Annotated in this window: 55 protein-coding genes and 7 pseudogenes (2 of these 62 cut by a window edge); 35 read left to right on the top strand and 27 right to left on the bottom strand. The window is 52.8% G+C overall.

The annotated features are described in order from the left end of the window. The 6 genes and pseudogenes from DXB00_RS18055 to DXB00_RS01170 form a co-directional block, all read right to left on the bottom strand. Positions 1–761 (bottom strand): annotated as a pseudogene (locus DXB00_RS18055) (RelA/SpoT family protein); it reaches 1,425 nt to the left of the window's first position. A 20-nt stretch (positions 762–781) separates the two neighbouring features. Further along, the gene (recJ, locus tag DXB00_RS01190) at positions 782–2,857 is read right to left on the bottom strand and encodes a single-stranded-DNA-specific exonuclease RecJ (protein WP_118728890.1); all 2,076 of its coding nucleotides are present in this window, start codon (positions 2,855–2,857) and stop codon (positions 782–784) included. A 180-nt stretch (positions 2,858–3,037) separates the two neighbouring features. Continuing rightward, positions 3,038–5,884, bottom strand: a complete 2,847-nt coding sequence (uvrA, locus tag DXB00_RS01185) for an excinuclease ABC subunit UvrA (RefSeq protein ID WP_118728889.1) — start codon at positions 5,882–5,884, stop codon at positions 3,038–3,040. 111 nt (positions 5,885–5,995) lie between these two features. After that, positions 5,996–7,947, bottom strand: a pseudogene (uvrB, locus tag DXB00_RS01180) (excinuclease ABC subunit UvrB). Positions 7,948–7,971: 24 nt separating this feature from the next. Further along, positions 7,972–8,676, bottom strand: a complete 705-nt coding sequence (locus DXB00_RS01175) for a JAB domain-containing protein (protein WP_158578257.1) — start codon at positions 8,674–8,676, stop codon at positions 7,972–7,974. 135 nt (positions 8,677–8,811) lie between these two features. Continuing rightward, the gene (locus DXB00_RS01170; protein ID WP_117751379.1) at positions 8,812–9,411 is read right to left on the bottom strand and encodes a GNAT family N-acetyltransferase; all 600 of its coding nucleotides are present in this window, start codon (positions 9,409–9,411) and stop codon (positions 8,812–8,814) included. A 260-nt stretch (positions 9,412–9,671) separates the two neighbouring features. Between DXB00_RS01170 and DXB00_RS01165 the strand changes: the two genes are divergently transcribed. From DXB00_RS01165 to DXB00_RS16890, 6 genes are all read left to right on the top strand, one after another. Continuing rightward, the gene (locus DXB00_RS01165; protein ID WP_158578256.1) at positions 9,672–10,226 is read left to right on the top strand and encodes a DUF4364 family protein; all 555 of its coding nucleotides are present in this window, start codon (positions 9,672–9,674) and stop codon (positions 10,224–10,226) included. Between the two features lie 5 nt (positions 10,227–10,231). Further along, positions 10,232–10,600 carry a CidA/LrgA family protein gene (locus DXB00_RS01160; RefSeq protein ID WP_147357269.1) on the top strand — a complete coding sequence of 123 codons (369 nt, stop codon included), beginning with the start codon at positions 10,232–10,234 and terminating at the stop codon, positions 10,598–10,600. Continuing rightward, positions 10,593–11,285, top strand: coding sequence for an LrgB family protein (locus tag DXB00_RS01155; RefSeq protein WP_110435260.1), 693 nt, complete (start codon positions 10,593–10,595; stop codon positions 11,283–11,285). Before DXB00_RS01160 ends, DXB00_RS01155 begins: the two co-directional genes overlap by 8 nt. Before the next feature lie 109 nt (positions 11,286–11,394). Then, entirely contained in the window at positions 11,395–12,672 is a 1,278-nt protein-coding gene (locus DXB00_RS01150; RefSeq protein ID WP_119214412.1) for a glycosyl hydrolase family 18 protein, read from the top strand. A gap of 152 nt (positions 12,673–12,824) precedes the next feature. Next, on the top strand, positions 12,825–13,031 hold the full coding sequence (locus DXB00_RS16895) for a hypothetical protein (RefSeq protein WP_243107124.1): 207 nt from the start codon (positions 12,825–12,827) through the stop codon (positions 13,029–13,031). Further along, complete coding sequence (locus DXB00_RS16890; protein ID WP_442861354.1) at positions 13,016–13,369, top strand: CAP domain-containing protein; 354 nt, start codon at positions 13,016–13,018, stop codon at positions 13,367–13,369. The genes DXB00_RS16895 and DXB00_RS16890 overlap by 16 nt, the downstream gene beginning before the upstream one ends. Before the next feature lie 50 nt (positions 13,370–13,419). Here the strand turns inward: DXB00_RS16890 and DXB00_RS01140 are convergent, their stop codons facing one another. Both DXB00_RS01140 and DXB00_RS01135 read right to left on the bottom strand, forming a co-directional pair. Beyond that, positions 13,420–14,439, bottom strand: coding sequence for a DUF4179 domain-containing protein (locus DXB00_RS01140; protein ID WP_118728883.1), 1,020 nt, complete (start codon positions 14,437–14,439; stop codon positions 13,420–13,422). Continuing rightward, positions 14,436–14,918, bottom strand: a complete 483-nt coding sequence (locus tag DXB00_RS01135) for an RNA polymerase sigma factor (protein WP_243107123.1) — start codon at positions 14,916–14,918, stop codon at positions 14,436–14,438. The genes DXB00_RS01140 and DXB00_RS01135 overlap by 4 nt, the downstream gene beginning before the upstream one ends. A gap of 472 nt (positions 14,919–15,390) precedes the next feature. Between DXB00_RS01135 and DXB00_RS01130 the strand changes: the two genes are divergently transcribed. Further along, a complete protein-coding gene (locus DXB00_RS01130; protein WP_242988204.1) occupies positions 15,391–15,768 on the top strand; it encodes an RrF2 family transcriptional regulator in 378 nt (125 codons plus the stop codon). A 62-nt stretch (positions 15,769–15,830) separates the two neighbouring features. Continuing rightward, positions 15,831–16,376, top strand: coding sequence for an NADH peroxidase (locus DXB00_RS01125; RefSeq protein WP_110435265.1), 546 nt, complete (start codon positions 15,831–15,833; stop codon positions 16,374–16,376). 98 nt (positions 16,377–16,474) lie between these two features. Here DXB00_RS01125 and DXB00_RS01120 read toward each other — a convergent pair whose 3' ends face one another. The 5 genes and pseudogenes from DXB00_RS01120 to DXB00_RS16885 form a co-directional block, all read right to left on the bottom strand. Further along, on the bottom strand, positions 16,475–16,618 hold the full coding sequence (locus DXB00_RS01120) for a FeoB-associated Cys-rich membrane protein (protein WP_117751385.1): 144 nt from the start codon (positions 16,616–16,618) through the stop codon (positions 16,475–16,477). 13 nt (positions 16,619–16,631) lie between these two features. Next, on the bottom strand, positions 16,632–19,016 hold the full coding sequence (gene feoB / locus DXB00_RS01115) for a ferrous iron transport protein B (RefSeq protein WP_119214410.1): 2,385 nt from the start codon (positions 19,014–19,016) through the stop codon (positions 16,632–16,634). A gap of 248 nt (positions 19,017–19,264) precedes the next feature. Continuing rightward, positions 19,265–19,399 (bottom strand): annotated as a pseudogene (locus DXB00_RS01110) (IS256 family transposase); the annotation flags it as partial. Then, positions 19,360–19,749 (bottom strand): replication initiator protein A, encoded by a 390-nt coding sequence (locus tag DXB00_RS01105; RefSeq protein ID WP_147358064.1) that lies wholly within the window; start codon positions 19,747–19,749, stop codon positions 19,360–19,362. The pseudogene DXB00_RS01110 and the gene DXB00_RS01105, both read right to left, overlap by 40 nt. A 38-nt stretch (positions 19,750–19,787) precedes the next feature. Next, positions 19,788–20,153 carry a plasmid mobilization relaxosome protein MobC gene (locus tag DXB00_RS16885; protein ID WP_243107122.1) on the bottom strand — a complete coding sequence of 122 codons (366 nt, stop codon included), beginning with the start codon at positions 20,151–20,153 and terminating at the stop codon, positions 19,788–19,790. A gap of 369 nt (positions 20,154–20,522) precedes the next feature. On the opposite strand from DXB00_RS16885, the gene DXB00_RS01095 reads away from it, so the two are divergent. From DXB00_RS01095 to DXB00_RS01065, 7 genes and pseudogenes are all read left to right on the top strand, one after another. Beyond that, complete coding sequence (locus DXB00_RS01095; RefSeq protein WP_118722653.1) at positions 20,523–20,726, top strand: DNA-binding protein; 204 nt, start codon at positions 20,523–20,525, stop codon at positions 20,724–20,726. Positions 20,727–21,299: 573 nt separating this feature from the next. After that, positions 21,300–21,988, top strand: a pseudogene (locus DXB00_RS01085) (response regulator transcription factor). Beyond that, a complete protein-coding gene (locus DXB00_RS16880; protein WP_243107121.1) occupies positions 21,985–22,755 on the top strand; it encodes a histidine kinase dimerization/phospho-acceptor domain-containing protein in 771 nt (256 codons plus the stop codon). The pseudogene DXB00_RS01085 and the gene DXB00_RS16880 overlap by 4 nt, the downstream one beginning before the upstream one ends. After that, positions 22,742–23,233: a sensor histidine kinase gene (locus tag DXB00_RS16875; RefSeq protein WP_243107120.1), complete on the top strand. Its 492-nt coding sequence runs from the start codon at positions 22,742–22,744 to the stop codon at positions 23,231–23,233. The genes DXB00_RS16880 and DXB00_RS16875 overlap by 14 nt, the downstream gene beginning before the upstream one ends. Before the next feature lie 112 nt (positions 23,234–23,345). Next, a complete protein-coding gene (locus DXB00_RS01075) occupies positions 23,346–24,020 on the top strand; it encodes an ABC transporter ATP-binding protein (RefSeq protein ID WP_117489470.1) in 675 nt (224 codons plus the stop codon). Next, complete coding sequence (locus DXB00_RS01070; RefSeq protein WP_118728877.1) at positions 24,017–26,446, top strand: ABC transporter permease; 2,430 nt, start codon at positions 24,017–24,019, stop codon at positions 26,444–26,446. The genes DXB00_RS01075 and DXB00_RS01070 overlap by 4 nt, the downstream gene beginning before the upstream one ends. A gap of 456 nt (positions 26,447–26,902) precedes the next feature. Beyond that, positions 26,903–27,172, top strand: a complete 270-nt coding sequence (locus tag DXB00_RS01065; RefSeq protein WP_243022604.1) for a helix-turn-helix domain-containing protein — start codon at positions 26,903–26,905, stop codon at positions 27,170–27,172. Between the two features lie 201 nt (positions 27,173–27,373). Here the strand turns inward: DXB00_RS01065 and DXB00_RS01060 are convergent, their stop codons facing one another. Next, positions 27,374–27,595, bottom strand: coding sequence for a hypothetical protein (locus DXB00_RS01060; protein ID WP_118728876.1), 222 nt, complete (start codon positions 27,593–27,595; stop codon positions 27,374–27,376). Beyond that, positions 27,592–28,029: pseudogene (locus tag DXB00_RS01055) on the bottom strand (DUF4316 domain-containing protein); the annotation flags it as partial. The pseudogene DXB00_RS01055 and the gene DXB00_RS01060, both read right to left, overlap by 4 nt. On the opposite strand from DXB00_RS01055, the gene DXB00_RS01050 reads away from it, so the two are divergent. After that, positions 27,916–28,524 (top strand): recombinase family protein, encoded by a 609-nt coding sequence (locus DXB00_RS01050; protein WP_279220764.1) that lies wholly within the window; start codon positions 27,916–27,918, stop codon positions 28,522–28,524. The pseudogene DXB00_RS01055 and the gene DXB00_RS01050 overlap by 114 nt on opposite strands. Positions 28,525–28,537: 13 nt before the next feature. Next, complete coding sequence (locus DXB00_RS01045; RefSeq protein WP_118478214.1) at positions 28,538–28,969, top strand: hypothetical protein; 432 nt, start codon at positions 28,538–28,540, stop codon at positions 28,967–28,969. A 374-nt stretch (positions 28,970–29,343) separates the two neighbouring features. Here DXB00_RS01045 and DXB00_RS01040 read toward each other — a convergent pair whose 3' ends face one another. From DXB00_RS01040 to DXB00_RS18050, 7 genes and pseudogenes are all read right to left on the bottom strand, one after another. Continuing rightward, complete coding sequence (locus tag DXB00_RS01040; protein WP_118728875.1) at positions 29,344–29,592, bottom strand: hypothetical protein; 249 nt, start codon at positions 29,590–29,592, stop codon at positions 29,344–29,346. 14 nt (positions 29,593–29,606) lie between these two features. Continuing rightward, positions 29,607–31,304, bottom strand: coding sequence for a recombinase family protein (locus DXB00_RS01035; protein ID WP_118728874.1), 1,698 nt, complete (start codon positions 31,302–31,304; stop codon positions 29,607–29,609). After that, complete coding sequence (locus DXB00_RS01030; protein ID WP_015540908.1) at positions 31,267–31,497, bottom strand: helix-turn-helix domain-containing protein; 231 nt, start codon at positions 31,495–31,497, stop codon at positions 31,267–31,269. Before DXB00_RS01030 ends, DXB00_RS01035 begins: the two co-directional genes overlap by 38 nt. Positions 31,498–31,587: 90 nt before the next feature. Continuing rightward, positions 31,588–31,773 carry a hypothetical protein gene (locus DXB00_RS01025; RefSeq protein WP_118145877.1) on the bottom strand — a complete coding sequence of 62 codons (186 nt, stop codon included), beginning with the start codon at positions 31,771–31,773 and terminating at the stop codon, positions 31,588–31,590. A gap of 15 nt (positions 31,774–31,788) precedes the next feature. After that, positions 31,789–33,078 carry a plasmid recombination protein gene (locus tag DXB00_RS01020; protein ID WP_118145875.1) on the bottom strand — a complete coding sequence of 430 codons (1,290 nt, stop codon included), beginning with the start codon at positions 33,076–33,078 and terminating at the stop codon, positions 31,789–31,791. Between the two features lie 372 nt (positions 33,079–33,450). After that, the gene (locus DXB00_RS01015) at positions 33,451–34,815 is read right to left on the bottom strand and encodes a DNA primase family protein (RefSeq protein ID WP_199697235.1); all 1,365 of its coding nucleotides are present in this window, start codon (positions 34,813–34,815) and stop codon (positions 33,451–33,453) included. Between the two features lie 423 nt (positions 34,816–35,238). Then, positions 35,239–35,436, bottom strand: a pseudogene (locus DXB00_RS18050) (CHC2 zinc finger domain-containing protein); the annotation flags it as partial. Between the two features lie 222 nt (positions 35,437–35,658). Between DXB00_RS18050 and DXB00_RS16865 the strand changes: the two are divergent. From DXB00_RS16865 to DXB00_RS00975, 7 genes are all read left to right on the top strand, one after another. Beyond that, positions 35,659–36,771 (top strand): DUF6076 domain-containing protein, encoded by a 1,113-nt coding sequence (locus DXB00_RS16865; RefSeq protein ID WP_243001756.1) that lies wholly within the window; start codon positions 35,659–35,661, stop codon positions 36,769–36,771. Further along, entirely contained in the window at positions 36,764–37,678 is a 915-nt protein-coding gene (locus DXB00_RS01000; protein ID WP_118728873.1) for a hypothetical protein, read from the top strand. The genes DXB00_RS16865 and DXB00_RS01000 overlap by 8 nt, the downstream gene beginning before the upstream one ends. 35 nt (positions 37,679–37,713) lie before the next feature. Continuing rightward, positions 37,714–38,886, top strand: coding sequence for a hypothetical protein (locus tag DXB00_RS00995; protein ID WP_118728872.1), 1,173 nt, complete (start codon positions 37,714–37,716; stop codon positions 38,884–38,886). Positions 38,887–38,902: 16 nt separating this feature from the next. Continuing rightward, positions 38,903–39,580 carry a response regulator transcription factor gene (locus DXB00_RS00990; RefSeq protein WP_117554470.1) on the top strand — a complete coding sequence of 226 codons (678 nt, stop codon included), beginning with the start codon at positions 38,903–38,905 and terminating at the stop codon, positions 39,578–39,580. Beyond that, positions 39,573–40,472, top strand: coding sequence for a sensor histidine kinase (locus tag DXB00_RS00985; protein ID WP_118169680.1), 900 nt, complete (start codon positions 39,573–39,575; stop codon positions 40,470–40,472). Before DXB00_RS00990 ends, DXB00_RS00985 begins: the two co-directional genes overlap by 8 nt. Before the next feature lie 135 nt (positions 40,473–40,607). Then, positions 40,608–41,279: an ABC transporter ATP-binding protein gene (locus DXB00_RS00980; protein WP_006858253.1), complete on the top strand. Its 672-nt coding sequence runs from the start codon at positions 40,608–40,610 to the stop codon at positions 41,277–41,279. 15 nt (positions 41,280–41,294) lie between these two features. Beyond that, the gene (locus DXB00_RS00975; protein ID WP_118615336.1) at positions 41,295–43,940 is read left to right on the top strand and encodes an ABC transporter permease; all 2,646 of its coding nucleotides are present in this window, start codon (positions 41,295–41,297) and stop codon (positions 43,938–43,940) included. A 51-nt stretch (positions 43,941–43,991) separates the two neighbouring features. Here DXB00_RS00975 and DXB00_RS00970 read toward each other — a convergent pair whose 3' ends face one another. Continuing rightward, the gene (locus DXB00_RS00970) at positions 43,992–44,237 is read right to left on the bottom strand and encodes a DUF6061 family protein (RefSeq protein ID WP_021683568.1); all 246 of its coding nucleotides are present in this window, start codon (positions 44,235–44,237) and stop codon (positions 43,992–43,994) included. A gap of 24 nt (positions 44,238–44,261) precedes the next feature. After that, entirely contained in the window at positions 44,262–45,896 is a 1,635-nt protein-coding gene (gene rlmD / locus DXB00_RS00965; RefSeq protein ID WP_119214407.1) for a 23S rRNA (uracil(1939)-C(5))-methyltransferase RlmD, read from the bottom strand. Between the two features lie 144 nt (positions 45,897–46,040). On the opposite strand from rlmD, the gene DXB00_RS00960 reads away from it, so the two are divergent. The 3 genes from DXB00_RS00960 to DXB00_RS00950 all read left to right on the top strand — a co-directional run bounded on the left by DXB00_RS00960 (position 46,041) and on the right by DXB00_RS00950 (position 48,256). After that, positions 46,041–46,265 carry a hypothetical protein gene (locus tag DXB00_RS00960; RefSeq protein WP_118728868.1) on the top strand — a complete coding sequence of 75 codons (225 nt, stop codon included), beginning with the start codon at positions 46,041–46,043 and terminating at the stop codon, positions 46,263–46,265. A 186-nt stretch (positions 46,266–46,451) separates the two neighbouring features. Then, positions 46,452–47,318: a class I SAM-dependent methyltransferase gene (locus DXB00_RS00955; RefSeq protein ID WP_118728867.1), complete on the top strand. Its 867-nt coding sequence runs from the start codon at positions 46,452–46,454 to the stop codon at positions 47,316–47,318. Positions 47,319–47,404: 86 nt separating this feature from the next. After that, the gene (locus tag DXB00_RS00950; protein ID WP_118728866.1) at positions 47,405–48,256 is read left to right on the top strand and encodes an energy-coupling factor transporter ATPase; all 852 of its coding nucleotides are present in this window, start codon (positions 47,405–47,407) and stop codon (positions 48,254–48,256) included. A gap of 22 nt (positions 48,257–48,278) precedes the next feature. Here the strand turns inward: DXB00_RS00950 and DXB00_RS16860 are convergent, their stop codons facing one another. Continuing rightward, positions 48,279–48,437 carry a hypothetical protein gene (locus DXB00_RS16860; protein ID WP_243107130.1) on the bottom strand — a complete coding sequence of 53 codons (159 nt, stop codon included), beginning with the start codon at positions 48,435–48,437 and terminating at the stop codon, positions 48,279–48,281. Here DXB00_RS16860 and DXB00_RS16855 point away from each other — a divergent pair. From DXB00_RS16855 to DXB00_RS00915, 8 genes and pseudogenes are all read left to right on the top strand, one after another. Beyond that, positions 48,393–48,739, top strand: a pseudogene (locus tag DXB00_RS16855) (ATP-binding cassette domain-containing protein); the annotation flags it as partial. The gene DXB00_RS16860 and the pseudogene DXB00_RS16855 sit on opposite strands and share 45 nt — an antisense overlap. Continuing rightward, positions 48,713–49,150, top strand: a complete 438-nt coding sequence (locus DXB00_RS16850; protein ID WP_330427907.1) for an ATP-binding cassette domain-containing protein — start codon at positions 48,713–48,715, stop codon at positions 49,148–49,150. The pseudogene DXB00_RS16855 and the gene DXB00_RS16850, both read left to right, overlap by 27 nt. Beyond that, complete coding sequence (locus DXB00_RS00940) at positions 49,113–49,946, top strand: energy-coupling factor transporter transmembrane component T family protein (RefSeq protein ID WP_243107119.1); 834 nt, start codon at positions 49,113–49,115, stop codon at positions 49,944–49,946. The genes DXB00_RS16850 and DXB00_RS00940 overlap by 38 nt, the downstream gene beginning before the upstream one ends. A gap of 137 nt (positions 49,947–50,083) precedes the next feature. Continuing rightward, positions 50,084–50,860: a tRNA pseudouridine(38-40) synthase TruA gene (gene truA, locus DXB00_RS00935; protein WP_243022601.1), complete on the top strand. Its 777-nt coding sequence runs from the start codon at positions 50,084–50,086 to the stop codon at positions 50,858–50,860. A gap of 64 nt (positions 50,861–50,924) precedes the next feature. Continuing rightward, positions 50,925–52,178: a DUF5711 family protein gene (locus DXB00_RS00930; RefSeq protein WP_118728863.1), complete on the top strand. Its 1,254-nt coding sequence runs from the start codon at positions 50,925–50,927 to the stop codon at positions 52,176–52,178. After that, positions 52,165–52,791 carry a CvpA family protein gene (locus DXB00_RS00925; RefSeq protein ID WP_158578254.1) on the top strand — a complete coding sequence of 209 codons (627 nt, stop codon included), beginning with the start codon at positions 52,165–52,167 and terminating at the stop codon, positions 52,789–52,791. Before DXB00_RS00930 ends, DXB00_RS00925 begins: the two co-directional genes overlap by 14 nt. 64 nt (positions 52,792–52,855) lie before the next feature. Further along, entirely contained in the window at positions 52,856–55,138 is a 2,283-nt protein-coding gene (locus tag DXB00_RS00920) for an ATP-dependent Clp protease ATP-binding subunit (protein WP_118728861.1), read from the top strand. A gap of 99 nt (positions 55,139–55,237) precedes the next feature. Beyond that, positions 55,238–55,492, top strand: a complete 255-nt coding sequence (locus DXB00_RS00915; RefSeq protein ID WP_181967608.1) for a DUF4177 domain-containing protein — start codon at positions 55,238–55,240, stop codon at positions 55,490–55,492. 113 nt (positions 55,493–55,605) lie between these two features. Here DXB00_RS00915 and DXB00_RS00910 read toward each other — a convergent pair whose 3' ends face one another. Further along, positions 55,606–57,432: a sensor histidine kinase gene (locus tag DXB00_RS00910; protein WP_119214405.1), complete on the bottom strand. Its 1,827-nt coding sequence runs from the start codon at positions 57,430–57,432 to the stop codon at positions 55,606–55,608. After that, positions 57,416–57,671 carry the end of a response regulator transcription factor gene (locus tag DXB00_RS00905; RefSeq protein ID WP_118728859.1) on the bottom strand. The gene runs 443 nt beyond the window's last position, so 256 of the gene's 699 nt are visible here — the last part of the coding sequence; its start codon lies off the right edge, out of view; its stop codon occupies positions 57,416–57,418. Before DXB00_RS00905 ends, DXB00_RS00910 begins: the two co-directional genes overlap by 17 nt.

Raw genomic sequence — 57,671 nt, 5'->3', positions numbered from 1 at the left:
GATGGTCTTGTGCTGGGCATACATTTTGCGTAGATGGAGTAAATATGCTTGACGCGGGCCGAAATCGCGTTGTGGATGTTCGCTTCCTTCAGCTTGGTGCTGATGCGGTCCTGAATGCCCTGCAGGAATTCCTCGTGCTGCTCACTCTGGGCCTTTAAGCCTTCCACAATCTCGTTGTAGCCGATCGGGTCGAGAACCTTCAGCGACAGATCCTCAAGCTCCCACTTGATGCGGCTCATGCCGAGACGGTGCGCGATCGGCGCGTAAATCTCCATGGTTTCCAGTGCCTTGTCGCGCTGCTTGCGCTCAGGCAGGAACTGGAAGGTACGGGCATTGTGCAGTCGGTCGGCCAGCTTGATCAGGATAACGCGGATATCCTTCGCCATGGCGAGGAACATCTTGCGCAGGTCCTCGAACTGCTCCTGCTCCTTGGAGTAGCGCAGCATGCCCAGTCGGGTTACGCCGTCCACCAGCTCCGCGACCGGCGTGCCGAATTTGTTTTCGATCTCCTTGTAGCCGAACTCGGTGTCCTCAATGCAGTCATGCAGCAGCGCTGCACAGATGGAATCCGTATCCAGACCCATCTCCACAACGATCTCAGCGACAGCGACCGGATGAATGATATACGGCTCACCGTTGCGGCGCTTCTGTCCCTCATGTGCCTTGGCCGCACATTCGTATGCCGCGCGAATCTTCTTGATATTCGCCTGCGGGTTTTGTTTTTGTACGCGTTCGATCAAAAAATCCAGTTTCGTTTGCATAGATCCTTCCCCCATTCGTGTCACCCCGCCATGCTTTGCAATGTGGCAAGGACAACCGATCCGGAAATATCGGCCTTGCCCTCGTAGGGTTTGAGCAAAATGTTGAGCATACCTTCCTTGAAATGATAGCTAATGAGTCCGGACTCCTGAAAAACGTCCAGACAGACAAACAGCTTGCCGATGTTAATGTCGCGTCGGCTTTCCCACGCAACCCGGCGGGAAAGCGCCCCGTCCGGTACGGAAAGCCGTCCGTCCTCCGCGCGGCAGGTCACATGCCGCCAGACAGCGACCAGATCCTTGCGGTCGGGCAGGAGCAGACGCGCTTCCCTTGCGGTGAGCGGGCCGTCCTGCATGAGTGTATTATACAGATTGAGAATCTTCTGATCCGCCAGATGCTCACAGTCACTCAGCTGCACATCGCAGATGGTCAGCTGCACCGAGCGGCGGCCTCGAAATTCGTTGATTTCCAGATGAAAGGCGGCATCCACGGTGTTGCCCTCGACAAAGCCGAGACCGCCCGCACCGATGCCGAACCAGATCGCGGAAAACCGCTTGCCGTCCTTGATGAGCGACAGACGAACATGCCGGTCGCTGGACAGCGGTGTAATCTCCTCAACGGTCATGTTCTTCATGCAGAACACAGGCTCCGCATTTTTCATGCCGTACGGCTCGAGTACGCTCAGGGATTCGATGTTCTCCTGCGTCAGCCACTCCGGCTGCACCATGCAGTCGATGTGCAGCTGCGGAACGAGCTCCGCCATGGTGACATGCGTTTCCGCGTACTTGCGCAGGCGCGTGCGGAGTTCTTCGATCCTGTCCGCCTGCACGGTCAGTCCTGCGGCAAGCGCATGACCGCCGTAGCGCTCGAACAGGTCCTCACACGAGGTGAGCGCCTCAAACAGATTGAAGCTGCCGATCGAGCGGCCGGAGCCCTTGCCTACGCCGTCCTCGTCCACCGAGATGAGCACGACCGGACAGCCGTAGCGGTCGCACAGGCGCGAGCACACAATGCCGATAACGCCCTGATGCCAGCCCTCTCCGGCCAGCACGATAATTTTATCCTCAAGCGGGTTGTATTCGCGGCGCAGGCGTGTGAGCGTCTGCTCGAGTATCTTGTTCTCCTCGCTCTGGCGCAGCTTGTTCTGCTCGCAAAGCTCGGCGGCAAGCGCCTGTGCGCGTATCGGATCTTTCGTCAGGAACAGCTCTGCTGCCAGTTCGGCCTTGCCCATGCGGCCCGCCGCGTTGATGCGCGGCGCAAGCACATAGCTGATGGTCGAGGAGGTCAGCCGCCTGTTCTTCATCCCCGCCTCGCGCAGCAGCATTTCCAGACCGATATTCGCCGTCACGGACAGCTTTTTCAGTCCTTCCGCCACAATAATGCGGTTTTCACCGACAATCGGCATGACATCGGCCACCGTGCCGAGCGCTACAAGGTCGGCGTACCGGTCGAGCATGGAAAGCGTGTCGCCCTCGAGTGCGCAGATCAGCTTGAATGCCACACCGACACCCGCCAGGCTGGAAAACGGATAGGTATCGTCCGTCCGCTTGCAGTCCACGACCGCCTGCGCGTCCGGCAGGTTTTCGTGGCACTCGTGGTGGTCGGTAATGACGACCTGCATACCGAGCTCGCGTGCGACGGCAATCTCCTCGTTGGCTGTAATGCCCGAGTCCACCGTGATGAGCAGGCGCGTGCCCTGCTCATACAGCTGCTCCATCGCCGGACGCGTCAGACCGTAGCCGTCCGTCAGACGGTTGGGAATGTAATATTCACATTTTGCGCCCTTGCTGCGCAGATAATCCACCAGTGTGCACGTTGCCGTGATGCCGTCCACGTCGTAATCACCGTAGACCACCATTTTCTCTCCGCGATCTATTACCTCGCGGACGACCTCGACTGCCTTATCCATATCGGTCAAACCGAACGGATCATGCAGTCCTCGCGCATCGCAGCTCAGGTAATCCGCCGCAGCCTGCGGTGTGTCGATGCCGCGCGCCGACAGCACCGCCGCCGTCAGCGGTGTATAGCCGGTCTCCCGCGACAGCACCCGCACCCGCTCGGTATCCGGCGAGGCGATCACCCATCGCTTTGCTCTCATATTGAACGATCCCTTCCTGAGTCACGGCAGCAGCACGCCTTCCGGCGCCTGCGTATGGTAACTCCGATTTTATATTATCACTATTATACCAAAACACGCCCAAAATCACAACATCTTTATCAAATACAGAAAAAACAGGTGTCTCGCTAAGAAACACCTGTTTTATTACACATTTCGACTTTATTTATCGCGTTTTCCGCCGTTTTTGCGGGCGAGAATCGGGCCGAGATACTGTCCGGTATACGAACCCTCGCACTGTGCAACCTCCTCCGGCGTACCGCAAACGACCAGTCGACCGCCGCCGTCGCCGCCCTCGGGACCGAGGTCGAGGATATAGTCCGCAGTCTTGATGACATCCAGATTGTGCTCGATGACAACAACCGTGTTGCCTGCGTCCACCAGCTTCTGCAGAACATCCACAAGCCTGTGGACATCTGCGACATGCAGACCGGTGGTCGGCTCATCGAGGATATAGATTGTCTTGCCGGTCGAGCGTTTGGACAGCTCGGTCGCCAGCTTGGCGCGCTGCGCTTCACCGCCGGAGAGCGTTGTGGAGGACTGCCCCAGCTTAACGTAGCCCAGACCGACCTCGCGCATGGTCTCCAGACGGCGTGCGATCTTCGGCACGTTGGCGAAGAACTCACACGCTTCATCCACCGTCATATCCAGCACTTCGTAGATGTTTTTGCCCTTGTAGCGCACCTCGAGCGTCTCCTTGTTATAGCGGCGCCCCTTGCACACATCGCAGGGAACGTAAACGTCCGGCAGAAAGTGCATTTCGATTTTGAGCAGGCCGTCACCCGAGCAGGCCTCACAGCGGCCGCCCTTGACATTGAAGGAAAAACGGCTTGCGCTGTAGCCGCGCGCCTTTGCGTCCGCCGTTTTGGCAAACAGGTCGCGGATATCGTTGAACACGCCCGTATAAGTCGCCGGATTGGAACGCGGCGTACGTCCGATCGGCGACTGGTCAATGTCGATGACCTTGTCGAGATTCTCGATGCCGATGAATTCGTCATGCGCTCCTGCACGGGTCTTCGCGCCGTTCAACTCCGCTGCCAGCTTTTTGTACAGGATTTCATTGACGAACGAGGACTTGCCCGAACCCGAAACACCGGTCACACAGGTGAGCGTGCCAAGCGGAATGGTAAAGTCCGTATGCTTGAGGTTGTTTACCGCACAGCCCTTGACCGTGATGCTCTTGCCGCTGCCTTTGCGCCGGATTTCGGGCACCGGAATGAATTTTCTGCCCGAAAGATACTGTCCGGTGATGGATTTATCACTTTTCAGCAGCTCGTCTATCGTGCCCTCGAACACGACCTCGCCGCCGTTGCGTCCCGCCCCCGGACCGATATCCACAATGTGGTCAGCCGCAAACATGGTGTCCTCGTCGTGCTCGACCACGATGAGCGTGTTGCCAAGGTCGCGCAGCCGCCCCAGGGTCGCAAGCAGCTTGTCGTTGTCGCGCTGATGCAGACCGATGGACGGCTCGTCGAGGATATACAGCACGCCCATCAGCGATGAGCCGATCTGCGTCGCCAGTCGGATGCGCTGGCTCTCGCCGCCGGACAGCGTACCGGACGAACGCGAGAGCGTCAGATATTCCAGTCCGACCGACTGCAGGAAGCCGAGGCGGTCCATAATCTCCTTGATTACTCTGTCACCGATTTTATGCTGCATTTCGGTCAGTTTGAGCGTGTGGAGGAACTCCATCGCCTTGACAACCGACTTTTCTGCGAACTCTGCGATGTTCAGTCCGCCGAGCGTGACCGCCAGCACCTCCGGGCGCAGACGGCGGCCGTGGCATGCCGGGCACGGACTTTCGCTCATCACTTCTTCAATCTCGCCGCGCGACCACTCGCTGTTGGTCTCACGGTAACGGCGTTCCAGATTGGGGATGATACCCTCGAACGGCTGGCGCATCACGCCGCCCGAAATGCGGCTGACCGACAGCTCGAGCGGTTCATCTCCGGTGCCGTACAGCAGCTCGTCGAGCGCCTGCTCGGAGAACTCCTCGATGGGCGTTTCGAGCGTAAAGCCGTGTTTTTTGCCGAGTGCAGTGTAGTACATGCCCGCGATCGTACCCGGGTCGGCGCTGCCCCAGCCGGACGCACGGATGGCGCCCTGCTTGATCGAAAGATGGCGGTTCGGGATAACGCGATCGGGATCAACACGCTTCTGAATGCCCAGACCCGTGCACACCGGGCACGCACCGTACGGGTTGTTGAATGAGAACATTCTCGGGGTAAGCTCTTCGATGGAAATGCCGCAGTCGTCGCAGGCGTAGTTCTGCGAGAACGTGATGGGTTCGCCGCCAATGACATCCGCAATCACCAGACCGCCCGACAGCGCAGACGCGGTCTCCACCGAATCAGTAATGCGTCCGCGGGCGTCCGGACGGATGACAACGCGGTCAACAACGATCTCAATGTTGTGCTTCTTGGTTTTCGCCAGCTTGAATTCTTCCGAAAGATCATGGATTTCGCCGTCTACACGCACGCGGACATAGCCCTGCTTGCGGGCATCCTCAAACACCTTAACGTGCTCGCCCTTCTTGCCGCGGATGACCGGCGCAAGCAGCTGCACGCGCGTCTTTTCTTCAAGCGCCATCAGCCGGTCAATGATCTGGTCGATGGTCTGCTGGTGGATCTCCTTGCCGCATTTCGGACAGTGCGGCGTGCCGATGCGCGCCCACAGCAGGCGCATATAGTCGTAGATCTCGGTGACCGTGCCGACCGTCGAACGCGGGTTCTGCGAGGTGGTCTTCTGGTCGATGGAGATGGCGGGCGAAAGACCATCGATGTAGTCCACATCCGGCTTGTCCATCTGGCCGAGGAACTGCCGCGCGTAGCTGGACAGCGATTCAACGTAGCGGCGCTGACCCTCGGCGTAGATCGTGTCAAACGCCAGGGACGATTTGCCCGAGCCGGACAGGCCGGTGAGCACCACCAGCTTGTCGCGCGGAATTTTGATGTCGATGTTTTTCAGGTTGTGCTCTCGCGCACCTTTTACATGGATATATTCCTGCATTGTATTTTTTCCTTATCACAAAAATAATGGAGAATTGAAAATTGTGGTGATGTGCTTTGCACGTTTATTGATTGCCGCGCAGCGGCGTACCTCATTATCCATTCTCAATTTTCAATTTTCCAACGCCTTTATCTGATCACGGAGCTGTGCTGCGATCTCAAACTCGAGCATCTTCGCGGCTTCCTTCATCTGGCGGGTCAGGCGGGCGATTTCCTGCTGTTTTTCGCCCTTGCTTCGCAGCTTTTTCTTGCTGCTCGAGGGCACATTCGAGGTGATCTCGATAACATCCTGTACCTTTTTATGCACAGACCTGGGGATAATTCCGTGTGTCTTATTGAACGCATCCTGCAGCGCACGGCGGCGCTCGGTCTCGTCCATCGCGCGCTTCATCGAGGGCGTGATGCTGTCTGCATACAGCACGACCATGCCGTGCTCATTTCGTGCGGCGCGGCCGATGGTCTGGATGAGCGAGGTCTCCGACCGGAGAAATCCCTCCTTGTCCGCATCGAGAATGGCAACGAGCGACACCTCAGGAATGTCGAGACCCTCACGCAGCAGGTTGATGCCGACAAGCACATCGTACACGCCGAGACGCAGATCGCGCACCAGCTCCTGCCGCTCGATGGTCTTAACATCGTGGTGCATGTAGCGCACCTTGATGCCTGCGGTTTCGAGGTAATCAGTCAAATCCTCGGCCATTTTCTTGGTGAGTGTGGTGACAAGGATGCGTTCGCCCTTGGCGGTGCGGGCGTTGATTTCTCCAATGAGATCGTCGATCTGACCATCAACCGGACGGACAACAACCTCCGGATCGAGCAGACCGGTCGGGCGGATGACCTGCTCGACCACCTGACCCGAGCGCGACAGCTCGTACTCGGCAGGCGTTGCGGAAACATACACAATCTGGTTCAAACGGTCGTTAAACTCATCAAAATTGAGCGGGCGGTTGTCATACGCGCTCGGCAGGCGGAAGCCGTTTTCGACCAGGCTTTCCTTGCGGGCGCGGTCGCCGTGGTACATGGCGCGCACCTGCGGAAGCGTCACATGACTCTCGTCCACGATAAGCAGAAAATCCTTCGGAAAATAGTCGATGAGCGTATACGGCGCACTTCCCGGCGCACGCCGCGACAGTACGCGCGAATAGTTCTCAACGCCCGAGCAGAAGCCGATCTCCTGCAGCATTTCAATGTCGTAGCGGGTGCGCTGCGCGATGCGCTGGGCCTCGATCAGCTTGCCGTTTTCCTCGAAGTATTTTACGCGCTTGTCGAGTTCTTCCTCCAAATCCTTGATGGCTTCCTCCAGTTTTTCCTTGGGCGTGACGTAGTGGCTCGCCGGGAAAACAGCAATATGACCCAGTTCACCGAGCGAAACACCGGTCAGCGGGTTAATACGGCTGATGCGGTCCACCTCATCACCGAAAAACTCGATACGGACAACATCCTCATCCGAGTATACCGGCCAGATTTCCACCGTGTCGCCGCGCACGCGGAAGCGGTTGCGCTCGAACGCAATGTCGTTGCGCTCATACTGAATCGCAATCAGGCGGCGAATCAGCTCATCACGGCTCATCTCCATGCCCGGACGGATGGAAATCACCATGCTTTTGTAGTCGATCGGATCGCCGAGTGAGTAAATGCACGACACGGACGACACAATGATCACATCGCGTCTCTCGCTCAGCGCCGAGGTCGCAGAGTGGCGCAGGCGGTCAATTTCATCATTGATGGCGGAATCCTTCTCAATATAGGTGTCGGTCGAGGCGATATACGCCTCCGGCTGGTAATAATCGTAGTAGGATACGAAATATTCTACCGCATTCTCGGGAAAAAATTCGCGCAGCTCGGTGCAGAGCTGTGCGGCCAGCGTTTTATTGTGCGCGAGCACAGCGTCGGGCGCTGGGTCTGCTCGATGATGTTCGCCATGGTGAACGTCTTGCCTGAGCCGGTAACGCCCATCAGCGTCTGCTCGGTCAGACCGTTGTTGATGCCCTCCACCAGTTTGGCCACCGCCTCCGGCTGATCGCCTGCCATTTGGTAGGGGCTGTGTATCTTAAATTCCGGCACAGAGCGTACCTCCTTTTTTGTCACTCAGTATCTTTTTCGCAAGCTGCCGCTTCTTAATCGACCGATAGATGTGAAATTGCTGCGTGCCACAACACAGTGATCGACCAGCTCCAAACCCAGTTCGGAGAGCGTGCGCTGCAGGCGGTCGGTCATATCAAAATCCTCCTGCGAGGGTGTCGGCGTGCCGTTCGGATGATTATGCGCCAGCGCAACGCCTGCCGCACCGGCCATCAAGGCACCGCGAGCGATCTTGTAGCTGTCCACCTGCACCCGCGCATGTCCGCCGCGGGCGATCTCCTCGCACTTGAGCACACGCCCCGCGCCATCCACATAGGCGGCCAGCAGCACTTCCTCCCGCTCGGCGCACAGCTGCGGCACGAAATATGCGCCGATGCGGTCATAGGTGTTCAGTTTATCGGTAAACTGCTCCATTTTCGCCACATCCGCCTGATAACGGTGAAACAGGGCAAAGCACAGGTGCAGCAGCTCCGCCGAGCGCGGACCGACGCCTTCGACCGTCTGCAGCTCGTCCTCGGTTGCCTCGAGCACCGCATGCAGTGAACCAAACCGCTGCATCAGCCGGTGTGCTGTCGGGTTGGTGTCGCCCTGCCGCACCGCAAAATACAGCAGCATCTCCAGCACCTCGTGGTCGCTGAAGATCTCCAGTCCGAACCGGCGTAATTTGTCCAGCATGCGCTGGCGATGGCCCATATGCGGGTTATCCGGCATCTGCATTCCCTCCCCCTGTACAAAATTGAGAATGGAGAATTGAAGATTGAAAGCAGTATCGCACTCTGCGCGATTGTTTAATACGCCGCTTCGCGGCGTTGCCTGAGTTCTCCATTATCCATTCTCAATTCTCCATTAAAAATGAATCTTCTCCACCGCCTGGTTGAGCGCTCTGGTTACCAGCGGACTGTCCTTAATCTCCGGGAACGGAACGGTCGGCTGCGGTGCGCCGTCATGCGGACGCAGGCTCTTGCCCATCCAGAGGACATCGCGCCACTGACCGAATTTATACATGCTTTCCTGATATGCGCCCGAGATGATAAAGCCCATGGCTTTATGGAACTTCATCGACCGCTCATTCGGTGAAGTAATGCCGACGTAGATATTATAGTATCCCTGCATCGCCAGCAGTTCAAACAGCGCGGCGTAAATCGCACCGGCGATACCGTGGCGGTGCTGCTCCTGTGCAACGTAGATGGACGTTTCGACCGACCACTGATAGGCAGCGCGGGTACGGTGCGGCGCAGCATAGCCATAGCCAACGACCTCGCCGTCAATACGGCAGACCAGCCACGGCAGCTTTTGGGTATAGGTGCGCCACCGGCGGGTAAACTCCTCTATCGAAGGAGCATCGTACTCGCTCGACACAGTGGTTTGAACAACATACGGCGCATACAGCGCAAGCATCTCGGCAATATCTTCTTCCTCTGCAGGACGCAGAACAACTTCCGGCATGATTTTTTCCTCGTTTCGACATAATCTCGATATAAGTATACCGCATTCATTTTTTATGTTCAATAGGAGATTATCAAAAAATCGCACATTTGTTCGCCTTGTATCTGCTGATTTTTTTACAGTATAATTCTTGCCGTTCTATATAATATTCTTTGTCATTTCAGCCGATTGCATTTTGCCCTGCCGAGTAGTATACTATGAAAAGCACTGACGAAAACGGCGTTTCGCCCTGCCGGGGAAGAGAAGGAGGCATCGCGCATATGGTTCGCTACGGTTTTATCCATACCAAAGAGGATATCAAGTTTCTGGTCCTGTTCGCCATGGATCTGCTGCCATTTCCGGTCAGCTTCAGCACCATTGTGGACTTAACGACCTGGTGCGACGAAGGCTTTGGCTACTTCGAGCTGAGCGAGGCTTTCTACGAGATGGTCCCGACCGGGCACATCGAGGAGATCCCCGACAAAGGAGAAACCCTGTACGCCATCACCGAAAAGGGACGCGAGGCTACCCGCATTTTCGAGAAGCAGCTTCCCTATCCGGTCCGCGAAGCCGCACAGCGCTCTGCGCTGCGTGTCGTCCGCCAGATTCGGCGCGACGCCGGCATCCACACCGCCGTCACCGAGCACGGCCCGAACGACCTGACCGTCCGCATGGAAATGGAGCAGGTGTTTGCAGTGGAAATGAACGTCGTCAGTCACGGACAGGCTGCCATGCTCGAGCGTACCTTTAAGGAAAACGCCGAGGCCGTCTACCAAACATTGCTCACCGCAATGACCAAAAACTACGCAAACGAGAAAGAAGCGCAAAAACCTTGAAACACATGAAGCAACTCGGTGTGCTGCTTGCCTGCTGTGTCGGCGGCTCACTGCTCTCCCTTTTACTCCGCGGTCTGCTGCCCGGCAACGTGCTCGGTCTGACCCTGCTGCTCGCCCTGCTCATCTTCGGTGCGGTTCGTCTGCACCATGTAGAGAGCGTAGCGGATTTTCTGCTGCAGAACATGGCGTTTTTCTTTCTGCCCGCCATGCTGGGCGTGCTGGAAATCTGGAACGACATCAAAAGCGAAGCACTCGCCATCCTTGCCGTCTGCCTGCTGACCACGCTGTGTACTGCCGCTGCTACCGCACTGACCGTACATATCGTGTTCCGTCTGCAGCACCGTGAAACCGAGGAGGCGTTCGACCATGACTGATCTTCTCTCCTCCTCGCAGTTCTGGCTGCTGGTTTCCATCGGTTTTTATGCGCTTGGCGTAGAGATTCAAAAGAAAACTGGTTCTGCGGTCTGCAATCCGCTGCTGATTGCCTCGATTCTGGTCGGTGCGCTGCTGATCGCAACCGGCACCCCCTACCAGACCTATGAGGAATCCGGCAAGCTGATTTCGTTCTTCCTGACACCGGCAACGGTAGCGCTTGCGATCCCGATTTACCGCAAGCTGGATGTACTGCTGAAAAACCTGCTGCCCATCCTGCTCGGTGCGTTCGTCGGCTCGATGGTATCCATCGGCAGCGTGCTGCTCTTCAGCCATCTGTTCGGTCTGAGCGAAAGCACGACGCTTTCTCTCGTGCCGAAATCGGTAACAACTCCGATTGCGGTCGCGGTAGCCGAAATGCTCGGCGGCGTAACCTCCATCACCGCGATTGCGGTTGTCATCACCGGCATCATCGGCGCGATCATCCTGCCGACCTTCCTCAAGTGCATCGGCGTGCGCAATCCGGTGCAGATGGGTCTGTCCATCGGCACAGCATCTCACGCAGTCGGTACCTCGCGTGCCATTGAGCTGGGTGAGACCGAAGGCGCGATTTCCGGTCTGGCGATCGGCGTTGCCGGTCTGCTGACGGCACTTATCGTGTCGATTGGCTCGGCAATTCTGTTATAATTGAAAATGGAGAATGGAAAATGTCGCTATCCTTGCGCGATACCCTAATTCTCCATTCACAGAACCACCTTTTCCCTGCATAAAATGCAGGAAGAAAGGTGGTTTTTCTATGGTGATCCATGTTGTTCGGCCGGGTGATTCGCTGTACCGCATTGCGCAGCTGCACGGTATTCCCCTGCCGTTCCTCATCCAGCAGAACGAGCTGCACGAACCGTACCGGCTTACGCCTGGGCAGACCATTGTCGTTCCGCAGCCGGAAAAAACGTACATTGTCCGCCGCGGCGACACGCTCGGCAGCATTGCCGCGCAGAACAGCACAACCGTGATGCAGCTGTGGCAGAACAATCCGCAGCTTGGCGGCACCGACCGCATTCAGCCGGGGCAGATGCTTGTACTCAGCTATGGAAATAAGCTGGGACGCTTTGCGGTGAACGGCTACGCCTATCCGAGCATCGACCTGCGCGTTCTGCGCCGAACACTGCCCTATCTGACGTACTTATCCGTATTTTCCGTCGGTTTTGACAACGCCGGACGCATTTTACCGTTCTCCGCCGAGCTGCTCGTGCGCATGGCGCGGCAGTATCAGGTAAAGCCTTTGCTCGTTCTGACAACACTCGGCGAGGACGGGCAGTTCTCCGGCGAACGTGCCCACCTGCTGCTGAACACCCCGACGGCTCGCGCGGCGCTGATCGAAAATCTGGCACAGGTACTGGCCATGCAGGGCTTCGCCGGTGTGGACATCGACTTTGAGTACGTGCCGCCGGAGGACGCGGACGCATATGCCGCGTTTGTCCGCTCGGTCCGCGAGCGGCTCTCGCCTGCCGGATACACGGTCTTCGCGGCACTCGCGCCTAAAACCTCCGCCGCGCAGCAAGGTCTTCTGTATGAGGCGCACGACTATGCCGCGCTCGGCTCTGCGGCGGACCGTGCCCTGCTGATGACCTATGAATGGGGTTACACGCTGTCCGCTCCGATGGCGGTCGCGCCGATTAACAAGGTAGAGCAGGTCGTGCGGTTTGCCGTGTCGCAGGTGCCGCAGGATAAGCTGTTCATGGGCATCCCGAACTACGGCTACGACTGGACGCTGCCCTATGTGCAGGGACAGTCGCGCGCCCGCAGTCTGGGCAGCGTGCAGGCCGTCGAACAGGCGATTCAGGTCGGTGCGCCGATTCGCTATGATGCCACGGCACAGTCTCCGCACTACAACTACTGGCGCGACCGTGCCGAGCACGAGGTCTGGTTTGAGGATGCGCGTTCTATCCGTGCCAAGTTGGCGCTTGCCGGAGAATATCAGCTGGCAGGCGTCAGCATCTGGAATATCATGCGGTATTTTCCGCAGTTGTGGCTCGTGCTGAACAGCCTGTACGACATCGAAAAGCTGGGATAAAATTCACCAAACCGACCGAGTTTTCCCTGTTTCGGTCGGTTTTTGCCGTATTCCGGCAGTTTCTCCTTGGATTTCCATTGCAAAACGGTTACAAAACCCGCTATCATACGGTGCATGGGAATTTCCCGCAAAATCCAAGGAGGTATCTACCTATGAAGTTCAAGAGACTCGTGCCGCTGGCACTTGCGCTTGTCATCGCATCCACCACTGCTGCAGAAGCCGCACATCTGCAGCAGAACCGCTTTTCGTTCGTCGTGCGTCCGAATTACACGCAGACGGTCAGCCGTCCTTTGGCGAGCAAGCCTCACAAAGCACCGCCGCGAACAGCAGCTACGCCGCGCAGGTGGTCTCGCTGGTAAACGCCGAACGTGCCAGACAGGGACTGCCCGCGCTGACCATCAGCACCACGGTGCAGCAGGCGGCGCAGACCCGCGCCGGAGAACTGCAAACCAGCTTTTCGCACACGCGCCCGAGCGGCGCATCCTGCTTTACCGTGCTGACCGAGGCCGGCGTTTCCTACGCGCGTGCCGGCGAAAACATCGCCTATGGTCAGAGCACGCCGGAGGCTGTTGTGCAGTCGTGGATGAACTCGTCCGGCCACCGCGCGAACATTCTCAGCAGCAGCTTCACCTCGATCGGCGTCGGCTGTACCGTTGTGAACGGAACCGCATACTGGGCACAGCTTTTCACTGCATAAACGCAAAACAGACCGCATTTGCGGTCTGTTTTGCTCTATCCTGCCGTTTATCACGAGAGCGGATATACCTCGCTGTTGATGGTGACCGACTGCACATTATCCAGGTCAAATGCACGCGCAAGCACCGCAATCTCGGTGTCGATACGGTCGGTGTCCTCGGTGGAATTGAAACCGTAAGTGTACAATGTCCGATCGATATCGGCGTTTTCATCCAGAATAACGTACTCCGAGCCGTCCTTCAGCTGCACGCTCAGCGTATCCACATCATCCACCGTGCAGTGCATATCCGCGTTGCGGATGCGAATGCCGATCTGCGACAGAGTTACATCACCGTCTGCGCTCGTCAGGTACGGCATCTGCTGAAATTCCGGCAGATCGACCGCCAGAACCGTCTTTGCGGTACCCGCTCCGTCCGCACGCACGGTCGTTTTACCCGGCTCGAGCGCCTCCAGACGGAGCGGCTCTCCCTGCCTGTAATCGCTTGAAATCGCAAACGCACCTTCTAAATAATAGTCGTTGTCGGTCGAACGCGCGGTATCGAGGTAAAACTCGCCGCCGCAGAAGCCGCTGTCGCCGTACATCACCTCGAAATCAAGCTGTCCCTCCTCGGCATAGCACGAGGACAGCGTGGACCATGTGATGTCTGGCTTGTTCTGATAGCTGTCGATCAGGTGCGCCAGCGTGAACGGCTTTACGCCGTCCTGCTTTTTGTTTGCAAGGTGCAGACTGATCACGCCCGTGCCCGCGCTTTCGTCAAACAGCACGGATTCTACGGACAGGCGGTAGCTGTCGTTCTCGTCGGTCAGCCTGGTGCTGTCCGCCGTCTGCACATACCCTTCGAGATTCGCGTCTCCGCCATTCGGAAACAGCAGTGGAAACCAGCTCTGTGCATTCGCGGCGAATGCGGTTCCGCCGATGCACAGCGCTGCCGCCAGTCCGGCGCAGACGATTTTCTTCGCTGAGAAACGGCGTACCGGCTTGCTTTCTCGCTCGGGCAGGCTGTCCAGTGCCCTGCGGACACTGCGGTCAAATTCTTCGGTCATTTTCGGGAAATCATTATGGCTCATCATGCGAAGCACGCTCCTTTCAAGTCCTTGCGCAAATGCTCTCTTGCCGCTCGGAGACGGGTCTTGACCGTGTTTTCCGGTATGCCGAGCATTCCGGCAATCTCACGGGTCTTAAAGCCCTCTAAGTAGTACAGCTCCACCGGCAGGCGCAGCTTTTCCTCCAGTGCGGTGATGGCGACATACAGGTCACTGTAATCATCAGCCGCAGGCGCCGGTATCGCCTCTGCAGCAGCCGCGTCATACGACGCAAGCCGCTGCTGACGGCGCAATATCGTGCTGCACTCGTTGATGAGTATGCGGACCAGCCATGTTTTGAAATACCGCGTGCTGCGCAGCGAATCCAGCTGCTCCCATGCCCGCAGGATTGCCTGCTGCGCCGCGTCTGCACAGTCATGCTCACTGCGGAGCATGGTTTTCGCTACGCGGTACAGCGTAGGCTCGGCTGCCAGCACCGCGGAGGTAAATTGCTCTCTATCCATCATAAGCGGGTTCTCCTTTCCGAAAGCGTCCGGACAGCGCAGACAGTTTTCGCGAAAAGCGCTTCTGTCTGCTGCTTTCATCTATTAGACGGTTCGGTGCGGCAAATGGTTTTGTGAAAGGAAAATTTTTCGTACTTGCATTTTGCATTACCTATTATACAGTACAAGCGCACAAAACGAAATCGGTACAGAGATTCAAAATACATTTCCCCACCGTATCGCACAATACAAATGAATAAATGACGAATGCTGAATCTCCACGTTCATTTTCCATCCTCAACTCTCCATTCCTGAACCGATAGACAAAAGTCTCCCGCCATGGTATACTGTCCTTATCTGGTATAGTTAATTCGAGTCACTTATTGATAACTATTATCAAATAAAAAATATTATTTATTTTTAAGAAAACCTATTGACATTTTGGCACAACACGGTTATACTAAAGTTGTTCCAAGGAGAGAAAGGAAGGAACGATTTGAGAATCACACATGAAGCGGATTATGCAATTCGTGTGACCTATTGTCTGGCACTTGCAGGCGAAAAGCAGTGCGCGAAGGATATTTCCGAGGCAACCGGCGTAACACTCCGGTTTGCACTTAAAATTCTCCGCAAGCTGACGCAGTCCGGTATTACAAAATCCTATAAGGGCGTTGCCGGCGGCTATGAGCTGAACCACTCCCCATCGGAGATCAGTCTCGGCGCGATCATCGAATGCATCGATGGTCCGATTGCTATCAATCACTGCCTTGCAAATGAGTTCCAGTGCACACACATGGTACCCAGAATGAATGTGATTTTCATCGCGTGTTCTCGGAGATCAACCGATCTCTGCGCGATCAGCTTTGTTCGATAACAATGGATCGTTTCCTGCCCCCTCAAAAATAAATTTGTTCAACGATACAGGAGGAAAAAATCATGAAAAAGTTTGTTTGTTCCGTATGTGGTTATGTATATGAAGGCGAAGCAGCTCCGGCAGAGTGCCCGATCTGCCACGCACCGGCAGAGAAGTTCAAGGAGCAGGCTGGCGAAAAGACCTGGGCAGCTGAGCACGTTGTAGGCGTTGCACAGGGTGCTCCGGAGGACATCATGGCTGACCTGCGTGCTAACTTTGAGGGCGAGTGCTCCGAGGTTGGTATGTATCTGGCAATGGCTCGCGTTGCACACCGCGAGGGCTATCCGGAAATCGGCCTGTACTGGGAGAAGGCTGCATTCGAGGAAGCAGAGCACGCTGCTAAGTTCGCAGAGCTGCTTGGCGAGGTTGTAACCGACTCCACCGAGAAGAACCTGCAGATGCGTGTAGACGCTGAGAACGGCGCAACCGCTGGCAAGTTTGATCTGGCAAAGCGCGCTAAGGCTCTGAACCTCGATGCTATCCATGACACCGTACATGAGATGGCACGCGACGAGGCTCGCCACGGCAAGGCTTTCGAGGGCCTGCTGAAGCGTTACTTCAACAAGTAATTGAGACTATTCAGAGGACAGGCAGAAATGCCTGCCCTCTTTTTTCAGAAACCGATAAACAGCAGCCTGTCCGCTCCAAGAGCGGACAGGCTGCTGTTTTATCTGTGTTTTTCACTTTTGCACTGCACGGGACAGCCGGAGCAGTGTCCGGAACAGCCGGACGGATGCTTTTTCATCGAACGGAGCGCGGCAAACAGCGCGATGCCGATCAATGCCAGAATCAAAATAGTGGGGAGATTCATATACCGTGCCTCCTTATGCCAGACCAAATGCAAGACCGATACAGCGGACGGCAAAGGCAATGAGCCATGCGATCACGCATTGGGTCAGCGCAGTCGTGATGGCAGCCCGTGTGCTGCCCATCTCACGCTTTACGGTGGCAATTGCCGCAACACAAGGGGTGTAGAGCAGCACGAATACCAGAAATACGACCGCGGTAAACGGCGTAAACAGGGTGCCGATGCTGGATACCTCGCCGCCGAGCAGCAGCGTCAGCGTGGATACAACGCTTTCCTTTGCGGTAAAGCCGGTAATCAGGGCGGTGGACACACGCCAGTCCGCAAAGCCGAGCGGTGCAAACAGTGGTGCAAAAATGCTGCCCAGCGCAGCCAGCAGGCTGCTTTCCGGCATAGACACCACATTAAAGCGTGCATCGAAGGTCTGCAGGAACCAGATTACGATAGAAGCGGCAAAGATGATGGTAAATGCCTTCTGGATAAAGCCCTTTGCCTTTTCCCAGATAAGGTGCACAACACTTTTGGCACTGGGCAGACGGTAATTCGGCAGCTCCATGACGAACGGAACCGGTTCGCCCTTGAAGCGGGAGACCTTCAAAATGACCGCATACAGGATGCCGCAGAGAATGCCGAACAGATACAGGCCTATCATAGCAAGCGCACGATACCGCCTGGGGAAAAAGGCGCTGATCATCATGGTGTAGATGGGCAGCTTGGCCGAGCAGCTCATAAACGGGGTAAGTAAAATCGTCATGCGGCGGTCACGCTCACTGGACAGTGTACGGGTAGCCATAATGGCCGGAACCGAGCAGCCGAAGCCGACCAGCATCGGCACAAAGCTGCGGCCGGACAGTCCCAGCTTGCGGAGCGGCCGATCCATGATAAAGGCCACACGCGCCATATAGCCGGTGTCCTCCAGAATCGAGAGGAAGAAGAACAGCGTTACAATGGTCGGCAGGAAGCTGAGTACGCTGCCAACGCCGTTTGCGATGCCGTCTACAACGAGCGAGTGAACAACGGGATTGATCTGCAGGGCAGATAACCCGGCATCCAGCCACGAAATGCAGGCATCGACCAGAACGGTCATGCCGTCGGACAGCCATGCGCCGATCCAGCTGAAGGTCATGATGAAGATCAAACCCATGATACCGGCAAAGCAAGGGATAGCGGTGTATTTGCCGGTCAAAAAGCGGTCGATCGCCATACTGCGTTTATGCTCTTTGCTCTCGTGCGGGCGGACGACTGTTGTGCTGCACAGGTTTTCCAGAAAGCTGAACCGCATGTTTGCCAGCGCCGCTTCGCGGTCCAGACCGGAATCCTTCTCCATGACAGATACGATCTGGTCAAAAGCGGAGCGATTGTCATCGGACAGCGCGAGCGCCTTTTCGATGAGCGGGTCCTTTTCGATCAGCTTGGTGGCGGCAAAGCGCACCGGCAGATCGGCTCGTTTGGCATTCGGCTTGATCATCAGGGCGGTTGCATGGATGCATCGGTGAACAGCGGCGACCGGATCGTTCTTGTCGCTGCTGTCCTGGCAGAAGTCGATGCCTCTGGGTGTCTCCTGATAGCGGGCGATGTGGATCGCGTGGTCGATCAGCTCATCAATGCCTTCGTTCTTTGCGGCTGAGATTGGCACTACCGGAATGCCGAGTGCCTGTTCAAGCTCATTTACATGAACGGTGCCGCCGTTTGCACGGACCTCGTCCATCATATTCAACGCCAGCACCATCGGAATGCCCAGCTCCATCATCTGCATGGTCAGGTAGAGGTTTCGCTCAATGTTGGTCGCGTCTACAATATTGATGATGCCGTCCGGCTTGTTGTCCAGCAGAAAGCTGCGGGTTACGATCTCCTCGCTGGAATATGGTGACAGCGAATAGATGCCGGGCAGGTCGGTAACGGTTGCCTCCGGATGGCTGCGAATCGTGCCGTCCTTGCGGTCCACCGTAACACCGGGGAAGTTGCCGACATGCTGGTTGGCACCGGTCAGCTGATTGAACAGCGTCGTTTTGCCGCAGTTCTGATTGCCGGCAAGCGCAAATGTCAGTTTTTTATCGGCAGCCGCGGCTTTGGCGTGCTCATAAATGTAGTAGTCCTTGGATTTCCTGAGCTCGCCCATGCCGGGGTGCGCCGCAGGACGGTGGCGTACCTGTCCAGCGGAAGGCTTTTTTGTTCGCTGATACGGCGTGCCGACTTCGATCTTCCGCGCTTCATCCAGGCGCAGGGTCAATTCATAGCCGCGCAGCTCAAACTGCACCGGATCCCCCATCGGAGCGACCTTCTGCAGCGTGACCTCGGTCTGCGGCGTCAGTCCCATATCGAGCAGGTGATGGCGTAAGGCTCCGCTTCCGCCTACTGCGGTGATCTTCGCACTTTCATGCGGTTTCAGTTTATCCAATGTCATATCTATATCTCCTCGCGGCTTCGTGCCGTCGACAGTTTTGCTCTATACTCGTAGACTATTATTCTCCTATGAGCGGGAGTTGTCAATGTTTATTATACAGCAATCCTGCCGATTGTGCACACGCAACACACGGATGACATCGAGAATTACGAGGAACATAACGCCAACGGGGGCGGAAGTCAAGGGGCACCCTCGTTCATTGGGGTCTCGCCGGCGATAAAGCGCCCCTTGACCTTCGAGCCGGGTTGTTAATCAGGCATCCGATCCTCGAAGTAGATTGCCAGCTGGGCATAAATCATGCTCCAGTCCTGTCTGCGGCCAGTCCACTTTTTCGTGATGTCGATCATTGCCAGATACAGCATTTTGAAAAAGCTGTCATCGGTTCGGTCTTACTATGTTCTTTATACTCTGCATCAGTATTACTTGTGGGCAATTTCTGCCCCATGCAAGGGGAAGAAACCTGCACCCTGTCCGGGATTTGCAGAAAGATGCGGTTCGCCTGATTCCAGCCCTGACGTACGCGGGTGATCAGCCCGGCATTTTCCAGCTCCCGCAGGGCGGTTTTGACCGTCCGCTCACTCCGGTCAAGGTCATCCGCCATCTGCTTGATCGTATAGATCACATACACATTCCCATCCTCGGACACCCAGCCGCTTTTCTGGGAAAGCGTAGTGCGGTTGAGCAGAAGCCCATATAGCAGCTTGGCGTTGATGGAATATTCGCCCGCCAGCATGAAGCGCGGCAAGGGAATGAACGGCGGCAATGCGGTATTCAGTTTGAAATAGATTTTTCATCACATCCTCTCTGGTCTGGTGTGATACGGCTGCTATGGCGGTTTTCTGTTAGGTCCGCGAGGGGAGTACGCAGCTGTGCCACCCTTTTTTGCCCTCTTTGACTGATAATGCGGACAAATAACGACAACCGCCCGGAAACTCTGCTTGCAATCGTGGACGCAGCGGCGGCTAACTTTTTCTGCTCGGTGTAATCGACCTTGATGATGTACCCGTCAATCAGCATTTTCCGGACATATGCGCCGAAGTTGCGGGTGCCAAGCTGGTTCATCTTGTGGCGAACCATGCTCAATTCCTGCTCATTCAGGCAGATTTCTTTGCGGATGGGTCGCGTGCGGTCTGGCATATCAAAGAACTCCTTTCACTTTACAACGGACATTTCTTCGTCGAAACGCAGGTATCGAAACGAAAGATTTTCAAAAAATATGCGCCCCTGCTTTTGCAAAAGCGGGAGCGCGTTGTATTTGCGGATATGAGATTTGAGAGAGTAGCAAGCACATCCGGTGTCCGTACACACCGGAAAAATGAGCGTTTCAGCCTTGCAGCCGATACGCCCATTTTGATTTTTGGGGAAGCCCCAAACCCTTGATTTTTAAGTTGTAGATACTTTCTGGGCTTTTCCGAAAAGCCCTTTCTTTTATTCGCTTTGACGATTATAATTATACTGTGATTTTATAAGCAGACGCAGAACTGAACTGCAACAGGAGTACCGCCCATGAAGTATTTATCTATCGCGCAAACCGCCGAACGCTGGGGTATCTCCACCCGCCGTATTCAGATTTTGTGCGGCGAGGGGCGCGTCCCCGGTGCGATCCGCATTGGCTCGGTCTGGGGGATTCCAGAGGACGCAGAGAAGCCAGCGGACGCGAGAATCAAGAACGGCAAGTATATCAAGAAGCCCGTCGAAAACGAAAAATGAGCCGCATCATGTCTCAACGGAAAACATTCTGCCGGACGAGCAAGGTGTTGCTTGCTTTGGCACGACTGATTCTTCAGAGCGAGTGACATATTTTCAAGCGGAGGACGTGCTTGTTAGCAACATCCGTCCATATTTCAAAAGGATGTGGTTCGCAACAACTTCGGGCGGGTGTAACGCCGATGTCCTGTGTTTTAGAGCCTTGGACAAGAAGTACGCATACCTTCTGAAATCCATCATGTTTCAAGATGGATTCTTCGATTATGTCATGTCAGGGGCAAAAGGAACAAAAATGCCTCGTGGTGACAAAACTCACATCATGCTGTACCCGATCCCGCTTTTTTCCGAGACACAGCTCCTGAAATTTATTGAATATAATAAAATTAGTTTTGGGGAGGAGGGTGAATGCGGTCCCTTTCCCGCGTCAGCCGGAAGCAAAGGTATAGCACACTAGACTTTCCTGCGGAAAATCGTGTGCCAACAGGAATGCAGAATTCGCCTGAATCAATAAAAGCATTTGCAGTATTTGATGTAACGTTTAACATATATAGCTAAGACGGAAGGGTGGTTTGAATTATGCCAAATATCCTTGTGGTTGAGGATGATGAAAATTTAAATCGTGGAATTACATTTTCACTGAAAAAATCCGGATATGAGGTTTTTTCAGCAGAATCAGTGAAAAAAGCGAAAAGAATTGCAAGTGATAATAATGTGGATGTTGCCATTTGTGATGTGAATCTTCCGGATGGGAATGGATTGGAATTTGTAAGGTGGATGAGATGCAATTATAATACATACATTATTTGTCTTACCGCACTAGATCAGGAGATGGATCAGGTCATGGGATATGAAGCAGGGCAGATGATTATATTACAAAGCCGTTTAGTCTTTCGGTACTTCTTTTGAAAATAGAAGCACATTTCCGCCGCAGACAGGAGAAAACAGAAGCCGGAAAGATGATTTCGGGAGATATCGTATTTAGCGCAGGAGAAATGAAAGTCCTGATAAAGAGTCGTGAAATCAGTCTGACAAAAACGGAGTTGAAAATGCTGACTTTTTTTCTTCAGAATCCGAAACAGATTCTTTCAAAAACACAAATATTGGAAAATGTGTTTGATCTGGAAGGGGATTTTGTGGATGAAAATACAATCGCTGTCAATATCAGAAGACTCCGTGAGAAAATCGAAGACAATCCGGCTGCACCGGTCTATATAAAGAATATCAGAGGTCTTGGGTATATATGGAATCAGGAGGTAAGTCAGTGACGAAACGACATCGTAAAAAGTGGGTTGATGCCTTGTCACTGGTGCTGCCGGTTCTACTCTTTTTTGCGGTATTGAACTGCTTTACCACCTATTTATATTATCAGGATTATCAATGTAAAATGGATATCCTGACAGAAGTTGCGGCGGGCGCAGAGACCACCGGCATGGATGTTGCCGCAGGATGGCTGAAAGGAAACGACCATCAAGCCAATGAACAAGGTAAGCAATTATTAGAGCAATACGGGTACTGGGAAAACAAAGGGACTTCGTTTTATGTGCGCTTCCGGCAGAATATCATGATAACCGGCTGTACAAGTGCAGTGCTATGTCTGTCTTTGCTAACGTTCCTGTTTTACCGGAAGAAGGTTGAGGCGAAAGAAAGTCGGAAACGATTGGAGCAGCTAGAGCAAATCCTGATTGCATTTCGAGAAAATCACTTTGAGGTAGTGCCGGACACAGAAGATCATGTCGGGCAGGAAAGACTGAAATTTCAGCTTGAAGCAATCGGACATCATATCCAGCTGCTGCAAGAGGAAGCCAGAGCGGAGAAGGAAAGCACAAAGGAAATGGTATCCGACATTTCCCATCAGCTGAAAACCCCGGTTGCAGCCTTGGATACCTGCTTTAGCATATTGCTGCGGAACAATCTGAGTGAGACGGAGCAACAGATTTCGCATCCGATGCCGGAGTGCATTGGACGGATTGGAAACATTGTTGCAGTCTCTGCTGGAAATATCCAAACTGGAGACAGGTTTGATTCAGCTTGATCAGAAAACACTTCCCATTATGGATACGATCATCTCCGCAGTAAACCGAACGTATCCAAAGGCAGCGGAGAAAGGGATAGAACTTATTTTCGACTGCAACGAATCACTGGAGCATTGTGCACTTATGCAGGATAAACGTTGGCTTGGAGAAGCAATCATTAACGTTTTGGACAATGCCATCAAATACAGCCCAGAACATTCAAAAATCACGATCCGTCTACAAAAAAGAACCGGCTTTGTGAGAATTGAGATCGAGGATCAGGGAATCGGAATCCCGCAGAGTGAATACCATAAAATATTCCAGCGGTTTTACAGAGGGACTGCGCCGGAAGTCCGCGAAAAGAGCGGAACTGGCATCGGTCTGTATCTGTCCAGACAGATTATTGAGCAGCATGGTGGGACAATCACGGTAGCCTCCGGCAAAGTCAGAAAAGGAAGTACATTTTTGATTCAGCTGCCGGAGAATGGACTTTCGTAGAGATGATGAGCAGAAGTCTTTCAAATCTGTAAGACTTCTGCTCTCTTTTTGAAAGTGAAATGAAAGGTTCCTTTGATACAATGCTGGTAAATAAGAAAAGGAGGCCATTGGAGTGGGCGTGATATTAGAAACGAATCAGCTTTGCAAATTTTATGGGACGGGGGAAAATCAGGTCAAAGCCGTCAATCATGTGAATATCCAGATTGGGCAGGGAGAATTTGTCGCCATTGTCGGAAAATCCGGCTCCGGAAAAAGTACCCTGCTGCATATGCTGGGCGGGCTGGATACACCAACCAGCGGCAGCGTGATCTTGTCTGACAAGGACCTGTATTCCATGAAGGAGGATCAGCTTGCCGTTTTCCGGAGAAGAAAGATCGGATTTGTATTTCAGGCATTCAATCTGGTATCCTCCATCAATGTGTGGGAAAATATCGTTCTTCCGTTGGGGCTTGACGGAAAAAAAGTGGATAAAGCTTATGTCAATGATATTATCACCACACTGGGTCTTGAACACCGGATTCATAATCTTCCGAATACTCTCTCCGGAGGACAGCAGCAGCGCGTTGCGATTGCAAGAGCCTTGGTAAACAGACCGGAGATTTTGCTTGCGGACGAGCCAACCGGAAATCTTGATTCCAAGACAAGTGACGAGGTGATCGCGCTGCTGAAAATGAGCGCAAAAAAATATGGACAGACGATTGTAATGATTACTCATGATGATGAGATCGCGCAGGTTGCTGACCGTATTTTAGTCATCGAGGATGGACAGGTGGTGGATTTTAATTGAGGACGATCAGCAAAATTGCATTCAGCAACGACAAAAGAAATCGGACAAGAAGTGTCCTCATTATGACGGCGATTTGCCTGACTACCATGCTTCTGGTCATTATCAGTACAATTGGAAATGGACTAATCCTCTTACAGAAGGATCAGGCTGCAAGCTCATACGGAAGCAACTACGGCCTGTTTATCGCCGCAGATGGTACGCAATTAAAAGAAGTGGAACGCAGAGCTGAGATATCTGATATCGGCATCATGTGTACGGAGGGCATCCTGAAAGGAAATGAAAATGGCGGCTTTGTCAGTGCGGATGAAACGGTCAGGAAAATGCTTCCCTATAATCAGGAATATGTGTTGAAGGAAGGTACCTATCCGGAAAAGGCGCAGGAAATTGCCGCAGGACGTGCTTTCTTTGATGCAGTGGGATACCATGATGTAAAGGTCGGAGACACCGTAACATTGGAGTACCGTTCCGGCATGCAGTCGGAATACGCACCGGTGGAATTTACTGTCAGCGGGATTTTATATGACCGGGATGAATATACCATCGAGGCTTCCTATGTTGTATTTGGTTCGCAGGATTTTTATAATGAGCGTGTTGCGGAGGGTGACAGGCAATATAATATCTATTTTACCTTGAGCGATTCTGCAAATGTATCTATGAATAATGTTGCACCTGTTATAAAAGAAATCGCGGATTCCTGCGGCATTGACCAGAAAAACGTGAGCATCAATGACCTCTACCTACAGTGGGTATTGCAGCCGAGCTATGAAATGATTGCGGTTTGTGGAACCCTGATCCTCGGAATCGTGCTGTTTTCCGTTGTGGTCATTTATAATATCTTCCATGTCGGGATCGCCCAGAAGGTTCAGGAGTACGGAAAAATCAAGGCGCTGGGTGCAACCAGAAAGCAGATGAAGCAGTTGATCTTTCGTGAGGGCATTCTTCTGGCGGTTCCTTCGATACCGCTGGGGCTGCTGTTTGGTTTCCTGATTGCAAAAGTCAGCTTCAACTGGCTGGTGGAACAGGGAAATCTGGTATCGTCCGGAATCAAGAACCATCAGGTGCCTCTGTTTTCACTGACAATTATGCTCATCTGCATTTTTGTATCGTTTCTTACGGTCGTTTTGGCTCTGCGCAAACCCATGAAAATTGTTTCCCGGATTTCACCCATCGAAGCGACACGGTATCTTGGCGGCTCCAAAACGCAAAAACAGGGCAGACGAAAAGGCAGAAAAGATGTCACCGTTTTCTCCATGGCAATGGCAAATGTGACAGGCAATCCGAAAAGAACCATTGCTACGATTCTTACCATGGGGCTTTCCTGTGTATTGTTTGTAATTATCGCTAATTATGTAGGAAATATTGATACGGAGCATGAAGCACGTCTTTCCGTTAATCATGGACAATTTGAACTGCAGCTGGATTATTCCCAGAATTATGATGAAGCCTATTCGGAGAATAATCTGGACACAATCCTACAGAACAACCCACTGAATGATTCTTTGATTAAAGAAATCAAATCCATCCCCGGTGTAACGGATGTACTGACGAGAGAAATCGTCTCTGCAGATTTGAACGGAACAAAATTTCCGGTTGCAATCGTAAATCAAGAGGATTTTGAAATGATGCGCGGGGATGGCGATATCGGTTCCATGGACTATGCACAGGCTGTCAAAAACGGGGATGTTTTCTTTGGCTGGTCCATGTGGATGGAAGCTGACGGGTATTCTGCGGGTGCACCGATTACATTCAACTTTGATAACGGAAGCGGAACCTATACCTATCATGGGAAAATCGCAGGCTCCTTTGTAAGCGCGGACACTTATCTGGTCATTCCGGAAGAAGTATACCGCTCTGTAAATCCGAAAGGGACATCTTATGGATACCTGTGGGTGGATTGTGATAAAAAAGATGTTGCATCTGTGGAACAGAGTCTGAATACTTTGATTTCTAATACTTCGCATATAAAAATGGATACCTATCATGCACAGTTACAATCTGCAGAATACGCAAGCCGTATGATGAAGCTTGGCTGCTATCTGTTCATGGCAATTGTCGGTCTCATTGGGTTTATGAATCTGGCAAACACCATGATCATCAATATCACCACGAAGAAGCAAGAATACGGTGTGCTGCAAGCGGTAGGCATGACCAATAAGCAGTTGAATCTGAGCTTACAAATACAGGGCTTGATTTTTACGGTTGGCACCATCTGCGTCGCACTTGCTGCCGGTCTGCCCCTTGGCTATGCACTGTTTTCCTATGCGAAGCATAATGGGATTTTTGGAATGAACGTTTATCACGTTCCTCTTATCCCGATTCTTGTTATGATTCTTCTGGTTGGTATTCTACAAATTGTGCTTTCCTGTGTTTTAAGCAGTAATCTGAAAAAGGAAACGCTGGTTGAAAGAATAAGGTATCAGGGATAGTAGATTCTATAAAAAGCAAGCTGCCGCTCAAGATGGGCGGCAGCTTACCTTTATAGTGATTCAAACATAAAAGTCAAATTTTGCGAGGACCCGCCATCGTCTCAACCTTGTCCGTTCTTCCTACAAAGAACAGGTCAACGGCTATTTTTAGCCCTAACTGATCAAAGATCCCCACCCCAAACGGCTCCTCAAAAAAATATTGTCAGCTTTCCATTTACTTTGTCCATAAGAATCCCTCCTAAAATTGATTGAACAAAGAATGGACAACCCGGAGGGGCAGGTTACTTACCCTATCTATATAGGACGACCGGGCTACCTACCGGCTTTTGGTAGGTAGCTCCACTCTATCACCCTCATCACGGACAGTCAACGCAATGTCGTTAGCAAAATCAACGACGGCGCACCGTGGATAATGACACCGCCGTTAGGTACACTAAATGCAAAGGTGGTGAGGCTATGCGCGAGAAGAAGGACATCAATATTGAAATCGGCGGCAATATTCAAGTGGCAAGAGAACAGGCGGGCTATACGCAGGACACGCTCTCAGAAATGCTTGGCATGACGCCGAATCACCTGAGTGCTATTGAGCGTGGTGCTTCCGGTATCTCTCTTGAAGCCTTGCAGCGCCTTTGCCGTTTGCTCGGCGTCAGTGCGGACCGAATATCTTTGGGACTGACGAGCCAGAAGCGGAAGCCCTTGCGCTTGCCAGACGTATTTCGGATATAAAGCCGGAATACCGGCAACAGGTTCAAGAGCTGCTGTCCGCAATTTTGAATATGTCATAAAAAAAGAGCCTCTGCCGATACCCAAACCGGGCATCGACAGAGCTCTTGGTTCGTTTTCCGGGCATTCAAACAAGTGCCGAAATCGACACTTATTTCCGCGCTAAAGATGAAACCACGCAGGGAATACAAGCACTTAGGCTGGTCAATTTGCGCCGCTCTGAGGCTTGCAATCACAGGCTTTTTCGACCCCTAACTGTCTACACCTCGATGCCTTGCGTGAGAAGTGCGGACAGGCGATGAGATCCGCGCGGAAGCTCTGCTTGCAGCTATGGACGCAGCGGACGCAGAAACGGTTATACTTCCGGCGTCCGCTGTCTACTATGAAGAACGACCACTCCTGCCGCCATTTCTGACTTCTGCTCACAGCTCAATCTCTCCTTTGTTCTTTTTGGGAGAGCAGCATTCCTCCTGCTTTTCTGCCTTTGCAGACTTGAGCCTGTCCATGATGGAGGACTTCTCACCGGTTTCGGGGGCTTTGACCTCTGCGGTCTTGTCCTCCTTCAGACCGTTGTTGATGATCCCATCAATCATGCCGTAGTCATCCTCCATCGACATCTCCGCCGCCTTGAGGTAGTTTTCCTTCTCAAGAGCCACCATCCAACTTTCCTTGCTGATACCGAGCATTCCGCCCTTTGCCGCATGATCGGCAATCTCCTTTGTATCCACGCACAAGCCCTCGGTGTTATCCGAATAGAGACGGTAAACCTCGCAGCCCTTTTCCAAAGCCTTCTCAGCCGCTTCCTGTCCAGCGGGAAGAACGCCAGCCCATGCGTAGCCGTAGTCCTTCATGTCATTGAGCCGACCGAGGCAAGAATTGTTGCGTACATCTATGAAAGCTGCTTGGAGGGCGCAACCCCGGCAGAAATCGCCGCTGCGCTGACGGAACAGGGTATCAAATCTCCAATGGGGAACGATCTCTGGTCTGCCAGTACTGTCCGCAGCATCCTCCGAAATGAGAAATACTGCGGTGATGCTTTGATGCAGAAAACCTATACCAAGGATTTTCGCACCCATAAATCTGTCAAAAATACGGATTTGAATATGTATTTCAAGGAAAATCACCACACAGCGATTATCAAAAAAGAGGATTGGATCAAGGTACAAAAGTTGCTGTCAGAGCGGCACAGCACAGCCAAACGAGCTACATTGCGCCGTCTAAGCAATCGCTTCGTCGCATACCGCGTGAAAGATGGTCTTTTCAAGGGCTATCTGATTATGGATTCCCGGTGGTCTTTTATGGAGCGTCAGGAGTTTATAAAAAACGTGGATGAGGCGCAAAACACCATGAAATGAAAGGATTTTAACTATGAACTTTGATTTTTCCGCTTTGAACTTTGAAACCATCGACTCCAACATCAACGCCTACCCGGATATATTCCTGAATCAGAATGGCGTGACCATCACCAAGAAGGTGCTTGAGGACTTGGGCTATCCCGCCTTTGTTTTGTGTCTGCTGGATGCGAAAGCGAGGGTATTTGCGATCCGTTCCTGCAAGAGCAACGAACCGAAGGGCTTCAAGTTCTCCAAGCCGAGAGGCGAACAGAAAGGTGTTGTTACTATCTCCAACAAGAATCTGCTTGACCCGCTTCGCGCTGTCACCGGCGAGGACTGGATTCCCGGCAAGCGTTACAAGGTGCGCGGTTTCTGGGTTGCCGACGCAAAAACCATGTGCTTTGACCTCAATGAAGGGGTCCAGGAGGACTTTCGCCCTGTTACGCCGAGCAATGACGCAGAATAATCCCTGATATTCAGGGAGAAAAGGGAGAGCAAAAGAGCGGCGGCAAGCCGCCTGAGCGAGAAAGCCACCTCTCCCTTTTCTCCCTCGCTGCGGCTATGGAAACCGTGGAAAACCGCAAGCGGTTTACGCACCGTTCCCACAGCCTGCGCTCACTCTCTTTTTCCTCTCTTGCTTTCTCCCTATACAAAGATAAGTGTCCATTTTCTATCCCGAAAACGCACAGTCGCCACGACGAACAGAGGGCAGCGTGTCAATATGGCAAAGAAAAGCAAACGGCACACAGGCGGTTTTATCCTCAAAAAAGCCCCGAAGCACGACAAAAATAAACCCAGCACCACGCCGTTTGACGTGATGCTGGGTTTTTAGCCGTAAACTCACTCTGATATTAAGCCAAAATGCCGCAGCGCATCCTTGATCGCCTCAACCTTTTCAGGCGGACAGGGATGATACTCATGTTTTCTCTGTTCAACAGCATTCGGTGCTTTGTGCATATCCAGTCCGACCATACGCTTGATCTCTGCAATATATGCCGTATGGACTTTGAAGCCGTACTTCTCCTGCACATACTCCTGAATACGCTTATAGGTCGGATGCTCCTTGACCTCGCCGGTTTCCACTTCCATTCTGACCTCAACCGTCAGTGGATTTGTTCCCGTGACAAGAGGGCGACCGTCTCAACAGTTGTTTCAGTTTCCAAGGGAAGTTCTTTCACTTCCTCACCATCAACAGGCACAGGAAAATTGAATACGATCTTCTTTATCCAGCTTCCATCTTTCCTTTTCTCCGGGAACATCTCAATTCGCTCGATAAAGGCCTTCATAAACTCCTTCTGCTCCGCTTCCGTTGCGGAATGGTAGACTTCATCAAATGCCAGTAACAAGCGATAGATATTGTCACCGGAAATCTTCTCCTGCTGTATGTTGCGGATCTGACTTTGCAATTCGCCAATCTGAACTTCGATTTCCTCTATGGTATCATACTGCTCATCATAGCGGCGCTGCAAGTCTAAAATCTTTCTGTCATAGTGGACATCGTTGATGTCCAAGGTATCCATCTGACGCTCCAAGCGACTTTTCGTTCCAAAGGCTTGCTTTAGCTGCCCTTGCAGAACGGCGATCTGCTTTTCCATATCCTCTGTATCAACCGCCGTTCCGATTTTCGCTTGAATCGCTTCCACAAACCGGGGATTGTTAACCATAGCAGAAATAATCTTCGCCACAAATTTATTGATTTCCGTCTGCTCGATATTCAGACGGAAGCTGCACTCATGCCCGGTAGGTGTAACCGTATTTTTGCAGTAGTAATAATACCGTGTTTTTTTGTCCTTGCTGTGCGCCTTGGCGATATTGCCGTACATACTCTTACCGCAGCATGGGCATTTCAAGATACCGGACAGGATGTGTGCATGGTCTGGATTGTTGACCTTTTCCCGCTTGAAAGAATTGATCTTGCGCTTTTCCTGTGCCAGATGCCAATCTTCTTCGGAAATGATAGCTTCGTGCTGTCCTTCATAAACCGGGAACTCCGACTGCTCAACCACGTGCATCTCGTTTCTTGTACCCTGTTTCTTTTCTGTTCTTCGTCTGCCGTAAGCAATCTTTCCCATATAAACAGGATTGTACAATACATTTTTCACAAAATCTCTTGAAAATCCCGGAATGGTATTATTCTGTCTTAGTTTCTTTACATAACCATTGCGGTTCAGATATTTTGCAACTCCAGCAACGCCCTCGTTGGTATGGATGTAGCGGTCATAAATGACACGGATTACTTCCACTTCATCCTCTGCAACAACAAGGTTTCCGTCTTCCAGTTTGTATCCATAGGGAGCGAAACCGCCGTTCCATTTGCCCTCACGAGCCTTTTGCTCCCGTCCTGCCATTGTCTGTGTGCGGATATTTTCTCGCTCAATCTCTGCCACCGCAGACAGCACAGAGATCATCAGCTTTCCGGCATCCTTGGAGCTGTCAATGCCGTCCTCCACGCAGATCAGGTTGACACCAAAATCCTGCATAAGCTGCAAAGAGTTCAGAACATCCGCCGCATTTCTGCCAAATCGGGACAGCTTAAAGACCAGCACATAAGAAACATCATCTTTGCCGTCCTGGATATCGTTCAGCATCCGTTGGAAGTCCTGCCGCCCTTGGATGTTCTTGCCGGAAAATCCCTCGTCAGAATACTCCCCGGCAACGATCATATCCTCGTATGCCGCATACTTCCGTAGCTTGTCACGTTGGGCATCCAAACTGTATCCGTCAACCTGCATCGAGGTGGACACTCTTGTATAAAGATAGCATTTAAGTTGTTTCTTTTTCAGAATCTCCACCTCCCTCATTCCTTCCTTTTACCATAAGTCCCTCGTTGCGGATATAATACTCCAAAAGCCACAGCACATAATCCGGTGCATGGCGGTTGTCCAATTCCCATTCAGTCATAGTCCGGTAAGGAATATGGACGAGCTTGCAAAAATCTTTCCGGTTCAGTCCTGTGCTTTCACGCAACTTTATAATTCTGTTTTTACAATCCATCCGTCTTTTCTCCACAAAAGCAAAAAGTACACGTTGCGTAATCATTATAGCATAGCTGTAACGAATACGCAACGTGTAAATTGCGAGATTTTACGCAGCCTTATCCGTCAAAGGCTGTGCTTGATTACTTTCCTCGGAATGCTCCACTTCCTGCGGAGCGTCCTGTTCCAATTTATCCAAAACCTGATGTCCATATTTCTGGAGCATCTGGCTCATAACATCCACACAGCGGTCAAATGCCGCATTATATTTCGCTTCTTCATAATATTTCTTCAATAGGCGATTCCTCCATCAAAGTTCCATATCCTGTCCACGCTTCCGGGCAGGGTGTTCGTGTTCCTGTGTTTCCTTTCCTCTGATGAGGATAGAATTGATAAAAGCCCGAACCTTTTCGGATGCGATTTCCAGTGCATCCAGAAAGGGTTGGGCTTTCTGTTTGAGTTCCATATATTTTTCGCTTACCGCTTCATACCGCTGCTTCCAGATGGAAACCGTCTTTTCTGCGGAAGCCAATTTTTCTTTCAGTCGCTTGTTGTCAGCATTGGCAATAATACCATTGACCGCATAGTGTTTGAGCGTGTCGCATTCATCCGGAGTCAGCACAACATTGTTTCCGAATGTGGCTTTTTTGCCCATTGTTTCAATCTCCTGCACCGTCAGAGCAACGGTCTTTGCTGTTTTGGTTTCCTTTTGCAGAGCTTCCAGTTTCTGTTTCTGCTTCTCCGTGGCAGCTTTGGCATTCTCCAAACCCCGCTCCACCTGTGCCACCTGTCCGGCCACAGTTTCCAGCCGCTGCTGTTCTGCCTGCACCTTGAACTGGGTCACAGTCAGATGTTCCTCGGTGCTTCCACGTTCTCCACGCTCCAGATCGGTATATCCGGCAACTCGCATGAAATGAAAAAAGTCATCCTGCAACACACTGTAGGATGACCTCAAAATCTTTTTTCCTCTTGCGTTCAACATTGGATTACCGTCCTCGTCAAGCACCGGCTTGGACTCCCATTTCTTACTGCGGCTGACCTGTGTGATGACCTCCTTAACGGCTCCCCGGAGGGCTTCATCCTTGCATCGCTTCGACCAAAGGATCTGCTTTTCCACCACCGGGATATAAACCACATGAAGATGATAGTGGTACACATCCTCGCCCAGAGCTTCGGACATTGCCCGGTTGCGCTCATCGGCGTGCATCACAGCGGAGAGGATATACTGCTCACCGCCTACAATCTCCACGGCGGCTTTGTAAGCATCAGCATAAAACTGTTTTGCAAATTCATAGCCGCCATGATTGTAGAAATAAGCAGAGTTCACATCAAATACTAACTCGCCGTATTTGACGGCATCCGGTTTCAGACCTCTGGTGGAGATTACGCCGTCCTGTTCCATCTGCTCAAACATTTTTACATAATCGTCCGTGGGTGCTTTGAAATGAACGTTCAGAGAAGTGCGTTCCGGCACGATGTCCTGATTGCTGTAGCTGTCCTTTTCACGCTCATTGTGTTCCTGTACCTTAGCCACATCTGCCGGGGTTTCCAAGTCCTGATTTCTGGCTACGGTACGGTCTATTCCATCATTTCTTGCCATAGAATTTTTGTCCTTTCTTTGAGATTTGCAGACAGCGGAGAACTACGGAGAGGCACTTTTTCAAAGTGTAATAACCCACTATGACACTTTCATCCATACTGGCTGCAAAGTGCCGTGGGCTCTCCGAGGGCTCTCCCGAGGGGGAATGCGGTCACTGCGGTGACCTCTGCTGAACTGCCCGAAAACTGTCTGCATCGTTTTCTGTTGTTCAGCCGGGATAGCTGCTGTTTTGCGAAACACCACCCATCCCGGCGGCAGTGAAAATCAAATCTTTCACTGCAATAGAAACAGCCCAAATAAAGGAAATGAGCTGTTTCTATCACAAGCGTTTCACGCTCTTTTGCTGCGTACATACGTACCAGCCAATGGGATTTACTCGACCTGCCGCCATTCCTCCGGAATGTCCTCCGGTACGTACGTACACGGCGAATTTCCGTAAAACCCATTTATATGAGGTCTTGCCACAGCCTCCACACCCATAAATCCCCATACCCGCCGTCCGGCAGAGTTGGTGATGTTGTTGCAATGCTCCAGATTAAATTTCTTGGCATTGGCAATCATGGCGTCGCTGAAGCTACGGGCTTTCAGCGGAGCAAGGGAATTTTCCTCGCACCACATCCGGTAGATTTCATAGAAATCCTTGGAGCTGATGGAAGCATCCGCTTTCAATCGGATGTATCCCTCCGACTCCATGAAATCAAAGATATTGTTGTTGTCACGCTTGACCGCTTCCCGGTTTTCCTGGATACGGTCACTCTCCGTAAACTTAAAGTTGTTGGCAACAAGCCGCTGTAAGCCTTCAAATGCCCACAGGAAGATACCCTCGGCTTCAGCTTTCATCTTCTCTGCAAGGTCAGGATCATCGGCTCTGTCCATGGGCTTTTCTTTGGTGGTCAGCACAAGTTGTCTGCGGTAAAAACCGTCGCTGCGGTCATACAGAGCTTGCAGATCGCCGTTGCTGAATGCCAGCAACCGGGCAAACATCCAGCCCTGATAACTCTGCTTTCCCTTGCGTTCCAGATCCATCTTGCCCTGTGCAGTCACAATGGATTTTACATAGTTGGTCTGACGCAGAGCTTCCATCCGCATATCATCATCCACGCACAGCAGGATGTGTTCCAGATCAGCACGGGCGAAGCGGTTTTCGGAAATTTTTCCGATGCTGCCGTCTTTCATATTCGTGCCGAATATAGCGGACAGCACCGCACCAATTTGGGATTTGCCCTCGCCGCCGTTGCCTTTAATCACCATCATGCGCTGCCCCTTGTTGGAAGGAATCAGACAGTAGCCGAAAAACTCCTGCAAAGTGGGGATGTCCTCCGCATGGAGCAGCCCATCCAGAAATTTTAGCCAGGTCACAGGTGTAGGTGCATGAGGATTGTAAACAACAGGCAGACGGTTTCGCACGATAGCCGGTCTGCCCTTGGTAAATGTGCCGTTCAATAGCAGCGTACCGTTGGACAAATGAATCCGATCCTGCTCCGGTGGAAAGTCCGGCACTTGTGCTTCCAGTTTCAGCACTTCCAGAATGTTGGTGATCTTCCGGGGGATATTGTTTACGGCACAAAATTTCAGCTTGTCGTAAATCTCCCCACGCAGTGGGAGATCGTCCGTCACTCGACCATCGGGCGTAAAAAAAGCTCCGTTTGCGAAGATAATTCTGCGCTCATGCAGAAATTCTTCACAAAACAGAGCTTCGTTGATGTTCTGCCCATCAAACCAGACAGGCAAATTCATATCAGGCGTTTTCCGGTTCTTCGCATGGTGCGCCACCTCCTTTTTCTTTCGTGTGATGTACTCTTGCAGAAAAGTAATTTTTCCCTCCTTCATCAGCTCGTCCACCAATGCCACCCGCTCTTCCAGATCACCCACGGTCAGCACATCTGCCATATATTCGATAGGACAGTGCATCTGGCAGGCTTCCACAAAACGATCATCCAGAGCCTCCTCCGGTGTTTTGGGTGCATACCGCACTTTCCAATCTTCCAGCAGATGCAGATAATCCGTCAGCACCCGGAAACACAGCATTTCATCCTCCCGGAACTGACGGATATAAGGACGCTTTGGCTTGGCCATAGCTGCGGCAGTGGGCGGTTTCGGGTCAAGTCCGAAGTCCGAAGCCAGCTTTTGCGCTGCTTCATAGCTGCTCATATTGAACAGCCTTGCCACAAGGTCGATCACATCTCCCTTTGCTCCACAGCCAAAGCAGAAAAAATAGTCCTCATTCAGCTTCAAGCTCGGATGCCTGTCGTTGTGGAACGGGCAGCAAGCCATGCCGTTGTGGCTCACTTTCAGCCCGTAGTGTTCGGCGGCTTGCTTGACGCTGATTGCCGCCTTGATGGTTTCATAGATTGTCATAGAAAACCCTCCGTTCATAATATTCTGGAAAGCACGAAGCACCCGCCGTGATTGGCAGGTGCTTCGCTCCTTCTATTATGGTTATGACGGATTTTTCAAAAAACAGGCTAATGGCAGGACAATCCTGTTTCAAAAAACAGGACAACTTATTGATAGATGTAGATTTCTTTACATTAGCATGATACAATTAAGAAAGTGAAAAAACAGGACAGGAGGGTAAGCATGAACCAAGAATTGATGACATTGGACTTCTGGCAGGATACGGTCATATATGAGGGCAAAACATTCCCTGTCGGCACGCTTGCCTGTGATGCGCTGAATGTTCCTGCGGATACTATTACAAGAATGAACGAGCAATGCGAGAAAATCAATCTGCTGCTCGGGATGCTGAATGCCGGACAGGATACTTCTGCACTCTTTCCTATGGCAAAGGAAGCTGCATTGACAATGTTAGAGATTCTCAGCAAAACGCCGCCGTTCTCCTATATGGATATACCAAAGCACAGGGAACGGATAGAAAAGGTTTTTACTGCGGACAATGCTCTGAAATATGTGGAGTTCGCCATAAAAGCCGTAACCAATTCTTTACCGTTCGAAGAAGTTCCAAAATATGCTGATGCGGTGATGCTCCAGCGCTATACCGCTGTATGCGGGCATCTGGCATACTCTCTTGAGGAATATCAAAAGGCAATGCTTGATTTTGCAGAAAAATCAGACGGCAACGAGGCAGACCGCACAGCGGAGGGCTTTGCAAAAATGTTCGGCAGCTATTTCCCGCCTAAGTTCTCTATCACAGAGGGCAATGCCTGGATGTCTGTTGCAAATAACTCTGTTCAGTATGTGGCTACCATCCGTCCCGGCGAGGACATAGCGAAGCTGGTCAAGCGGATGCACTATGTATCCTTTGTGGGAATGTTCCGGTCTGATTTCTTTGAGGGTTTGTGTGTGGGTCATGCACCGAAAAAATGCCGGATCTGCGGCAAATGGTTTCTGACCACCAACGCAAGGCACACCAAATACTGCGGCGGTTATGCGCCGGGGGACAAGCTGCACCGCACCTGTCGGCAGATCGGCAATCTAAAAGGCAGAGAACAGCGGGAACTTGCGGACGATCATCCGCTGAAACAGATTTATGAAAAGCGGCTAAATACCATAAACCGCTATGTGAAGCGTGGTACTCTGGACGCTGATCTTGCAGAGGTTATGAAGAAGCTGGCAAAGGATAAAATGCTCCGGGCATTGAGCAATGTAGCCTATGCCAAGGGCGATTATGAAAAAGAAATGGGACAAGGCGTATTAAGAAAAGAAGCGTTGGAAGGAAAAAACTATGATTAATGTGGATGCTATAAAAGAATTGATTGATCAAGCACCGGAAATCAAAACACTATTTACCACAGAGAGCTACCCAGGGGCTTCAATGTATGACTACAATACTGGAACGCATAAAACATCCAGCATAGATCTGCAAACCATATATAAGAATCCAGTCTTTTTGCAGTGGAAAGACCGAGTGTGTTTTGAACTTGCCAAAATAGAAGGTGACGCATACATTGACGAAATAATTGCATTGTCATCCCATTTTACCGGATGGGATGACAAAACACGATTTGACAAATTAGAGTCAAAATTATATGTATTGAAGGATCATTTGGACGAATACAAAGAAGATTGTAGTACTGCACAAATAGAAGATGATAGCCGAATACCCGAAAAAGAAATATGCGACAAAATGTTACGAGCACTTTCAAAGCTACAGCGTAATCACCACTACAACGCAGATAGTAGCGAAGATACAATGAATGATTATATTCGGGATATTTTGGGCGAGAGCTATTTCATGAAAGATCAAACAAGGCAAGGAGACTCAGAAAACGGTGACGAGGCTGGGGAGGTTGATATTCAGCTTTGTTATGATGGATTACCTGTTGTAATGATAGAGGGAATAAAGGTATCTTCATTGGAAAGAGAGCGATTAGACTCCCACATGAATAAAGTTCTTACAAAATACGACCCCAACGGTTGCCCGTACACTTTTTTGATAGTTTATACCACTGCCAAAAACTTCGATTTGGGTTATAAAAACATTTTCAACCATTTTGATAAATATTCCTACCCGTTTCCACGAGAATGTAGTCTTTTAGATGTGGAAACGGGATATGGAGAGTTGAAGCATGCTCAAATCATTTTGAATAGAAATGGTCAAAAAATCAGGGTACATATTTGGGCAGCACATATTGTTTGACTGAATAGATTTTGAAAGTTGAAAGAAGGTGCGCTATGCTGAATGATTTTACATGGAATATGACCGGATACATACCAAAACACCAAGTCAATCCGCACGATGACGGCATCATTTCCTATGTGGCAGAGCACATTTTCCAACTGGAACCGGAGCCTCCAGCGGTGGGCAATCTGAACGAATATATCCTGTCTGCCTTGCAGGAAAAGAATTTGATATATTTCTCATTCTTCCTACACCACTACGAGCCGCAGCTTAACAAGCGCATCAAAGACTTTCTCGGTGTGGATGGCGGCGATCTGTACGACACAGACCGATTTATAGATATAAAGCTCTCCTGCCGGGAGCAAATGCTCCAAAAGCTGATGGACTATGACCTTGCCAAGGGTGCAGAGTATGCTACATACATTTTCCCGTTCATCCGGGATGCTATGCTCCGTTTTCGCATGGGCGAAGAAAAATGGTCGGTGTCCTCTCTGACCAATTACAAAATGGTGCGGTCAATGGCTTGGCTGTACCACAATACCAAGGATGCGGTCAACGAATTTTCCAAGAAATACAACTGCGATCTTGCCCTTGCGGAAGAATATCTGAAAGTTGTCCGTGGAATCCGCAATCAGCAGCCTTTCTATGTCACAGACGAGGACGGCGAAGAAACAGGCGAGGATGTAGCCCTTGGTGATAGCTGGAACTATACCGATATCCTCTGGAACGGCATACAGGCAGAAAAGGTGCAGCGGGCATTTGAGAAACTGAATTATCGGGAACAGACCTTGCTCGAAAAACGGTTAGCAATTTGCATGACCTGTGGGCGTGTCAGTTCATGGAAAGACCGCCCCACCTTTGAAGAACTGGCGGTTATGTTTGAGGGCAGTACAGCCAGCGGTGCAGAACGAGCCTACCGAAAAGCAGTGGACAAGTTGACGGAATTGTTGGTTGCCGAGGGCGCAATCCATGCAGTCCGGCTAAAACAGAAATCCAAGATTAAGCGAAAAAAGAAAATCGCCGCCGCAATCTACGAATATCAGGCAGACTGCGACGGCGAATGGGGCGAAATATCATTAGATTTTGAGAACGGCAAGGCAGAGGTCATTTTGCTTGCCGATTGGGATACAGTGAAAACAAACAAATTTGCAAGCAGAGCAATCGCCTATCTTCTGAACTGTGAGAACGAAAAATTACCCAAGGAAATAATGGTGGCCTTTGAATAACGAGGGAGTGAGATACATGGAACAATTATTGATTATTGAAGATGATATAGGGTTGAATCAGGGTTTAAGTAAAGCACTGAAAGCAGATGACCGTCAGATCATTTCCTGCCAAGACCTAAAAGCGGCGAAGGAACAGCTTCTTTGCGGCGGTGTATCCCTGATCCTGCTGGATATCAATCTGCCGGATGGCAGCGGGCTCGAGTTGCTCCGGGAGGTCAAGGAAAACACACCCTATATTCCTGTTATTCTGCTGACTGCCAATGACACCGATCTGGACATCGTAGACGGACTGGAGAGGGGCGCTGATGATTACATTACCAAGCCCTTTTCTCTTTCGGTTTTGCGGGCAAGGGTGAATACCCAACTGCGAAAGCAAGCGTCAAACCATAAAAATGCGCCGTTCCATATGGATCTATTTCACTTTGACTTTGAGGCTATGACCTTTTATGTGGGAGATTCCAAAGTGGAATTGAGTAAAACAGAACAAAAATTACTGCGTCTGCTTGTTGAAAATCGTGGTCGAACCATGACCCGTGGAGACCTTGTCGACCGGATCTGGACAGATGGCGCAGAATATGTGGATGAAAATGCTTTGTCTGTTACGATCAAGCGTCTGAGGGATAAGCTTGGTGCACAGAAATACATTAAAACCGTCTATGGAATCGGTTATAGCTGGGTGACAAAAGATGAATAAAACCGGTATTGTGATCATACTGCTGTGTTTTCTGGCGGCGGCAGCTGTTGTGTTATGGGAGCGGAGAAAGACCAGAAAAACGATGGAAGAAATCGAAAGGATGCTGGACGCTGCCATGACCGGCTCCTTTTCTGAAACCAATTTTGATGAAAGCCAGCTGTCTGCATTGGAAACAAAGTTTGCGCACTATCTTTCCGCCGCAGAAGCATCTTCTCAAAACATAGCGCAGGAAAAAGACAAAATCAAAACCTTGATTGCGGACATTTCCCACCAGACGAAAACGCCGATTGCAAACCTGCTGTTATACAGCGAGCTTCTGATGGAGGAAACTCTGCCTGCATCGGCGAAGGCAAATGTGGAGGCGCTGTACAAACAATCGGAAAAGCTGCGATTTCTGATCGATTCTCTCGTAAAGCTTTCCAGACTGGAAAACGGGATCATTTCACTCTCCCCTCAGCAAGCAGCGCTGCAGCCGCTGCTTGAAAGCGTAGTAGAACAATATGCCGCCAAGGCTTCTGAAAAAGGATTGTCTTTGCGACTGCAAGATACCGATGCTTTTGCCGTATTCGACTTCAAATGGACAGCGGAAGCGCTGGCGAATATCGTAGACAATGCCATCAAATATACGGAGCATGGCACCATTACTATTTCTGCCGTAAGCTATGAAATGTTTGCAAGGGTCGATATATCGGATACCGGTTCAGGCATACCGGAAACTGAGCAAGCGAAGATATTTGCTCGCTTTTACCGCTCAAAGGCGGTTCAGGAGCAGGAAGGGGTCGGCATCGGCTTATACCTTGCCCGACAGATCATATCCGGTGAGGGAGGTTATATCAAGATTGCTTCCGTTCCGGGAAAAGGAAGTACATTTTCCATATTTCTGCCGAAATAACAACAATTCTATCAAAACTGTTAGATTTCATTTTCCGCCGGAAAGAATGTGGAAAGATTCCTATGCGATAATCTGTATGTATCAAAGGATGATTTCCTTTCATACATACAGATTTTTTCATGGAGGTACTCATTTATGGAAGTTTTACAGGCAAAAAACCTGAAAAAGATTTATGGCTCCGGCAATAACGCAGTTCATGCGTTGGATGGAGTTGATTTAAGTGTAAAGAAGGGCGAATTTGTTGCAATTGTCGGCACATCCGGCTCCGGCAAATCCACGCTGCTGCACATGCTGGGCGGGCTGGATCGCCCTACAAGTGGCACGGTCATGGTGGACGGACAGGATATTTTCTCCCTGAAGGAGGAAGCGCTGACCATCTTCCGCCGCAGGAAAATCGGCTTTGTGTTCCAAGCATATAATCTTGTTCCGGTGCTGAATGTGTATGAAAATATTGTTCTACCCATTGAGCTGGACGGTGGCAAGGTCAATAAGGATTTCGTACAGCAGATTGTACAGACACTTGGGCTGGATGATCGTCTGGATGCCCTGCCCAATCAGCTCTCCGGCGGTCAGCAGCAGCGAGTAGCCATTGCCCGTGCGCTGGCGGCAGCACCCGCTATCATTCTGGCAGATGAACCCACCGGCAATCTGGATTCCAAAACCAGCCAGGATGTATTGAGCCTTTTGAAAGTCACCAGTCAAAAGTTCGCCCAGACAATCGTAATGATCACTCACAACGAAGAAATTGCGCAGATGGCAGACCGCATTATCCGTATCGAAGATGGTCGGATCGTCTCCCAGAACTAACGGGAGGTGGCTACGATGAATGTCAAAAACAGAAAATGTATTCGAAAGCTCAGCTTAAAATCTCTTTATGCGAACCGTCGCCGCAATCTGATCGCTATTTTTGCCATTGCGCTGACAACGCTGCTATTTACGTCCATGTTCACCATTGTCTTGTCGTTGAACGCCAGTTATGAAACCTACCAGTTTCGGCAGGTAGGTGGCTATGCACACGGTACCTTTAAGGATGTTTCCCCCGAGCAGGCGGAACGTATCGCTGCCCACCCAAAGGTGAAGGCTGCGGGGGTACGGAAGGTAATCGGTATCACTGCGGAGGGTGTCTTTTCCAAAACCCCTGCAGAGATCAGCTACATGGATGTCAACTGCACTAAATGGAGCTATGCAACCCCTACTACCGGACGGATGCCCGAAAGCGGCAAAGAGGTAGCCATGGATACGGCAGCGTTGCAGCTGCTTGGCGTAACGCCGGAGCTGGGCGCCGAGGTCACGGTTTCCTATTCCATTACGGACAAGGATCAAACCGCCTTTACTGTAACAGATACCTTTACGCTGGTGGGCTATTGGGACTATGATGAACTAATGCCTGTTCATTACATCAACATCAGCCGTGATTACGCAGATGACATCGAAGCGCAGGCAGTGAAAACAGGTTTACAGCCTTTCCGCACCGATTTGAATGTCATGATGGCTTCCAGTACAAACATTCAAGGGCAGATGGAGCAGGTGGATACCGATCTCGGCTACACATGGGACAGCTATACCGATCCCAACAGCGTCCGGATCGGCGTCAACTGGGGATATACCTCATCCCAGCTGGAGTCGCATCTCGATCCGGAACTTGTGATCGCCATAGCAGCTTTTTTGCTGCTGGTGATTTTCACCGGGTATCTTATCATCTATAACATTTTCCAGATCTCTGTTGCGGGGGATATCCGGTTTTACGGGCTTCTGAAAACCATTGGCACAACGCCCCGGCAGCTCAAACGCATCATTCGCCAGCAGGCACTTCTGCTTTGTCTGATCGGCATTCCGGCGGGGCTGCTGTTGGGCTATGGCATTGGCGCTGTTCTGGTGCCTGTTGTCTTGCGCTCCACCCAGTTGGATGCAGGCATCACCACCATCAGCACTTCGCCTGTGATCTTTGTTGGCTCCGTGCTGTTTGCCCTGCTGACGGTGCTTTTGTCCTGCTCCAAGCCCGGGAAAATGGCAGCCAGGGTTTCTCCGGTGGAGGCTACCAAATATACAGATGCGATGCAGACCAAGAAAAAACAGCGCAGCACCCGGGGAGCGAAGCTCCATCAGATGGCCTTTGCCAATCTGGGACGAAACAAAAAAAAGACGGTGCTGGTGGTGGTGTCTCTGGCACTGTCGGTGACGCTGTTCAATGCACTGTGTGCCTTTGTGGGCGGCTTCAGCATGGAGAAGTATGTATCCTTCATGACCTGCGCCGATTTTATCGTCAGCACGCCCGACTATTTCCGTTACAACCCGGCAGATGAATTCATCACGCCGGAACAGATCGAAGAGATCGCAGCAAACACAAAGTCCAGTCTTTCCGGCACGGGATATGCTGTGCGAAAACCCGTATATCTTTGGATGACGGAGGATGCTCTGCGGCAGGACTATGCAAGGTACGAAAGTGCTGAGCAGTTGGACAGCCATATGAGCCGCATGGAGCACCGGGGCGATATGGTGATGGGAGATACCAGAATCGAGGCTCTGGATAACAGCCTGTTTGACAAGCTGCAAGTGTTCGACGGAGATATTTCTCCTATGCTGGAGCCAAACAATAACGCTATTGCCATTGCGGTTTCCTTAGATGACTACGGTAATCTGCCCAATCCTGAATACTACCCCAAGGTGGGAGACACGATCACCGCCACCTATGCGGACGATGTGAAATATATCGACAGCCGCACCGGGGAACTCCGCACCGAAGATACACCGGAGGAGTACTTTCAGGAAAAACTGTATGGAGCCAGAGATGTAGAGTACACGGTCTGCGCCTTGGTAGAGCTTCCGTATTCCATGAGTTATCGTTATGGTGGTATTGGATATGAGACAGTTTTGTCTGTGGATACCGCACAGAGGGACAGCGGCGGTGCGGCCATTCCGATGCTCTACCTGTTCGACACAGCAGACGACGCAGACGAGGCCGAAGCAGAGCAATATCTATCGAAGCTCACTGCCGGTGAGTTTTCACCCTTGATGTATGAAAGCAAGGCCACGGCTCGCTCTGAGTTTGCTCAGTTCCGGCAGATGTTCCTTCTGGTAGGTGGTATCCTCTGTGCTATCATCGGGCTGGTGGGACTCTTAAATTTCTTCAACGCCATGATGACCAGTATTCTTTCCCGCCGCCGTGAATTTGCTGTGCTTCAGGCTGTAGGAATGACGAACCGGCAGCTCAAAACCATGCTGATCTACGAGGGATTGTTTTACGCAATGTCCTCCGTATCGGCGGCCTTTATTCTGTCGCTGGCGGTGGGACCTCTTGCAGGAAAAATGCTGGGCAGTATGTTCTGGTTCTTTGAGTATCGATTCACCATTCTGCCTGTCCTGCTGACAATTCCGGTATTTCTTCTGCTGGGGTGGCTGATTCCTTGCATGATGTATGACAATGCAGCGAAATGCAGTGTTGTAGAGCAATTAAGGGATGCTCAATAACTGTTAAGCAAAAAACGGCCCTCTGCCAAGGAAAAGGCAGAGGGCTGAGTTTTAATCTAAGGGTTTACATTCAGTTACAGTTTTTAGATAAATTTCGGGATCACCGTTCAAGATCAAGTCTGCATATCCAACCGGATCATTGTAGATTAGATAATCCAGTTCTGACCGTTGATACATATTGTCAGCAACCTCATTCTCCACGGCGATGGTATCAATGGCAATCATGCTGCCATCTAAAAATTTCAGTTCCACACAAGCGGTATCCATGTTAAACTCACAAGAAATCAATCTATCCATAAGAAACCTCCATTTTGCGGGATGTTAGATCATCCCAAAATATTTGAATGCTTCTCGGATTGCTTTCTCTTTTTCCGGCGGACACTGGGGCTGTCTGGAATCCTCGGACTTCGGCAGATTATAGTTCTTACCAACCCCAATCCCACATTTTCGTTTAATCTGTGAGATATAGAGGTTGGACACCTTTAACCCGGTATGCTCCAACACATACTCCTTGATCTGCGGATAGGTTGCCCCATCCTGAAATTCGGACATATCCATATCTTCCAAAGAGAACTCAACCCGAATCTTTTTCGAGTCGACCTCACCCTTGGAAAGCAAGACAACCGTCTCCACATGAAAAGTTCTCGGGAACAGATCGAACGCCTGTGCTTTCTCAAGCGTGTAGCCTGCGCCGCACAGCTCCGCCACATCGCGCGCAAGCGTTGCCGGGTCGCACGAAACGTACACGACCTTAGGCGGTTGCATTTTAAGGATCGCGTCGCGTGCAGTCGCGTCCAGACCCTTGCGCGGCGGATCGACCACCAACACATCAATGCCGCGCTTAGCCAACCGCTGCGCCGCCTGACCCGCATCCGCACAAAAGAACTCTGTGTTCTCCATGCCGTTGCGGAGCGCGTTGCGCTTGGCATTTTCGATGGCCTCCGGCACGATTTCCACGCCAATGGCAGTCTTTGCGTGCTCGGCCAGCGCCAGCGTGATCGTACCCGCACCGCAGTAGAGGTCAAGCACGGTCTCCTCGCCGGTCAGACCGGCGTAGTCCACCGCGCACGCATACAGACGCTCGGCCTGCGCGTGATTGACCTGATAAAACGCCTCGGGCGAGAGCAAAAACGTGTGCCCGCACAGGCGGTCCTCCAGCATCGGCTCACCCCAGAGAACATCCGTCCGGTCACCCAGAATCACGTTGTCATCGCGCTGGTTGTGGTTGAGCAGAATACCCGTCAGCGACGGTGCTGCCGCGCGCAAACGCTCGACCAGCACGTCCAGCCCGGGCATTTTCTTGGTCGCGGAAATGAGCGTCAGCTGGCTTTCGCCGCTTTTTTCGCCCACACGAACATAAATATGGCGAATCGTGCCGCGCTTGCTCGCATAATCGTACGGCTTGACCGAAAATTCCGTCATCCATTCACGCACCACAGCGGCAATCTTATCTGCCGTCTCGGACTGGATCAAACACCTGTCCACCGGCACAATGTCGTGGCTGCGCGGACGGTAAAAGCCAGTAACGATGCTGCCCTCTTTGTCCCGTCCGACCGGATACTGCGCCTTATTGCGGTAATGCTCAGTCGTCGGCGCACCCGTAATGCCGAGCAGCTTTGCGCCGTCCTGACCGCCAATGCGCGTCAGCGCATCACGCACCTTTTTCTCCTTTGCACGCAGTTCTTCCCCGTAGGTGATGTGCTGATAACAGCAGCCGCCGCACTTGTCCGCCACCGGACATGCAGGCGCAATGCGCTGTCCCGACGGCACGATAATCTTCTCTACCCTGCCGAACGCCACATTTTTCGTCACCTTGACAATGCGGACATCACACTGATCGCCAACTGCCGTACGCGGCACAAATACCGCCCGGCCTTCGATCTTCGCAAACCCCGTGCCGTCCGCCGTGTAATCCGTAATCTGACAACGATACGTCTTATTCTTCTGCAAATCCATAAAAACCCCTCAATAGTGGAAAATTGAGAATGGAGAATGGAAAGTGAACTTCTCCCCTCAATTACTACTTCCTAATTACTAATTTTTATAATGGTATTATAGCACGAACTTCGGAGATACTGCAATCGAAAGGAGCGTGCAATTATGGTGCAGGACAGGAAAAAACAGGTCTCCGGCGAGATTCCCTTTGATTTTATGCAGGAAATGGGCCACAGTCCGCGGGCAATGGAGCAGTTCTTTGATCTGCCGTATCAGGCGCGGCAGGTGCTGACCGATGCGGTATGTATCTCAGACGAACCCGAGGAACGCCGCGCGACGGCTCTCAAGTCGCTTGCAAACGGCGGCGAAGGCTTCTGCGAACGGTTCTGACTGCTTTTCCCGCTCGAACGGCTGTACCTTACGGTGCAGCCGTTTTGCTGTATTCGCCAAAATACGCTGTCTTGACACCTTTTATTTCTAATCGCTTTTCATTGCGTTAGTGCATATTTGGTGGTAGAATAGATACTGAATTATTGTGTAAACAACTACTTATATATAATGTAATGGAGAATATTTATGTGGATCGCAGATCATTGGAAGGACTACGCCGTGCTCGACTGCGGCGGCGGTGAAAAAATTGAACGATGGGGCAATCAGATTCTGCAGCGCCCCGACCCGCAGGCTATCTGGCCGCGCGACAAGGACTGTAAGGTTTGGAACAAGCCAAACGCCATCTATCATCGCTCGAACGCAGGCGGCGGCAAGTGGGAAATCCGCAAGCTGCCCGAGCAGTGGGCTATCCACTACGGTGATTTGACGTTCCAGCTCAAGCCGATGAGCTTCAAGCATACCGGTCTGTTCCCCGAACAGGCTGCCAACTGGGATTTTATCGACAAGATGATCCGTCACGCAGGCCGCCCGATCAGCGTGCTCAACCTGTTCGCGTACACCGGCGGCGCTACGCTTGCGGCGGCAAACGCCGGCGCGTCCGTCTGCCACGTTGACGCATCCAAGGGCATGGTGCAGTGGGCCAAGGAGAACGCCGCGTCCTCCGGTCTGAGCGACCGCCCGATTCGCTGGATCGTGGACGACTGCAAAAAGTTCGTGCAGCGCGAGATCCGCCGCGGACGCAAGTACGATGCGATTATTATGGACCCGCCGAGCTACGGCCGTGGTCCGTCCGGCGAGACGTGGAAGATCGAGGAGGACGTTGCCGACTTCATAGACCTGACCATGGGCGTGCTGAGCGACAAGCCGCTGTTCGTGCTCATTTCCAGCTATTCCACCGGCCTTGCGCCGTCTGTGATGAGCTATCTGCTCGGCATCACCGCCGGCAAGCGCGCCGCCGGCAAGATTGAGGCGCAGGAGCTCGGCCTGCCGGTTGAATCGACCGGTCTGGTGCTGCCGTGCGGCTCATCGGCACGCTTTATCGCCGAGGAGTAAATCACAGCACCCGCCCTACGATATTTTATTTATCCGGTGCATATTGTACCATCAACCCTTTGAAATCTACCGAAGGACGAAAATAAATGAGTGAAATCATCAAAACCGAAAACCTGCAGTACGCCTACCCGGCCGAGGACGGACAGCTTTCCGTTCCTGTGCTAAAGGGCGTAAATCTTTCCATCCGGCGCGGCGAGTTCGTCGCGGTGCTCGGTCACAATGGCTCGGGCAAGAGTACGCTCGCCGGCTGCTTCAATGCGATCCGTCTGCCGACCGGCGGCGTATGCTACGTTGACATGATGGACACCCGCGACGAAAACAACACCTACGATGTGCGTAAAACCGTCTCGATGGTATTCCAGAATCCGGACAACCAGCTTGTCGCCACCGTTGTTGAAGAAGATGTCGCATTCGCGCTGGAGAACATGGGCGTGCCGCCCGAGGAAATCCGCAAGCGCGTTGACGATGCACTGCGTGCCGTCGGCATGTACGAATACCGTGCACAGGCGCCGCACCGTCTGTCCGGCGGACAGAAGCAGCGAATCGCAATCGCAGGCGTTATCGCCATGATGCCGCGCTGCGTTGTACTCGATGAGCCGACCGCCATGCTCGACCCACAGGGCCGCCGTGAGGTCATGAATGTTGTCCGTGAGCTGAACCGCAAATTCGGCATCACCGTTATCCTTATCACCCACCACATGGACGAGGCCGTACAGGCGCAGCGTGTGGTTGTCATGCACAAGGGCAACGTGCTGATGGACGGCACTCCGCGCGAGATCTTCACGCAGGTGGACAAGCTGCGCGCGGCTTCCCTGACCGTACCGCAGACCATCGAAGTCCTGTACGACCTCGATCAGCAGGACGGCGAAAAGCTGCCGATCGACGCACTTTCGATCGAGGAATGTGCAGATATTCTCGAACAAGAATATTTGAATTGATTATCCGAAGGAGAATCTTATGTCAACCATACTTGAAACGAGGGGCTTGACGCACGTTTACGGCGCAGGCACCCCCTTTGAGCGTGTTGCGCTTGACCATGTTGACCTGAAAATCGAAAAAGGCGAAATTCTCGGTGTGATCGGTCACACCGGTTCGGGCAAGTCTACGCTCATTCAGCACTTGAACGGTCTGCTACAGCCGTCCGAAGGCGAGGTCCTGCTCGATGGCAAGTCCATCTGGGATGCCAAGGGCAAGTGCAGCCGCGAAACGCGCTTCCGCGTCGGTCTGGTGTTCCAGTATCCGGAATACCAGCTGTTCGAGGAGACCATCGCAAAGGATATCGCCTACGGCCCGACCAACATGAGCTGCCGCAGGCCGAGATTGACGAGCGCGTGCGCGAATCCATGGCGGCAGTCGGCCTTGCACCCGAGCTTGCCGACCAGTCTCCGTTTGCGCTGTCCGGCGGTCAGAAGCGCCGTGTTGCCATCGCAGGCGTTATCGCGATGCGGCCGGATGTGCTCGTGCTCGATGAGCCGACCGCGGGCCTCGATCCGGCGGGCCGTGACGAGATTTTTGAGCTGGTCCGCAGCTACCACAAGCAGTCCGGCGCGACCATACTCATCGTGTCCCACTCGATGGAGGATATCGCACAGGTTGCCGACCGTCTGCTTGTGATGAATCACGCCAAGGTGCTGTTCTGCGACACGCCGCGCGAGGTTTTCTCGCACGCGGACGAGATCATTGCCGCAGGACTGGACATCCCGATGATCACCAAGGTCATGCTTGAGCTGAAAAAGCGCGGTCACGATGTTGATACCTCGGTCTACACCGTAGCGCAGGCAATGGATGCCCTGCGTGCCTGCAAGTGGAAGGAGGCTGCTCACGAATGCTGAGGACATTACCCTCGGTCAGTTTTTTCCGGGCAACAGCGCGGTGCATCGTCTTGACCCGCGCGTAAAGATCGTGCTGACGGTGGCATTCATCGTGCTGCTGTTTCTCGCGCAAGGCCCGGTTTCCTATGCGCTGATCATCGCATTTCTTGCCGTTGTCATCGGTATTTCGCGTATTTCGCCCAAAATGGTGCTGCGCGGCCTCAAGCCGATCCTGTTCATCGTTATCTTCACAGCGGTGCTCAACCTGTTCTATACACCAGGCACCTACATTTTCCAGTGGCACTTCCTGCACATCAGTGTGGAAGGCGTTAAGCTGGCCATTTTCATGGTACTGCGCCTGATGCTGCTCATCATCGCAACATCCATGCTCACCTACACCACCTCACCGATTCAGCTGACCGACGGACTCGAGCGTCTGCTTTCTCCGCTCAAAAAGCTGCACGCGCCGGTGCATGAGCTGTCCATGATGATGTCGATCGCACTGCGCTTTATCCCAACCCTTATCGAAGAGACCGAGAAGATTATCTCGGCACAGAAGGCGCGCGGTGCAGATTTTGACTCCGGCAACCTGATTCAGCGTGCCAAGGCCATGATCCCGATTCTCGTGCCGCTGTTCATCTCGGCGTTCCGCCGTGCAGACGAACTCGCAACCGCCATGGAGTGCCGACTGTACCGCGGCGATGTTGGCCGTACCCGCATGCGCCAGCTGAAGATCGCCCGCGTAGATGTTTGCGCTTTATTGTGGGTTGCGGTTTTGTTCGCAGTTGTTATTATACTCAAGCATTTTGGCCTTTGATAATTGAAAATTGATAATGGAGAATTGCGGTATCGCATAAAGTGCGATTTATTATAATCGGCGCTTTTGCACCGCACCTTCATTTTCCATTTTTCCATTCTCAATTCTCCATTCACGACCCACTAAGAGTAACTGAAATGATGAAAAATATTGCAGTAGTGCTGTCTTACGACGGCACCCACTATAACGGCTGGCAGATTCAGAAAAACGGTCCTTCGATTCAGGAGAGTATGGAGGACGCGATTTTTCATCTGCTGAAGCAAAAAGTTCATGTTTCCGGTGTCGGACGCACGGATTCCGGCGTTCATGCCCGCCGGTATGTGGCAAACTTCCACGCAGACTGCACGATCCCGATGGACCGTCTGCCGTATGCGCTGAGCAGCTTTCTGCCCGAGGATATTGCGGTTTCCGGCGCAGTCGAGGTTCCCAAGGACTTCGATGCGCGCTTCAACTGCACCAAAAAGGAATACGCCTATTATCTGTTTCCTTCCACCCTGCGGGACCCGTTCCACGCGCGGTACGCGTATCGGTACAATTATCCGCTGGATATTACAAAAATGCAGGAAGGCGCACAGTATTTTGTCGGCAAGCAGGACTTTGCATCCGTGAGAAGTCAGGGCACACCGGTCAAGAGCACGGTTCGTACTATTTTCTGGTGCGAGGTGGAGCCGGTGGATGACCTCATCCGCATCCGCGTCTGCGGCGACGGCTTCCTGTACAACATGGTCCGCGCGATTGCAGGCACGCTGACGTATGTCGGCGGCGGCAAGCTAGCGCCCGAGCAGGTGCGCGACGTACTGCTCGCGTGCGACAGAGAGCAGGCCGGACCGACCCTGCCTGCCTGCGGTCTGTTCATGAACCGCCTGTGGTACGACGATACACCCGAACTGGACAGATTCCGCCTGTCGGACTGACAGATTTCAAGTTTTATTCACATTTTCACCCATTAAACACGCTACAATAAGGAGGCGGGATTTCATGAGCGAACAGAACCCAAAGCAGAATATCATCCGCTTTCCGCTCTCCAGGCGGGAGCGCCGTCAGCGCCTGCTCGACAGCAAGGACGCGCGTATCCGCACGACCGCTCTGGTCCGCATGCTCTGCGGCTGGGCTCTGGTGCTGGGAACAGCCCTGTTCCTGATCGCCAACTACCGTATTTTTACGCCGACCTCGCTGCGCACGCTCGGCAGCTATATTGCGGCCGGTATTCGCTCGCATGACGGCGATATCACCACCATCAACTACGAAAACGAGACCTTCAGCGACGGTGCGCTGTTTGAATCCGGTCTGGCGTACGCGGACAGTGACGCGCTGTTCCTGTCCCGCGCGGGCAGCATGACCACGCTGCGCTATTCGCTCGGCTACTCCGATCCCGCGGTGGAAAGCAGCACGAATCATGTGCTCGTGTACGACCGCGGCGGCGTCAAAGCCGCACTGGTCGGCTCAGCAGGCGCTGTCGCGGAGCTGGAGCTGGAATCCACCATTCTGAACGGTTCGATCGGCCGCAGCGGCCGTTTCGTGCTCACCACCAATGAGCACGGCTACCGTACCGCCGCTGCCGTTTACGACACCGCAGGAAAAGAGGTTTTCAAATACCGCGCTTCGGAATACTATATTGTATCCGCTGTGCTCTCGCCGGACTGCAATACGCTCGGCATTCTCGCCTTCCGGCAGAACGGCGTAACGCTCGAATCCCATGTGCTGTTCTTTGATGTGTCCTCCGGCAAGCAGGTTTCGGACACCGCACTGACTGACGCGCTCGGTGTAACGCTCACTTATTCCGAGAACAACGCCGCGATCGCGCTGTGCGACACCGGCCTGTATCATGTCACCCGCAGAGGCACGGTCGATGTGCTGCTCGAGCTCAGCTCGCAGGATCTGATCGCCACTGCCTCTCAGGGCAGTACGATGGCTGTCGCTGTGCGCTCCTACCTGAACGATGCACGCAGCGACCTCTATACCGTCCGCAACGGCAGTCTGCACGGTCCGTTCGCACTGACCGAGGAGCCGACGGCGCTTGCCGTCTCCAACGCCGGTACGGCGGTGCTGTCTGCGTCCGGCGTTACGGTCTACAACACCTCCGCCGAGCCGCAGTGGCACAATGATGACGCTGTCGGCGCACGCCGTGTGCTCATGACCGATGACGGTACGGTTTTCCTGCTCTACAACCGCAACGCGCGTATCTTTACCGCGCATTCCGAACGATCCGAGGAAGTGCATGCAGATAACTGATATCAACGATATGATTTCCACAGCGGCGCAGCTGCTCAACGCGCCTGACCTGATCCTCATTGCCGTGCTGCTGGCCAACGTGTGGCTCGGTGCCCGACGCGGACTGGTCGGTGCGCTGTACGGCGTGCTCGGCCGCATCGGCATGATCGCCGCGTCGGTCGCCGCCGCCAAGTATACCGCACCGTATATCGCGCAGTGGGTGGTCGTGCCGGCAGTCGGTCAGCTGTTTGAAAAACAGGCCGCACTTAAAACCGCCGAAGGCGTGCTGGACGGTCTGCGGCAGAGCGTCACCGAAGCGGCTGTCGGCATGTCGGAGAGCATCGCGTTCTCTATGCTTGTGGTGCTGTTCAGCGTGCTGTTCGGACGGCTCATCTGGATTTTCGGTCGCAGCCTTAAGCTCATTGTGCGGCGTACACCGCTCAGCGCACTCGATTCTGCAGGCGGCGCACTCATCGGCTTTGTAACCGGCGTTGCATTCGTCTGCATCCTGCTGATCGTGCTGCAGTGGCTGTTCCCGATCACCTACACATCGCTCGGCTATCTCTCGCCGGAGCGTGTCAAGCATACGCTGCTGCTCAAACAGCTTGTGGATGCTTTACCAATCGCCATTTAATGGAGAACACCTTAATTCTCCATTTTCTATTACCAATTCTCAATTCCTAAAAGGAGTTTAACCTATGAATATGCCAATGTGCTCGCGGTGCAAGAAAAACATCGCGGTGGTGTTCATCACCAAAATCGAGGGACCGGATAAGACCACCCAGGAGGGTCTGTGCCTTAAATGTGCACGCGAACTGGGTGTCAAGCCGCTCGATAACATCATGGAGCAAATGGGTATCACCGAGGATGACCTCGAAGCGCTCTCCGGTGAGATCGGCTCCCTGTCCGACCTGAACGACCTGGTTCCCGCCGGTTCGGACGGCACGGACGACGACGCACCCCATGAGACCGATCCGGTTGCTGCCGGTACTCTGCCGGGACAGCCCGCAGGCGGCTCTCACGATGAGACCCGTACCCGTTCTTCCCGCAAGGAGGATAAAAAGCGTAAATATCTGAACAATTACTGCGAGAACCTGACCCAAAAGGCCGCAGAAGGCCGCATTGACCACATCGTGGGCCGCGACCGCGAGACCGACCGCGTCATTCAGATTTTGAACCGCCGACAGAAGAACAACCCGTGCCTGATCGGCGAACCCGGTGTCGGCAAGACCGCCGTTGCCGAGGGTCTGGCAGTCCGCATCAACGAGGGCCGCATTCCGTTCAAGATGCGCAACAAGGAGGTCCATCTGCTCGACCTGACCGCTCTCGTGGCGGGCACGCAGTTCCGCGGCCAGTTTGAGAGCCGCATGAAGGGCCTGATCGACGAAGTAAAGCGTATCGGCAACATCATCCTTGTCATCGACGAGGTGCACAACATTGTCGGCACCGGCGATTCCGAAGGCTCGATGAACGCCGCAAACATCCTCAAGCCTGCCCTCGCCCGCGGTGACATTCAGGTCATCGGCGCGACTACGCTCAAGGAGTACCGCAAGTATATCGAGAAGGACGCTGCGCTCGAGCGCCGTTTCCAGCCGGTCTACATCGGTGAGCCGTCGGTTGCCGAGACCACCGAGATTTTGAAGGGCATCCGCTCGTACTACGAGACCTTCCACGGCGTTACTGTTTCCGATGAGATGTGCCGCCGTGCCGCTGAGATGAGCGAACGCTATATCACCGACCGTTTTCTGCCGGATAAGGCCATCGACCTGATCGACGAAGCCTGCTCGCGCCTCAATCTGGATTCTCCGCAGCTGTCCGAGATTCCCGAGCTGCAGAACGAGCTTGAGCGCCTGCAGGCACAGCTTGACGAGCTGACCCAGTCCTCTGCCCGCGCCGAGGAGGAGGAGACCTACGCCAAGATCGCCACCTGCCGCAGCCGCATTCTGCAGGTGGAGGCACAGCTGCACGAGCTGCTGACCAAGCCTGCACCGCAGGTTGACGAGCAGCTTCTGGCTGAGGTTATTGAAATCTGGACCGGCATTCCGGCATCCAAGGTAGCGGCGCAGGAGTCCGCACGCCTGCGCGATATGGAATCCCGCCTGAAATCGCACGTTATCGGTCAGGACGAAGCCGTAGACGCGGTCTGCGCGTCCATCCGCCGCAACCGCGCGGGAATCAGTCCCAAGCGCAAGCCGGCATCCTTCCTGTTCGTCGGCCCGACCGGCGTCGGCAAGACCGAGCTGGTCAAGCAGCTTGCTCTCGACCTGTTCGACTCGCCGGATGCGCTTGTGCGTCTTGATATGTCCGAATATATGGAAAAGCACACGGTTTCCCGCCTGATCGGTTCCCCTCCGGGATACGTCGGCTACGATGAAGCCGGTCAGCTGACCGAGAAGATCCGCCGCCGTCCGTACTCTGTCGTTCTGTTCGACGAGATCGAGAAGGCGCATCCGGATGTACTCAATTCTCTGCTGCAGATTCTGGATGACGGCCGTCTGACCGACGCTCAGGGCCGCGTTGTCAGCTTCGAGAACACGGTTATCGTTATGACCTCGAACGCCGGTTCGCAGTCCAATAACACGCCTGCAGGCTTCGGCCGCACCGTGTCTCAGATGAGCAAGGACCGCGTGATGAAGGCTCTTGAAGAAATCATGCGTCCGGAGTTTCTCAACCGCATTGACGAGATTATCGCGTTCAACCAGCTGTCCGAGGATAACTTCCGCCATATCGCTGAGATCATGCTCGGTGAGCTGCGCACCACGCTCGCAGACAAGGATATCCGCCTGACGTGGGACGACAGCCTGCTCGGTCTGCTCACCGAGAAGTCCTACTCGGTCAAGTACGGCGCCCGCAATCTGCGCCGCCTGATTGAGAAGGAGATCGAGAATCCGCTGGCCACCGCCATCGTCGTCGGTGATAAGCCGCTGATGGGCGCTCACCTGTCCGCTGAGGACGGCAAGGTAAAACTGGATACCATCTAACACGCGAAAACCGCCTGAACAGGCGGTTTTCTTTTGCACGCAGATTGACAATTCCTGTCGAATACGATATAATCGTGTAAATTACTGGAGGTGTTATTTATGGATTTCAGCGATTCCTCGACTTTCTCCACCGCATCCGGCAAGGACTATCATTACGTTGTTCTGCAGGTTACTTTGAAGGAAAAATTTCTCGGCACCGGTTCCGGCAACCTGACCGAACTGGAAGAAGCGATTAACCATCAAGCGCAAAAGGGTTATCGCCTGCACACGATTACTACATCGAACGGCGGCAGCAAGGGTCTGATGGGCGGCGACCGCATTCAGGCAACCATGGTATTCGAAAAAGTTATTTAATAAAGCAAAAACCGCTCTTTCGAGCGGTTTTTGCTCAGTCTGTCGAAAAAGTCAATCTATCGTTTTTACTTTTCGTGCGGCAGCACGCATAAAATAGAATTTGCACAGCAAATTCATAATTCCCGGGGGCGTGTACCTCGGGAATTATACAAGGGACGAAAAATTGTGCCCATAGGGCGCGGCTTTTCGTCAAGATTCGATTGAAAGCGTGGTTTCAATCGAGAGGCTGCTCGAAAAACGGAGTTTTTCGACAGCCTCAGCAAAAACCGCTCTTTCGAGCGATTTTTGCTATTTATCTGCAAATTGGAACCAGAACTTCGGTCCGATTTCGGTATTCTCCGCTCCGCAGGCGTATCCATGCAGATCGAACACGGTTTTCGCGATGGACAGTCCAGTCCGTCGCCTTTTGCGCTGCGCGACGGATCGGCCTGATAATACGCCTCCCACAGCCGCGGCAGCGCGTCCGCCGGAATGGCATCGCCGGTGTTTGTCACCGAGAGCACACCGTCCGCGAGGTGCACCGTAATGCAGCCGCCCTCCGGCGTGTGCTGCACGGCGTTCTCGAGCAGTGCGTCCAGTGCCCGCGCAAGCAGTGCCCTGTCTGCATTGACCTCAAATTTGTCCTGTGCTGCAAATTCGGTGCGGATGGTGGAATCGGCCGGCAGAGCCGCCTGCAGGCGCTCCTGCGCCAATTCTGCCAGAGAGAACGCCGTTCGCCGCAGAGCTTTTGCGCCGGTCTCCAGTCTCGACAGTTCGAGCATCTGCCGCACACTGCCGTCCATCCGCTGCGCCTGCTGCTGAATGACACCCAGATAGTGTGCCTGCTTTTCCGGTGCAAGGTTATCACCGAGCAGCTCGGCGGTGGCGCTGAGCACGGAGAGCGGCGTTTTCAGCTCGTGTGCAAGTGCGGCGGTCGTTTCACGGCGTACCCGCTCTATGCGCTCCTGTTTGCGCCAGACGCGCAGCTGCGCACCGGACAGCACTGCCGCGCAGAATAGCGCCAGCACCAGACTGAACGCCCATACGGGAATCAGTACCGGCAGCAAGGCTTTGAGCGGATATCCTTCCGCCGCATAGGACACCAGCACAGCGCCGCTTTCCGCAAACGGACAATATCTGATCGTCCGCCGGTACGTTCGCACGAGCCACAGCTTCTCGACCGTTTGGCTGCTGTTTGTGCGGCTCGGGTATTCTGCCCATTCCCGCAGCGCCTGCCGCGCGGGCGAGGACAGGGATTCCGCAATCTGTTCGGTCGTGGCGCCGTTCGGTCCGGGGCACACCAAGCGATTACAACTCATGGTTTTCAGCGTCAGACCTTTCACCTGCTCCGCGTCATATGCGCATTCAATCGTGCGCACCTCTCCGGTCGGCTCCCAAGTGCCGCTCTTGGTCGGCTCGATCGTGATGGATTTCAGATAGGCGTCATCGCGGTATCCGGGCACGCTGTCCACCCACGCCTCAAAGGTCATCTTCGGCAGCGATTCTATTTTCGACTCGCCTGTGCCCGCACCCGCAAGAACCGCCTCGCACACCTCGCGCGGCTGACCGCTCATATCCACGCGGTACAGGTTGTCTCCCTCGATCAACTCAAGCCACCAGCGGTTGCTTTGCAGAACTTTGCCGGATTTCAGGTCGGTGATAGCGGTCTCGATGATCTGCAGATTGGGCGGGTCTGCGCTGTCCGCCATGAATACCGGCTTGCTCAATCGTCTGCGCAGTTCCGTCTCGTCCGTCGTGTCATAGCTCGAGGGATCAAGCAAAAAATCGGTATCCTCTCCCATCAGCTTGTCCGATTTGCTTTCCATTTCCGCCAGCATGAGCTTTGCACGCTGCTGCGACAGCAGGACGGTGAACACCGCCATCACTGCCAGCCAGAATGCAAGGAAGCCCGCGCCGATTCGTGTGAAAAAGCTCCAAAAGGTTCTACGTTTGGTTTTCATCTCCGTCCACCTCCAGCTTGTAGCCGCGCTTTACCACGGTTTTGATACAGTCCGCATGCGGACCGAGTGCTCGGCGCAGCTTTTTGATGTGCCCGTCGATTACCCGGTCCGTGCCGTCAAAATCCCAGCCCCACGCAAGGTTCAACAGCTCGTCACGCGTCAGCACGCGGTTTTTGCGCTCCATCAGCGCCCGCAGCAAAGCAAATTCCTTGGGCGGCAGGTCGATGCGCCTGCCGTCC

Origin of the sequence: Butyricicoccus sp. OF10-2 (assembly GCF_003481925.1) — a bacterium.
GTDB classification, from domain to species: domain Bacteria; phylum Bacillota; class Clostridia; order Oscillospirales; family Butyricicoccaceae; genus Agathobaculum; species Agathobaculum butyriciproducens.
Note: the sequence above shows the minus strand (reverse complement) of the source record. Positions and strands in the feature narration are given on the sequence as shown.

Bases quoted from the DNA above. Each gene is read 5' to 3' on its own strand.
- recJ (WP_118728890.1), bottom strand. From the start codon at position 2,857: ATGAGAGCAAAGCGATGGGTGATCGCCTCGCCGGATACCGAGCGGGTG.
- uvrA (WP_118728889.1), bottom strand. From the start codon at position 5,884: ATGCAGGAATATATCCATGTAAAAGGTGCGCGAGAGCACAACCTGAAA.
- DXB00_RS01175 (WP_158578257.1), bottom strand. From the start codon at position 8,676: ATGCCGGATAACCCGCATATGGGCCATCGCCAGCGCATGCTGGACAAA.
- DXB00_RS01170 (WP_117751379.1), bottom strand. From the start codon at position 9,411: ATGCCGGAAGTTGTTCTGCGTCCTGCAGAGGAAGAAGATATTGCCGAG.
- DXB00_RS01165 (WP_158578256.1), top strand. From the start codon at position 9,672: ATGGTTCGCTACGGTTTTATCCATACCAAAGAGGATATCAAGTTTCTG.
- DXB00_RS01160 (WP_147357269.1), top strand. From the start codon at position 10,232: ATGAAGCAACTCGGTGTGCTGCTTGCCTGCTGTGTCGGCGGCTCACTG.
- DXB00_RS01155 (WP_110435260.1), top strand. From the start codon at position 10,593: ATGACTGATCTTCTCTCCTCCTCGCAGTTCTGGCTGCTGGTTTCCATC.
- DXB00_RS01150 (WP_119214412.1), top strand. From the start codon at position 11,395: ATGGTGATCCATGTTGTTCGGCCGGGTGATTCGCTGTACCGCATTGCG.
- DXB00_RS16895 (WP_243107124.1), top strand. From the start codon at position 12,825: ATGAAGTTCAAGAGACTCGTGCCGCTGGCACTTGCGCTTGTCATCGCA.
- DXB00_RS01140 (WP_118728883.1), bottom strand. From the start codon at position 14,439: ATGATGAGCCATAATGATTTCCCGAAAATGACCGAAGAATTTGACCGC.
- DXB00_RS01135 (WP_243107123.1), bottom strand. From the start codon at position 14,918: ATGATGGATAGAGAGCAATTTACCTCCGCGGTGCTGGCAGCCGAGCCT.
- DXB00_RS01125 (WP_110435265.1), top strand. From the start codon at position 15,831: ATGAAAAAGTTTGTTTGTTCCGTATGTGGTTATGTATATGAAGGCGAA.
- DXB00_RS01120 (WP_117751385.1), bottom strand. From the start codon at position 16,618: ATGAATCTCCCCACTATTTTGATTCTGGCATTGATCGGCATCGCGCTG.
- feoB (WP_119214410.1), bottom strand. From the start codon at position 19,016: ATGACATTGGATAAACTGAAACCGCATGAAAGTGCGAAGATCACCGCA.
- DXB00_RS01105 (WP_147358064.1), bottom strand. From the start codon at position 19,749: ATGCTGGCGGGCGAATATTCCATCAACGCCAAGCTGCTATATGGGCTT.
- DXB00_RS16885 (WP_243107122.1), bottom strand. From the start codon at position 20,153: ATGCCAGACCGCACGCGACCCATCCGCAAAGAAATCTGCCTGAATGAG.
- DXB00_RS01095 (WP_118722653.1), top strand. From the start codon at position 20,523: ATGAAGTATTTATCTATCGCGCAAACCGCCGAACGCTGGGGTATCTCC.
- DXB00_RS01065 (WP_243022604.1), top strand. From the start codon at position 26,903: ATGCGCGAGAAGAAGGACATCAATATTGAAATCGGCGGCAATATTCAA.
- DXB00_RS01045 (WP_118478214.1), top strand. From the start codon at position 28,538: ATGAACTTTGATTTTTCCGCTTTGAACTTTGAAACCATCGACTCCAAC.
- DXB00_RS01040 (WP_118728875.1), bottom strand. From the start codon at position 29,592: ATGGAAGTGGAAACCGGCGAGGTCAAGGAGCATCCGACCTATAAGCGT.
- DXB00_RS01035 (WP_118728874.1), bottom strand. From the start codon at position 31,304: ATGAGGGAGGTGGAGATTCTGAAAAAGAAACAACTTAAATGCTATCTT.
- DXB00_RS01030 (WP_015540908.1), bottom strand. From the start codon at position 31,497: ATGGATTGTAAAAACAGAATTATAAAGTTGCGTGAAAGCACAGGACTG.
- DXB00_RS01020 (WP_118145875.1), bottom strand. From the start codon at position 33,078: ATGGCAAGAAATGATGGAATAGACCGTACCGTAGCCAGAAATCAGGAC.
- DXB00_RS01015 (WP_199697235.1), bottom strand. From the start codon at position 34,815: ATGAATTTGCCTGTCTGGTTTGATGGGCAGAACATCAACGAAGCTCTG.
- DXB00_RS16865 (WP_243001756.1), top strand. From the start codon at position 35,659: ATGAACCAAGAATTGATGACATTGGACTTCTGGCAGGATACGGTCATA.
- DXB00_RS01000 (WP_118728873.1), top strand. From the start codon at position 36,764: ATGATTAATGTGGATGCTATAAAAGAATTGATTGATCAAGCACCGGAA.
- DXB00_RS00995 (WP_118728872.1), top strand. From the start codon at position 37,714: ATGCTGAATGATTTTACATGGAATATGACCGGATACATACCAAAACAC.
- DXB00_RS00990 (WP_117554470.1), top strand. From the start codon at position 38,903: ATGGAACAATTATTGATTATTGAAGATGATATAGGGTTGAATCAGGGT.
- DXB00_RS00985 (WP_118169680.1), top strand. From the start codon at position 39,573: ATGAATAAAACCGGTATTGTGATCATACTGCTGTGTTTTCTGGCGGCG.
- DXB00_RS00980 (WP_006858253.1), top strand. From the start codon at position 40,608: ATGGAAGTTTTACAGGCAAAAAACCTGAAAAAGATTTATGGCTCCGGC.
- DXB00_RS00975 (WP_118615336.1), top strand. From the start codon at position 41,295: ATGAATGTCAAAAACAGAAAATGTATTCGAAAGCTCAGCTTAAAATCT.
- DXB00_RS00970 (WP_021683568.1), bottom strand. From the start codon at position 44,237: ATGGATAGATTGATTTCTTGTGAGTTTAACATGGATACCGCTTGTGTG.
- rlmD (WP_119214407.1), bottom strand. From the start codon at position 45,896: ATGGATTTGCAGAAGAATAAGACGTATCGTTGTCAGATTACGGATTAC.
- DXB00_RS00960 (WP_118728868.1), top strand. From the start codon at position 46,041: ATGGTGCAGGACAGGAAAAAACAGGTCTCCGGCGAGATTCCCTTTGAT.
- DXB00_RS00955 (WP_118728867.1), top strand. From the start codon at position 46,452: ATGTGGATCGCAGATCATTGGAAGGACTACGCCGTGCTCGACTGCGGC.
- DXB00_RS00950 (WP_118728866.1), top strand. From the start codon at position 47,405: ATGAGTGAAATCATCAAAACCGAAAACCTGCAGTACGCCTACCCGGCC.
- truA (WP_243022601.1), top strand. From the start codon at position 50,084: ATGATGAAAAATATTGCAGTAGTGCTGTCTTACGACGGCACCCACTAT.
- DXB00_RS00930 (WP_118728863.1), top strand. From the start codon at position 50,925: ATGAGCGAACAGAACCCAAAGCAGAATATCATCCGCTTTCCGCTCTCC.
- DXB00_RS00925 (WP_158578254.1), top strand. From the start codon at position 52,165: ATGCAGATAACTGATATCAACGATATGATTTCCACAGCGGCGCAGCTG.
- DXB00_RS00920 (WP_118728861.1), top strand. From the start codon at position 52,856: ATGAATATGCCAATGTGCTCGCGGTGCAAGAAAAACATCGCGGTGGTG.
- DXB00_RS00915 (WP_181967608.1), top strand. From the start codon at position 55,238: ATGGATTTCAGCGATTCCTCGACTTTCTCCACCGCATCCGGCAAGGAC.
- DXB00_RS00910 (WP_119214405.1), bottom strand. From the start codon at position 57,432: ATGAAAACCAAACGTAGAACCTTTTGGAGCTTTTTCACACGAATCGGC.